General features: G+C 68.1%; 35 protein-coding genes, 2 tRNA genes and 3 pseudogenes. 15 read left to right on the top strand and 25 right to left on the bottom strand.

Annotation, left to right across the window (positions count from 1 at the left end; all coding sequences use genetic code 11):
* Positions 1-40: 40 nt before the first annotated feature.
* On the bottom strand, positions 41-2,581 hold the full coding sequence (locus E1166_RS09910; RefSeq protein WP_132337767.1) for a glycoside hydrolase family 32 protein: 2,541 nt from the start codon (positions 2,579-2,581) through the stop codon (positions 41-43).
* Between the two features lie 258 nt (positions 2,582-2,839).
* Between E1166_RS09910 and E1166_RS09905 the strand changes: the two genes are divergently transcribed.
* Positions 2,840-3,877: a LacI family DNA-binding transcriptional regulator gene (locus E1166_RS09905; protein WP_132337765.1), complete on the top strand. Its 1,038-nt coding sequence runs from the start codon at positions 2,840-2,842 to the stop codon at positions 3,875-3,877.
* Positions 3,878-3,933: 56 nt separating this feature from the next.
* Here the strand turns inward: E1166_RS09905 and E1166_RS09900 are convergent, their stop codons facing one another.
* Entirely contained in the window at positions 3,934-5,325 is a 1,392-nt protein-coding gene (locus tag E1166_RS09900; protein ID WP_207914135.1) for a glycoside hydrolase family 68 protein, read from the bottom strand.
* 1,325 nt (positions 5,326-6,650) lie between these two features.
* On the opposite strand from E1166_RS09900, the gene E1166_RS09895 reads away from it, so the two are divergent.
* Complete coding sequence (locus tag E1166_RS09895) at positions 6,651-7,895, top strand: PQQ-dependent sugar dehydrogenase (protein WP_132337763.1); 1,245 nt, start codon at positions 6,651-6,653, stop codon at positions 7,893-7,895.
* Positions 7,896-8,227: 332 nt separating this feature from the next.
* On the opposite strand, the gene E1166_RS30845 is transcribed toward E1166_RS09895, so the two are convergent.
* A complete protein-coding gene (locus E1166_RS30845; protein ID WP_165944302.1) occupies positions 8,228-8,374 on the bottom strand; it encodes a hypothetical protein in 147 nt (48 codons plus the stop codon).
* Positions 8,375-8,650: 276 nt separating this feature from the next.
* Positions 8,651-12,238 carry a ThuA domain-containing protein gene (locus E1166_RS09890; RefSeq protein WP_132337761.1) on the bottom strand — a complete coding sequence of 1,196 codons (3,588 nt, stop codon included), beginning with the start codon at positions 12,236-12,238 and terminating at the stop codon, positions 8,651-8,653.
* 986 nt (positions 12,239-13,224) lie between these two features.
* Here E1166_RS09890 and E1166_RS31915 point away from each other — a divergent pair.
* Positions 13,225-13,776, top strand: a complete 552-nt coding sequence (locus E1166_RS31915; RefSeq protein WP_243710270.1) for a hypothetical protein — start codon at positions 13,225-13,227, stop codon at positions 13,774-13,776.
* Here E1166_RS31915 and E1166_RS09880 read toward each other — a convergent pair.
* A complete protein-coding gene (locus E1166_RS09880; RefSeq protein WP_132337759.1) occupies positions 13,773-14,693 on the bottom strand; it encodes an RNA polymerase subunit sigma-70 in 921 nt (306 codons plus the stop codon). The two genes, E1166_RS31915 and E1166_RS09880, sit on opposite strands and share 4 nt — an antisense overlap.
* A gap of 136 nt (positions 14,694-14,829) precedes the next feature.
* On the opposite strand from E1166_RS09880, the gene E1166_RS09875 reads away from it, so the two are divergent.
* Positions 14,830-15,537, top strand: a complete 708-nt coding sequence (locus E1166_RS09875; protein ID WP_132337757.1) for a DUF899 family protein — start codon at positions 14,830-14,832, stop codon at positions 15,535-15,537.
* Here the strand turns inward: E1166_RS09875 and E1166_RS31475 are convergent.
* Entirely contained in the window at positions 15,485-15,910 is a 426-nt protein-coding gene (locus E1166_RS31475; RefSeq protein ID WP_207914134.1) for a hypothetical protein, read from the bottom strand. The two genes, E1166_RS09875 and E1166_RS31475, sit on opposite strands and share 53 nt — an antisense overlap.
* Before the next feature lie 469 nt (positions 15,911-16,379).
* Positions 16,380-16,643: pseudogene (locus tag E1166_RS09865) on the bottom strand (hypothetical protein); the annotation flags it as partial.
* Positions 16,644-17,282: 639 nt separating this feature from the next.
* On the opposite strand from E1166_RS09865, the gene E1166_RS09860 reads away from it, so the two are divergent.
* From E1166_RS09860 to E1166_RS09840, 5 genes are all read left to right on the top strand, one after another.
* Positions 17,283-18,014 (top strand): GntR family transcriptional regulator, encoded by a 732-nt coding sequence (locus E1166_RS09860; protein ID WP_132337755.1) that lies wholly within the window; start codon positions 17,283-17,285, stop codon positions 18,012-18,014.
* A gap of 25 nt (positions 18,015-18,039) precedes the next feature.
* Positions 18,040-18,891, top strand: a complete 852-nt coding sequence (locus E1166_RS09855; protein ID WP_132337753.1) for a hypothetical protein — start codon at positions 18,040-18,042, stop codon at positions 18,889-18,891.
* On the top strand, positions 18,888-19,169 hold the full coding sequence (locus E1166_RS09850; RefSeq protein WP_132337751.1) for a SemiSWEET family transporter: 282 nt from the start codon (positions 18,888-18,890) through the stop codon (positions 19,167-19,169). Before E1166_RS09855 ends, E1166_RS09850 begins: the two co-directional genes overlap by 4 nt.
* Positions 19,170-19,340: 171 nt before the next feature.
* Positions 19,341-20,366 carry a WXG100 family type VII secretion target gene (locus E1166_RS09845; protein ID WP_207914133.1) on the top strand — a complete coding sequence of 342 codons (1,026 nt, stop codon included), beginning with the start codon at positions 19,341-19,343 and terminating at the stop codon, positions 20,364-20,366.
* Positions 20,367-20,370: 4 nt separating this feature from the next.
* Positions 20,371-20,601, top strand: coding sequence for a hypothetical protein (locus E1166_RS09840; protein WP_132337749.1), 231 nt, complete (start codon positions 20,371-20,373; stop codon positions 20,599-20,601).
* Positions 20,602-20,651: 50 nt separating this feature from the next.
* Here the strand turns inward: E1166_RS09840 and E1166_RS09835 are convergent, their stop codons facing one another.
* The 6 genes and pseudogenes from E1166_RS09835 to amcA (E1166_RS32665) form a co-directional block, all read right to left on the bottom strand.
* Positions 20,652-21,215, bottom strand: coding sequence for a kinase (locus E1166_RS09835; protein WP_132337747.1), 564 nt, complete (start codon positions 21,213-21,215; stop codon positions 20,652-20,654).
* Positions 21,216-21,230: 15 nt separating this feature from the next.
* Entirely contained in the window at positions 21,231-21,893 is a 663-nt protein-coding gene (locus E1166_RS09830; protein ID WP_132337745.1) for a pentapeptide repeat-containing protein, read from the bottom strand.
* 61 nt (positions 21,894-21,954) lie between these two features.
* Entirely contained in the window at positions 21,955-22,137 is a 183-nt protein-coding gene (gene amcA / locus E1166_RS09825) for a multiple cyclophane-containing RiPP AmcA (RefSeq protein WP_132337743.1), read from the bottom strand.
* Positions 22,134-23,269 (bottom strand): annotated as a pseudogene (amcB, locus tag E1166_RS32670) (cyclophane-forming radical SAM peptide maturase AmcB). Before amcB ends, amcA (E1166_RS09825) begins: the two are co-directional and overlap by 4 nt.
* Positions 23,266-23,613 carry a hypothetical protein gene (locus tag E1166_RS09815; protein WP_132337741.1) on the bottom strand — a complete coding sequence of 116 codons (348 nt, stop codon included), beginning with the start codon at positions 23,611-23,613 and terminating at the stop codon, positions 23,266-23,268. The pseudogene amcB and the gene E1166_RS09815 overlap by 4 nt, the downstream one beginning before the upstream one ends.
* Positions 23,610-23,774: a multiple cyclophane-containing RiPP AmcA gene (gene amcA / locus E1166_RS32665; RefSeq protein ID WP_347813017.1), complete on the bottom strand. Its 165-nt coding sequence runs from the start codon at positions 23,772-23,774 to the stop codon at positions 23,610-23,612. The genes E1166_RS09815 and amcA (E1166_RS32665) overlap by 4 nt, the downstream gene beginning before the upstream one ends.
* Before the next feature lie 371 nt (positions 23,775-24,145).
* On the opposite strand from amcA (E1166_RS32665), the gene E1166_RS09810 reads away from it, so the two are divergent.
* Positions 24,146-25,372, top strand: a complete 1,227-nt coding sequence (locus E1166_RS09810) for a helix-turn-helix transcriptional regulator (protein WP_207914132.1) — start codon at positions 24,146-24,148, stop codon at positions 25,370-25,372.
* 6 nt (positions 25,373-25,378) lie between these two features.
* Here the strand turns inward: E1166_RS09810 and E1166_RS09805 are convergent, their stop codons facing one another.
* The 3 genes from E1166_RS09805 to E1166_RS09795 form a co-directional block, all read right to left on the bottom strand.
* On the bottom strand, positions 25,379-26,059 hold the full coding sequence (locus tag E1166_RS09805) for a YdcF family protein (RefSeq protein ID WP_207914130.1): 681 nt from the start codon (positions 26,057-26,059) through the stop codon (positions 25,379-25,381).
* A gap of 16 nt (positions 26,060-26,075) precedes the next feature.
* Entirely contained in the window at positions 26,076-26,282 is a 207-nt protein-coding gene (locus tag E1166_RS09800; protein WP_132337739.1) for a hypothetical protein, read from the bottom strand.
* A gap of 114 nt (positions 26,283-26,396) precedes the next feature.
* Complete coding sequence (locus E1166_RS09795) at positions 26,397-26,876, bottom strand: hypothetical protein (protein WP_207914129.1); 480 nt, start codon at positions 26,874-26,876, stop codon at positions 26,397-26,399.
* A gap of 677 nt (positions 26,877-27,553) precedes the next feature.
* On the opposite strand from E1166_RS09795, the gene E1166_RS09790 reads away from it, so the two are divergent.
* Positions 27,554-28,669: a type I restriction endonuclease gene (locus E1166_RS09790; protein ID WP_132337737.1), complete on the top strand. Its 1,116-nt coding sequence runs from the start codon at positions 27,554-27,556 to the stop codon at positions 28,667-28,669.
* A gap of 320 nt (positions 28,670-28,989) precedes the next feature.
* Complete coding sequence (locus tag E1166_RS09785; RefSeq protein WP_132337735.1) at positions 28,990-29,853, top strand: IS5 family transposase; 864 nt, start codon at positions 28,990-28,992, stop codon at positions 29,851-29,853.
* 234 nt (positions 29,854-30,087) lie between these two features.
* Here E1166_RS09785 and E1166_RS09775 read toward each other — a convergent pair whose 3' ends face one another.
* The 4 genes from E1166_RS09775 to E1166_RS09765 form a co-directional block, all read right to left on the bottom strand.
* Positions 30,088-31,107: a tryptophan--tRNA ligase gene (locus E1166_RS09775; protein WP_132337733.1), complete on the bottom strand. Its 1,020-nt coding sequence runs from the start codon at positions 31,105-31,107 to the stop codon at positions 30,088-30,090.
* Between the two features lie 40 nt (positions 31,108-31,147).
* Positions 31,148-31,474, bottom strand: coding sequence for an HAD-IA family hydrolase (locus tag E1166_RS31900; protein WP_243710268.1), 327 nt, complete (start codon positions 31,472-31,474; stop codon positions 31,148-31,150).
* Positions 31,471-31,860 (bottom strand): hypothetical protein, encoded by a 390-nt coding sequence (locus tag E1166_RS31895; protein WP_243710267.1) that lies wholly within the window; start codon positions 31,858-31,860, stop codon positions 31,471-31,473. Before E1166_RS31895 ends, E1166_RS31900 begins: the two co-directional genes overlap by 4 nt.
* Positions 31,861-31,993: 133 nt before the next feature.
* Positions 31,994-32,069: transfer RNA gene (locus tag E1166_RS09765), tRNA-Lys, on the bottom strand.
* Positions 32,070-32,255: 186 nt separating this feature from the next.
* Here E1166_RS09765 and E1166_RS09760 point away from each other — a divergent pair.
* Both E1166_RS09760 and E1166_RS09755 read left to right on the top strand, forming a co-directional pair.
* Positions 32,256-33,539 carry an Ig-like domain-containing protein gene (locus E1166_RS09760; protein WP_132337731.1) on the top strand — a complete coding sequence of 428 codons (1,284 nt, stop codon included), beginning with the start codon at positions 32,256-32,258 and terminating at the stop codon, positions 33,537-33,539.
* 216 nt (positions 33,540-33,755) lie between these two features.
* Positions 33,756-35,060 carry an Ig-like domain-containing protein gene (locus E1166_RS09755; RefSeq protein WP_132337729.1) on the top strand — a complete coding sequence of 435 codons (1,305 nt, stop codon included), beginning with the start codon at positions 33,756-33,758 and terminating at the stop codon, positions 35,058-35,060.
* A gap of 50 nt (positions 35,061-35,110) precedes the next feature.
* On the opposite strand, the gene E1166_RS09750 is transcribed toward E1166_RS09755, so the two are convergent.
* Positions 35,111-35,186, bottom strand: a tRNA-His gene (locus tag E1166_RS09750).
* A 106-nt stretch (positions 35,187-35,292) separates the two neighbouring features.
* Complete coding sequence (gene orn / locus E1166_RS09745) at positions 35,293-35,883, bottom strand: oligoribonuclease (RefSeq protein WP_132337727.1); 591 nt, start codon at positions 35,881-35,883, stop codon at positions 35,293-35,295.
* A gap of 74 nt (positions 35,884-35,957) precedes the next feature.
* Between orn and E1166_RS09740 the strand changes: the two genes are divergently transcribed.
* Complete coding sequence (locus E1166_RS09740) at positions 35,958-37,202, top strand: glycosyltransferase 87 family protein (protein ID WP_132337725.1); 1,245 nt, start codon at positions 35,958-35,960, stop codon at positions 37,200-37,202.
* A 330-nt stretch (positions 37,203-37,532) separates the two neighbouring features.
* Here E1166_RS09740 and E1166_RS31890 read toward each other — a convergent pair.
* The 3 genes and pseudogenes from E1166_RS31890 to E1166_RS09725 all read right to left on the bottom strand — a co-directional run.
* Positions 37,533-37,757 (bottom strand): annotated as a pseudogene (locus E1166_RS31890) (hypothetical protein); the annotation flags it as partial.
* A 660-nt stretch (positions 37,758-38,417) separates the two neighbouring features.
* Positions 38,418-39,167, bottom strand: a complete 750-nt coding sequence (locus E1166_RS09730; RefSeq protein WP_132337721.1) for a YcnI family protein — start codon at positions 39,165-39,167, stop codon at positions 38,418-38,420.
* Between the two features lie 19 nt (positions 39,168-39,186).
* Positions 39,187-40,851, bottom strand: coding sequence for a copper resistance protein CopC (locus E1166_RS09725; RefSeq protein ID WP_207914136.1), 1,665 nt, complete (start codon positions 40,849-40,851; stop codon positions 39,187-39,189).
* Positions 40,852-40,908 lie beyond the last annotated feature (57 nt).

Here is a 40,908-nt window from a genome sequence, read left to right as displayed (position 1 = left end):
CCCCGGCCCACCCCTGAGGTGCGCAGCCGGCCGAGCAGGATCAGTTCCGGTACGAGCGAAGCTGCCAGAGCTGGAGCGCGTCCAGCCGCACGGATCCCCGCTCGGCGAAGACCTGCACGCTGTCGCCGTCCGCGCCGGGAAACACCTGATCAGTGATCACGGCCTGGCCCTGGCCGCCGAAAACCTCCACCGAGGACCAGTCAGCCAAGATGCGCAGCGTCACCTTGCCGTTCTGGGCTTCCAGTGGCGCGCGATGCACACCGGCGAAGTCTCGGCTGAAGTCGACGGCACCGGACCGGGACCGGTCGACATACACCTGTCTGGTCCGACGGTCGTAACCGACGACCGTCTCCTGGCCCGCTCCGGCGTGGATCTTGATTCCGAACCGCTCCGCGTCACCCAGAGAGAACGTTGCCGCGATCTCCACGGCACGGCCGCGGCCGATCGGCGACGCGGAACCCGCGCGGATCGTCCGGTTCTGCGCGGTGACCGGTGGACCGTGGCGGAGCTGGTTCAATCCAGGTACCGGCTGCTGGACCAGACGCAGCTTGCCGTCGATGGTGCGCAGTCCCATCTCGCGCGGCACGCTCATCGCCCCCCGCCAGGTGGAGGTGGGGATGATTCCGGCGTACTGCCAGTTGTTCATCCAGCCGATCATGTACCGCTTGCCGTCGGGCACGTTGTCGAAGGAGATGGCGGCGTAGTAGTCCTTGCCGTGGTCGACCCAGCTCGCGCGTTCGAGAACCGACCGCGCGGGCGCGTCGGCGGCGACGAAGTGGTCGGCCATGATGTGGCCCCAGCCGCCGGTGTTGTTGTCCACCAACTGGATCTGGACCTGCCTGCCTTGATAGGGGCGAAGGTCGAAGTGGGCCCAGTCGAGGACGCCGCTGTTGGGCCCGGTGACACCCTGTACGACCTTGCCGCCGACGAGCAGGTTGACTGAGGTTTCGGTGGAGACGGGTCTGGCCCGGGTGTCGGAGAGCACGACGTGGTCGAGGTTGATGTGGCCCCAACTGCCGGTGTTGGCATCGACGACCTGGATCTGGGCCGCCTTGCCGGCCAGGTCACGGACGTCCCAGCTGGCCCAGTTCAACGCCTCGGAGTCGTTGCCGGTGGCCGTGCGGACGACCTTCCCGTCGACGACGAGGTTGACCGCCGTCGGGTCGCCGAGGCTCATCGGGTGGTAGCCGCCGGCGATGAGGAAGTTGAGGTACGCCTTGTCGATGGTGAAGGTCGGCGAGGCCAGCGTGCCGACCGTCGAGTCGCCTTCGACGTAGGTGTTGACCAGGCCGTTGCCCAGCCACCCGGACACTTGCTGTTGGCCGGGCAGCGTGCCGGTGGCGGGGGCGGCGCCGAACGCCCGGCCGGTCACCGTCCAGTCGCCGTAGCCGCCGCCCTCGAAGTCGGCGAGCAGGGTGCCGGTGGGTGGCGTGGCTCGCGCGACCGCGTCCGGGTTGTGCGGGTGTTTACCCCCGCCGACGAGGAAGTTGAGGTACGGCTTGCGTGCGGTGAACGGCGGCGAGGTCAGGGTGCCGGTCGGGGCGTCCCCGCCGTGGAAGCTGTTGGCCAGGCGCTGGCCGAGGAAGCCGGTGACCCCGTGCTGGTTCTGCCAGCCTCCCGCCGACGGACCGGGACCGAACGCGGTGCCGGTTGCCGTCCATCCGGCGAAGTCCGTCGCCTCGAAGGACTGCAGCACGGCGCCGGCGGGAGGCGTGTGGGAGCCGTCGTCGTCCGGGGTGAACGTCCTGCCGTCGAAGTCGCCCACGAAGTACTGGGTCGCCGAGCCTCCCTGGATGCCACCGGGGCTCAGGCTGACGATCAACACCCACTTCTGCTTGCCGGTGTTGCCGTCCACCGGTAGCGGGAACAGATCTGGGCACTCCCAGACGCCGCCGGCCGCGCCGGCCGGGCCGAAGTCACTGAGATGGGTCCAGGACTTCAGGTCCTTTGAGGAGTAGAAGCGCACCTTGCGTTCGGTGGCCAGGACCAGGGCCATGAGCCAGCTCTTGGTCGGCGCGTACCACTGCACCTTCGGGTCACGGAACTCGCGTGAGCCGATGTCGAGCACCGGATTGCTCGCGTACTTGGTCCACGTCCGACCGCGGTCGATGCTGTAGGCCAGCGATTGCGTCTGGCTCCCGCCGGTCTTGGCCGCACCGGTGTAGACGGCGACCATCGCGGGCTCGTCCGGGGTGCCGAATCCGGAGGTGTTGGCGTGGTCGACGACCGCGCTGCCAGAGAAGATCATTTCCTCGTCGTCGTGGCCGATGGCCAGCGGCAGTTGTCGCCAGTGCACGAGGTCCGTGCTGACCGCGTGGCCCCACGAGATGTTGCCCCACCCGGTGCCGTCCGGGTTGTACTGGAAGAACAGGTGGTACTCACCCTCGTGGTAGAGCAGTCCGTTCGGGTCGTTCAACCAGTTGCGCTCGGGCGTGAAGTGGAATTGCGGACGGTAGGGCTCGGCGAAGGTCGCAGGGGCGTCGGCCTCTGGCCCGGGGATGGGCGCCGCGGAGGACAACCCAGCCATGACGGCAACACTCAGAGCGGCGGCGGCGTACGTCGTGGCCAGTCGGTGGTACATCCTGACCTCCTGATCGTGGGTCGGCATGACCGGGCGGCACGGGTACCGCCCCTGCGACAACGTTGTCGTACGTGGCATGGACAGTGGATCGCCTGCAGAGCCGGTGGGTTGGCGAACCGTATCCTGGGACGGCGTTTCGAAGACGTCGCCGAGCATCACCTGCGCAACGCCGGTACGACAACGTTGACGCTACGGGCGAGTAATCGATCACGACAAGTCTTTGTAACATAACCGTAACCTGACGGGAGTAACGGCGACATGACGCAGGTTCCGGCGCGGCGCATCGAGCCCACCATGCGCGACGTCGCCGCGCTGGCCGGGGTGAGCATCAAGACGGTTTCCCGGGTCATCAACGATCAGGGCGGCGCCGGCGCCGACGTGGTCGAGCGCGTGCGGGCCGCGGCCCAGAGTCTCGGGTACCGGCCGAACCTGAGCGCGAGCAGCCTCCGCCGCTCCGACCGGCGGAGCGCGACCCTGGGCGTCCTCGTCGAGGACCTGTCCAATCCCTTCGACGCCGCGCTGTTGCGCGCCGTCGAGGAGCGGGCCCGACGCGACCGGGTACTCGTGCTTGCCAGCAGCGCGGAAGACGACATCGACCTGCAACGGGAACAACTCGAGTCCCTGGCCGGGCGACGGGTGGATGGCGTCGTCGTCATGGCCGCCAGCGGGCAGCAGGACGACCTGCAGCACGAACGGTCGCGCGGTACCCCGATGGTGCTGGTGGACCGCCCGCCCACCTTCAGTGACACCGACAGCGTCACCACCACGAATCGAGAAAGCTCCCGGCAGGCGGTTCTGCAACTCGCCGCGTACGGGCATCGGCACATCGCCTTCCTCGGCGGCCGGGAAACCGTCTGGACCAGCCAGGAGCGCCGCATCGGTTATCTTGAGGGGCTGGCCCAGGCCGGGTTGAGATGGCGCGACGAATCGGTATGCACGGATCTCAAGGGCGTCGACGCGGCAGAGCGCGCCGTCGCCGGCCTGCTCGACCTCACCAGTGCGCCCACGGCGATATTCACGGCGCAGAACCTCATCACGGTGGGGGCGATGCGCGTGCTGCTCGCTCGAGGCTGGCAACACCGCGTCGCGCTGATCGGCTTCGACGACTTCCCGTTGGCCGACATGCTGGACCCAGCGATCACCGTCGTACGCCAGGACGTACCCCTGATCGGGCGCACCGCCGCGGACCTGGTGCTCTCCCGCATCGAGGGGGACCGGTCGCCGGCGGTACACGCGGTCGTCCCGGCCGAGCTCGTCCGACGCGGGTCGGGCGAGCTGTGGCCACCGTCCTCATGAGACGGGCCGGTAGGGGCAGTGATTGTCACGGCCCCTACCGGTCTGCTTGATCAGGGCTATCCCAGCTGCTGTCGTCGCGTCTGCTGGGTGGCCGGAATGTAGCCGTAGTCGAGTTCCTCGACGACGTAGGTGCGGTTGCCACGGATGTCCAGGCGCAACGTCGGCGCGAGGGTGCCACCGTAGACGGGAGCCTGCTCACCGGGCTGGGTGAAGATCGTGTCGATGAAGCTCTCCACCAACAGGTTCGGCATCACATAGTGTGAGTACTGCTGCAGGCGCTGCTCCGGGGGGTTGCCCAGGACCAGAGCGCTGGCGTTGAGCGGTCGGTAGTTGCTGCGCAGCGACTCGCCGACAAAGCCGTAGACGCCGTCAGGCCCGGTCAGACCCGGGGCGAAGGTGAACGTGTGGCTGATCGTGAACAGGTACACCTTGCCGTTGCGGAAGACCAGGTGCGGGCGCTCGGTCTGCTGGTTGACGCAGTTCGCCGACAGGATCGGCGGAAGCAGCCGCCAGCTGCGCAGGTCGCTGCGGGTCGCCTCCATGAGTCCGATGTTGCCGGTGTAGTAACGCGCCTCTGCCGGTACCGTGTGCCCGGGTGGCAGCTTCCCCAGGTCCCGCTGCTGGCACTGGTACTCGCCGGCCACGCCACCGGTGTTGCCCTCGAAAAGGATGTACGTGCGGTCGTCGTCGGGGTTGCGGAAGGCGAACGGGTCACGGAAGGCGTAGATGATCGGGCCGGCCTGAGACTGTTCGAGCGTCTGGTAGAAGCGCCCGTCCGCCTCGGCGATGATCTTGTGATTGCGGAATCCGGTGAACCACACACCGCGGTCGTCGGCGTGGATCCGCCCAGTCGCCGTGGCGAGGCGCTGCAGGGCGTCGTTGGGGTCGACGCCGCCGTTGTCGCGGCCGGAGGCGGTGTAGAAGGTCTGCACCTCGTTGCCGTCACGCAGAATCGTCGAGCCGGCCCACTCACGTGAACCGAGGGAGGTGCCCGCCGGGAACAGGTGGCCGCCGTACTTCCACGACTTACCGTCGCGGGAGTAGAAGAAGCCGATACGCGCCTGCCAGTGCCGGTCACCGAAGAAGATGTTCCGGGGCGCGGTCAGCGAGAAGATCACGTGCCAACCCTTGTAGGTCACCACGTTGGTCGACAGGTTCGTCAACGGCCAGGTGTCCCAGATCCACACCTTGTCGGTCATGACCGGGAAGTTCGCTGGAATGAGCGGGCTCGTGTTGGTGGTGTTCGATCGGACCTTCAACGCGTCGGCGCGCTTCCAGGTCGCGGTGAACTTGTCCTGAGGAGCGTAGCTGGCCTGCGTGGCGGCCGTCGCCGTGGCCTCGGCGGGGGCGGCTGAGGCCCCTGTCGGTACGGCGGCCGCCGCACCGACGAGCAGGGTCGCGACGAACGCGCCCAGGGGTCTCCTCCAGTTTCTGACCGTAATCTGCACCTGCGCCTCCCTACGTACGGAACTGATGCACTTACCCCGCGACGGAACCAATCTTCAAATGGCAAGCCGCTGCCATTGGAGGGACCGGTCGTCCAAAACGCTTGTCAAACCCTTCCCCGTCGCGCAGGACGTACCGCCCGGAATGCCTACCACACATTCCGGCTGCCTAAGTCTTGAACCGGTTGCGTCAGACCCTGTACGCTTCTGTTCCACTTCTCGGCATTGCCACCCCTCCCAACTCCCTCGTCATATCGAGGGATTGGAATAATCCGCCCGATCGGACAGTACTACCGAGGGATGAACCGAGTAAATAGCGCAGGAGTGGGCGGGTCGTTCACGGTCTTCACATTGTGAAAAGTTGAAACAGTCATGGGATGCATAAACCAGGACTTGCCGCGTGAGCAGCCAAAAGTCCTCGACCCGGCGACCCCCACCCCGAAAGAAAACTGATTTCTGTCGATATGTTGCGCCACCGCGAGTGGCTGCGCGCCAGGCGCGGACACCAGAGAAATCACGGTTCGGAATTGCGTCGCAGCGGTCCGTAGCGCTGGCGTGGCTGTGCTCAGTCAAGTGCCGCCCCGGCCGAGCCCTCACCTCGCGACCAGACCGAGGCTCTCCTTCCCGCAATAGACCACCCAGATGACAGGCGTCTGCCGGTCGAGCCTCCTATGTGTGGGCCCGCCGGCACGGGCGGCAACATGTACGCCCGGGCACTCGAAGCGCAGGCGCACACTCACCTGCCCGTCGACGAGGAAATTAGGCGCCGCACCGGCTGCTCCCAGCGCCATAACTCGGCGCAAGCCTGCGCAGCCGAGATTTCCATCAGATTGCGGGGCCTGCGGTTGGCAGGTGGCAGCAGATGCGGTCGAGGTTGCAGAAGCTGGTCGGCTCCCTGACCACAGGTGTGAAGCGAGATTGAGAACGCAGGAGAGTCTTGGCGATGTTCACGAGGTGCTCCGCTGCCGAGCGGACAGAGGTTCCACCAGGTCCGCCAACACCTTTGGCACGCCCGCAGGATCTCCTTGGCGACGTTCGCGCCCAATGGGGGTGACGTGCAGCGAACGGCTTCGCGCGTCAGTGCGCCTACGGCGGCCCACAGTGCGCAGGTCAAGACCACGGCGGCGCGGTCCGGGACGACCCCGGCCCCGGCACCGCCACGGAGGCTGTGTCGCAGGCCGCAGGGATGCCGAGGAAGGCGAAGCGGCGCTCAGTCCCTATGGCTTGGCGGCCCATGCGACCCCAGTTGGACATCGATGGAAGCTAATGTATCGTGGGAACGCTCCCAGATCCCGCCCTCCACCCCACCTGTTCGAGGAGCTGAAAACATGTCGCGACGGCATTGTCGCCCGGCCCTCATGCTGGCCGGGCTGCTCGTTCTGGCCCTTTCTGCGCTCCTATCGCCACCGGCGTCGGTGGCCGGCACCACCGCGGCCGGCACAGCCCACACCAGCGCAGTGCCGCTCGCCGAGTTGACCGTGATATCCGAACGGGTGGCTTTCGGTCTGCGGCGTCCGATCGCGCTCACCGGGCTGCCGGACGGCCGGATGCTGATCGCGGAGAAGAACGGCACCGTTCGCGCCTACCACCCCGACACCGGCTTGGCGGCCGAGCCGGTGCTTGACCTGACCGCCCGGATCGACGCGTCGGACAACGAGCGCGGCCTCCTCGGCATCACGCCTGCGCCGAACTTCGCGCGGACCGGGATCCTCTACGTGGCCTACACGAGCCTACCGGCCGGCGCGCTGACCCTGGCGCGAGTGCCCATCGGCGCTCCTGACCGGGTGCAGGTGCTGCTCACCCAGGAGCACGCCGAGTACGGCAACCACAACGGCGGACAGGTGGCGTTCGGCCGCGACGGCTACCTCTACTGGTCCCTCGGCGACGGCGGCCACACGAACGACCCGTTCAAGGCCGGTCAGAACCTCGGCACCCTGCTCGGCAAGATCGTGCGGATCGACGTCAACCGCACCTGCGGGCCGAAGCCCTACTGCGTGCCCTCCGACAACCCGTTCGTCCGCAAGCGCGGCGCGCGGCCAGAGATCTGGCTCTACGGGCTACGCAACCCGTGGCGGTTCTCCGTGGACCGGGTAGACGGCTCGCTGTGGATCGGTGACGTCGGCCAGGGCCTGGTCGAGGAGATCAACCACATCCGCCCGTGGCAGGGTGGGGCGAACCTCGGCTGGTCCTGCCGGGAGGGCACCCCGGTGTTCGACCGGGGGCAATGCCGGCCGGGCGTGCGGTACACCGACCCGGTCTTCGAGTACGAACATTTCCTTACGGAGAACTGCTCGGTGACCGGCGGCGTGGTGTACCGAGGGTCCGCCACCCCGGAGGCATGGGGGACCTACGTCGCGAGCGACTACTGCTCGACGCTCGCGTTCGCCGTGCGCCCCAAACCCACGGGCGGCTACGAGTCCGCGACGATCGGCAACTTCCCCACCCAGCCGACTGCGATCGACGCCGACGTGCACGGCGAACTGTACGTGCTCAGTGACCTCCCAGGCTGGCTGAGCCGGGTACGGTTCGAGCGGGTCCAGCCAGCCTCTGGCGGCGGGGCGGCGAACAGCTGAACCGGGGCTACCCCTCCACATCCGCAATACCCCTGGGAACGGCCACGTCCGGCGGCCGTCCCCGGCTCACTCCGATACAGCCGGCGCACCGTCGCCTTGGGCCAGGGCGCCATCACCATCCTGCGCCAGCACCGCCACCGAAGCCACCGCCCGCCTCGTCCTGGCCGCCGCAGCCCGGGTTAGCTGTTCGATGCCTGACGTAGCGTCACCCAGAAGGATCAGGGCCGGTCTGCATGACCGGCCCTGATGGTGTTACTGCTGGTACGCCGAGAGGGACTCGAACCCCGAACCCGCGGATGAGGGTAGCCGGTACGCATCGGCGTGCGGCGCTGTCAGTCGCGCTCGCGAACTTGGCGTAACAGGTCGGCGCCTTCATCCACCTCGCCGCCGGCGACGGTGAGGTGTGGTGGCAGGCGCAGATCCCCGACCCAGTTGAGCCGGGCCGGCACGGCGTCAGTGAACAACAGTGGCTGTGGCACACCGCCGAGCTGTACGGGAAGGAGTCAGTGCCCTCGGCGGTCATCGCCGCGACGACCTACCTGCACCCGACCGTGAACTCCTCGCAGCGGCCGAGGACAACCGCGGTGATCCATCGCCCTGGTAGCGGTGCGAGGTGCCCGGCGCCTCGGCGCACCGCCCGCAGTGTGCTGCTTCACGCCGAGCCCTGGCGCGAGCCGCACTGTCTACAATTTGCGGAAAGGGTGCGGCAATTTCGGAGCGGCGCGGCACCATACTGGTGCCGCGCCGCTTGTGGATCAAGTGGCGGTGCAGGTGAGCGACGATACGCCGGGCGCGCCACTCCCCGAGCCGATGAACCCGAACGCCGTACTGGCGCCGGCGCCGACCGATCCGTTGTAGTCGACGTTCCGCGCGGTCACGTTGGGGCCGCTCGACGTGACCGTGGCGCTCCAGGACTGGCTGATGGCCTGGCCGTTGGTGAACGTCCAGGTGACTGTCCAGCCGCTGATCGGGGTGGAGCCGGCGGTGATCCGCACCTCGGCCTGGAAGCCACCGGACCATTGGTTCGTCACCGAGTACGCCGCCGTACATCCACCGGGCGGCGGCGTCGAGGGCGGTGGCGTCGAGGGCGGCGGCGTCGAGGGCGGCGGAGTCGTCGGCGGCGGAGTCGTCGGCGGCGGAGTGGTAGGCGGCGGCGTCGTCGGCGGCGGAGTGGTAGGCGGCGGCGTCGTCGGCGGCGGCGTGGTAGGTGGCGGAGTCGTCGGCGGCGGCGTGGTAGGTGGCGGAGTCGTCGGCGGCGGCGTGCCGCTGAAGGTGAACGCGTCGACGTCGAAGAGGTAGCCCGAGCCGCCGGTGAAGACCAGGAACAGGTTCTGTGTACCGGCCGGTGCGTCGACCGTGCCGGTGACGTTGGTCCAGGTCTCCCAGCCGCCGGTCGGCGAAACCGTGGCCGAGCCGATTACCGGCCCGGTGGCCGAGCCGGTACGCAGGGAGAGGGTCCCGCCCGAGCCGCCGGAGGCGACCCGCGCGGTGAAGGACGTGGCCCCGCTCAGGTTGTACGGCGTGAACGAAATCCAGTCGCCGTTCTCGATGTACCCGACCGCGTTGCCGCCGTTGGCCGACGGCTTCGCCACCGTGGTGGTGCCCTGCTGGGCGGTGTAGTGCTCGGCCTGCCGGGTCCGCGGCTGCATGATCACCTGCGGCGAGGTCACCGGCGTGGTCGAGCCGGCCGGCGTGTACTCGGCGGTCAGCACGCCGAAGATGTTCGCGTTGGTGTCGTGCTCACCGTCCGCGGTGGTCTGCAGCGTGCCCGAGCAACCAACGGCGCTGCTTATGTCGTGACCGTGGTTGTCGTGCCCGAGGGTGTACTTGACCCTCACGCGGCTACAGTCGACGGTCGGTGCGTTCGCGTCGGTGACCGTGACATCGAACGGGATGGCGTCACCAGGGTCGAACAGCCTGCCGTTCAGCGGCAGGTTGAGGACGACCGTCGGCCGGCCCACCCCGATCACCAAGCTCGCCGTCGAGCTGCGGCCGGTGCTGTCGCGCACCGTAAGTGTGGCCGTGAACTCGCCGTTGGCCGTGTAGGTGAACGACGGGTTGGCTGCCGTCGAGTCGGTGGTGCCGTCGGTGGTGAAGTCCCACGCGTAGGTGATCGGGTCGCCGTCCGGGTCGCTGGAGCCGGCCGAGCTGAATCGCACGGTCAGCGGCGGGCTCCCGCTCGTCGGGTTGGCCGAGGCGGACGCGGTCGGCGACCGACCACCGCCGGAGTTGTACTCGATCCGGTACAACGCCGAGCTTGCGTTACCACTCCCCCAGCCCGTGCCGTAGTCGAGCACGTACAGCGCGCCGTCCGGCCCGAACTCATGATCCATCACCTGGGTACCGGTGTACGCCGGGAATGCCTCGATCGTGCCCACCCCACCGGAGCTGGTGACCGTGGCCGTCTTGATCCACCGCCGGCCGAACTCGCCGAGGAACACCTTGCCGTTCATCGACGCCGGGAACTTCACGTCGGAGGCGAGCGAGGCGCTGTAGTTGTACACCACGCCGCCCATCGGTGACAGGCCGCCACTGCCCAGCGCCGGCGGATTCTGCTCGCCGCCGTACGGCAGCCACGCCCGCTGCGAGGGGGGCAGCTGGGTGATGCCGGTGTTGTTGGGAGAGTTGTTCACCGGCCCGCCGGTGCAGTTGAACGGGGCACCCGAAGGACCGGACGGGAAGGTGTAGTCGATGTACGGCGTGTTGTAGCTCGAGCAGTACGGCCAGCCGTAGAAGCCGGGCTGGGTGATCCGCTCGAACGCGACATGGTTGGCCGGCCCACGGTTGGGGTTGCTGCTGCCGGCATCCGGCCCGTACTCACCGAGATAGACGATGCCGGTCGCCTTGTCCACGGACATCCGGAACGGGTTGCGGAAACCCATCGCGTAGATCTCGGGCTTGGTCTTGGCCGTACCCGGGGCGAACATGTTGCCGGCCGGGATCGTGTACCCACCGCCGGAGCTCGGCCGGATCCGCAGTATCTTGCCCCGCAGGTCGTTGCTGTTGCCGGAGCTGCGCTGCGCGTCGTAGGCCGGGTTGCGGTTGGGCCGCTCGTCGATCGGCGTGTAGCCGCTGGAGTCGAACGGGTTGGTGTCGTCCCCTGTGGTCAGGTAGAGGTTGCCAGCCGCGTCGAAGTCGATGTCACCGCCGACGTGGCAGCACATGCCACGGCTGGTCGGCACCTCCAGGACCGTCACCTCTGACGACGCGCTCAGCGTAAAGTCGGTGTTCACCGTGAAGCGGGACAGCCGGTTGACGCCGTTGAACGGGGCGAACTGCGCCGCCGTGCCGGTCGACGGCGCGTCGCCGGACGGGGTGGACAGCCGCGGCGAGTAGTACACATACACCCACCGGTTGGTGGCGAAGTTCGGGTCCGCCTTGATGCTCTGCAGCCCCTCCTCGTCGTGCGTGTACACCGGGATGGTCAGCGCCACCTTGGTGTTGCCGGCCGGGTCGGTGTAGCGGATGGTGCCGTCCCGCGAGGTGTGCAGCACGCCCCGGTTGGGCAGCACCGTCAGACCCATCGGCTCGCCGACCTCTGCGACGCCCTTGGCCAGGTCCACCATGCGGTAGCCGGCCTGCGGCGGCGGAGCGGTCGAGCAGTTGCCGGTCCCCTGCGCCGCGTACCGGATACCGCCCAGCAGGTGCGTACGGAAGTTCGCCTCGCTGTAGCTCTCGTTCGTGTGCCCCATGCCCGTGTACCACGAGCGGCCACCGTCGTAGCCCCGGCACCACGCGATCGGGTGGTCACCCCCCATCGTGCCGCCGGTATACGTGCTCTCGTCCACACTGGCCAGCACGCGGACCTGCGAACGCGGGTTGGTCCGGTAGTTGTACCACTCGTCGAACCGGGACCACGCCGTCGGCAGCCCGGCCGTCGATGGATGGGAGGTGTCCTCGATCCGCACGGTCGCGTTCTGGTTGGCCGGATGGCTGGCGAAGTACGCGCCAACCAGGTTGCCGTACCACGGCCAGTCGTACTCCGTGTCAGATGCCGCGTGGATGCCCACGTACCCGCCGCCGCCGCGGACGTAGGCCTCGAACGCCGCCTGCTGGCTGGCGTTGAGCACATCCCCGGTGGTGGACAACCAGACGACCGCCTGGAACCGGGCCAGGTTCGCGGCGGTGAACTGGGCGGCGTCCTCGGTGGTCTCGACGGTGAAGTTGTTCTGCGCGCCGAGCTGCTTGATCGCGGTGATGCCGGCCGGGATCGAGTCGTGCCGGAAACCGGCCGTCTTACTGAAGACCAAAACATTGAAGTCCGCAGCTGCGCTTGCGGGCACGGTGGTGAAGCCTACCGCCGCCACGATGATGGCTAGGCAGAAGGCCAATCTTCGAAACATGATCGGCTGCTCACTTCCTGTCGTACGACGTGCAAACGGACCTGCACCGAAGGCCGCGCCTGGGGTGAATCACCGTGGAGCAGAAGCACTGGTTAACGAAACGGGAGCCAGTGTCTGGAATGTGGAGTATTGTGGGCCCTTCTCTCATGGATGGTCGAGGCGCCGGTACCGGCCATGCGCCCGCAACACTCATCTGGCGAACGGGTGCGGTGCTGGCCCGCGCTACGAGGTGGGGGCGGTTGCGCGTGCTGGATCCGAGCGTTGGGTGGGTGACCAGGATGTCGAGACGGAAAGCGGGCGGCACCATCTGTAACGCCTTGCATCGATATGTGGGAGCGCTCCCCATCGATGTTTGAAAGGTTGCCAGATTGTTTCCGGCCCATCAAGAGGGGGCCGTAGACGCGTGCACAAAAGCCCGATTTTGCGCGTATGCGGAAGCCAGCTTTTCAATGGACCGACTTTCGACAGCCATTGTGGATAACAATTTTTGGCGCCGGTAATGAACCTTTTCCAACCTGAACCCCGCGGGGCGGGGTAGCTGCCTCGACGCGTCCGACGACCGCCACCACCGGAATCGGCGGATACGACCTGGCGTCGCCCCGGCACCAGCTCCCTGGCGCTCGCCTACGACCGCACCGGGAAGCTGGATCACCTGGTGCTGTACCGGCCCGGCGCCCGCATCGTCTGGGTCATGGGCCGGCAGGAGCCGACCGGCGCCCCGCCGGCAACCGTACAGCCCGCGACCGGACCGACTCCGCCGTGGAGCGTTTCGCCTACCCCGGCGCGGCCGAGATCCTGGCGTGGCTGAAGGTGCAACTCCTCTCCCGAGGGCCCCGGCATAGCACTATGCCGAGGGCTACCCGACCGAGGACGGGACCCCAGTCGTGCCTCGGCGATCGCCGCGTCAACCGCCTGACGGGGCACATCAACGACGGCCGCACCCTCGTACGCGCCGACGAGGTCGCCGAGCGGATCCCCACCCGCGAGTGGCAACTGCACAGTTGCGGGCCGGGCGCAAAGGTCCCCGCGAGTATCTGTGGGCCTGGATCACCACCGCTACCCGACCCGGTGAGCATCGGTGGCTGCTCATCCGCCGCAACCGCACCACCGGCGAACTGGCCTTCTACCTGTGCTGGTCACCTCGTCCGGTGCCGCTACACACCCTCGTGACCGTGGCCGGCTCCCGCTGGAGCATCGAGGAGCTGTTCCAGACCGGCAAAGGCCAGATCGGCCTGGACCACTACCAGGTCCGCGGCTGGACCGGCTGGCACCGGTTCATCACCCTGGCCATGCTCGCCCTGGCCGTCCTGACAATCCTCGCCGCCACCACCGCCCAGCAGCCTGACGCCGCACCGGAGATGATCGCGCTGACCGTCGCCGAGATCCGCCGACTCCTCAACGCCTTCGTCCTGGCCGTGGCGCTACCGCCAGAGCACACCCTGCGCTGGTCAACCTGGCGACGAACATCCCAAGCCCGAGCCCGACGATTCCACTACCAGCGCAGACTCGGGCACTTAGCTTGGGACTTACTCGTCTAGGGCTCGAGCGTGGCGGGCATGCCGAAGGCGGCGACGTGACGGGCACCGATGAAGGCGTTGGTCTCTACGATCTTCCCGTTCTCGATCCGGAGTACGTCGACGACCAACGCCTCGTAGTGCGGGCTGCCGGGCCGGCGGAGATAGTTGATCAGTGCCGGGCGCCCGTTGGCCGAGGTGGGGAACGTACGCCAGTCGAGCGGTCGGCCGAGGAACTCCGCGGCCGCGTCGATCCCGACGACCGGCGGCTCGGGCGGCATCGTGATCCGTACGTCCTCGGCGAGCAGTGCCCGGATCGTCTCCGGGTCCTTCGCGTTGGCGTAGCGGCGCAGGATCTCTTCGTCCTCACTGGTGAGCTGCGGGCGGCGCCAGTCCTTCGGGTCCGACGGAGCGCGCCGCCGGAGGGTGTGGCGGGCCCGCTGGAGGAGGCTGTTGACGGCCGCTACGGCGGTGTCGAGCGCGGCGGCGATCTCCTGCGGCGTCCAGCCGTAGACGTCGCGCAGCACGAAGGCCGCCCGCTGCCGCGGCGGCAGGTACATGAGCGCTGCGATCACGGCCAGCTCGACGGTCTCCCGGGCGGCGAGACCGGTCTGCGGATCGTCGGTCAGCAGGGCGTCGGGATAGGGACCGAGCTCGGTGGACCACTCCAGCGGATCACCGTACGGTACGGTCCGGTGACCGGCCGCCTTGCGGCTGTCGAGGAAGACGTTCGTGGCGATCCGGTAGAACCAGGTGCGCGCCGACGCCCGACCCTCGAAGCGGTCGCGTGCCCGCCAGGCACGCAGGAAGGTCTCCTGCACCAGGTCGTCCGCGTCGGTGACGTTCCCGGCGAGGCGGTAGCAGTGGACGTGCAGCTCACGCCGGTGCTCGTCGAAGGCGCGCTGCAGCCAGACCGCCTGCTCATCAGGCGAGTCGGACATGTGATTTCCCCGGGGCTCAGTGATCCTCACAACCGTACTGACGACCGCGGACCCATCCGTCATCGGTCACCGATGACGATCGCCGACTCGGTCGTCTGTACCTGTGACCGATCCCCACTCCACGAAGGAGATAGCCATGACGGCAACCCCCGCGTCCAGCGCCGCCGCGCCCCCGGTCGTCGACCGGGAGACCTGGCTGCGCGAGCGCGACGAACTGCTGGTCCGGGAGAAGGCCCATACCCGCGAAGGAGACGCGATCGCAGCCGCTCGTCGTCAGCTGCCGATGACCTTGATGCCGACGGTGACGGTGCGGGGCCCTGGCGGGGACACCCCGCTGGTGGATGTGTTCGAGGGCCGCCGGATGCTCATCGCCTACTTCCACATGTGGCACGACGGCAAACCGTACGAGCATCAGTGTGAGGGGTGCACCTTCTCGACCTGCCACATGCAGATGCTGGAGTACCTGCACGCTCGGGACGTCACCTACGCCGTGTTCTGCGAGGGTCCCTACGACGAAAGTGCCCCGTTCGCGGAGTTCATGGGCTACAGGTTCCCCTGGTATTCGGCGAAAGACTCCGACCCGGCTCTGGCCGACGGTCGTGACGTCGGGTTCATAGCGTGCTACCTGCGCGACGGCGACAAGGTCTACGAGACCTACTGGACCACCGGGCGGGGCGTGGAGGCGTTGATGACCACCTACCACGCCCTGGACCTCACGGTGTACGGCCGGCAGGAGAACTGGGAAAACTCGCCTGAAGGCTGGCCGCGGGTCCCCGGGCACCCGTGGCGTCTCAACGGCCGCCCCACCGCGCAATGGTCACGCCCCGGCGTCGCACCGCGATGACGTCCTCAATCTCCTCGGCCAGGTTCCTCTCCGTGATGGTGAGGCCAGCGGGTGCGTGGTCGTAGATAATCGGTGACAGGACGCCCACGTGGTCGTCGTCCAGTACGACAGCTTCCTCAGGGTGCTTCCCGGCGTTCACGATGGCGCGGGCGATCCGGAGTGCCTCGGAGAGGAAGTCCAAGGCGTCCTGGGCGTTCTGGATGATGCGATCCCGCAGCAGCCTGATTCGTTCCGCGAGAGCGGTGTATTTCGCAGACCCGGGTGCAACTCCCTTGTCGAGCGTGGTTTTGATCCGGTCCAGGATCTGCGCTGCGGACGGCCGCGGCTTGTCCTCGCCGTCGTCCTTGCTGGGCTTCGGGCGGACGAGAGCCATCAGCTCCTTGAGGATGGCGATGCCCTGGGCGTCCAGGACGAGGGGTTCTCCTGGGAAGCGGCCACCGAGAAGGAGTGGACGTGGGCGTTGATGATCTCTAGGACCATCGGCCCAGTTCGGCCAGCCGTTCCTTTCGCTCCTCGTCGGAGGACTTCTTGAACAGGGTCGTGTACACGGACCCGAACAGCCCAAAGCCGTCCCGGTACTTGGCGACCCGCTTGTCGCCGCTGATGAGGGAGTACAGGCGGGCCAACAGCCGGTAGTCCCTGCTGAACACCTCGCCGGCTCCAGGGTTGGCGTCCAGGAACACGTTGATAGCCCGCACCGACTCATATCCGTGGACCGTGAGGTCTAGGTCGTCCACGTCGGCGAGGAGGTCTTCGATGCGGGCGAAGGTAGTGCGGAACTCGGCGACCAGCTCGGACACCTCGGTGACGAATCCGCCGCCCTTGCCAGACCTTTCCGGGGTGGGGTCACCGGTACGCGCACGCCGCACCAGCAGCCGCCACACCTCGTCACGGGCCGGGTAGCCGCAGGACGGGTGCATCAGGATCGCCGACAGCTCAGGCAGGGCGATACGACGGCGAGGCAGGCCGTGACCGAGGCTGCGGCCGTCCACCGACAGCGGGCTCGGTCCCTGCCCCATCAGCCGGAACCGGTACTCGATGTCGTTGAGCAGCGTCTCGCCGCACCGGGAAACGGCCGGCTCGGTAGCGGGGATACGACGGTCCATGGTGGTGCTCCCTCGTGATGACCGTGTGCCGTCCGGCGGGAGTGCCGGTCGGCGCTGTGCCACCACGCCACCAGGGCCTTTGAACAGATCATGAACACTCGTGATCTTGTTCAAGGTGTCTCGGCATGTGTTCAACCCGGCTACCGCCAATCGGCGCCGATGCGCCTCGCCGTGACGGCGACCAGCGCGCCCCGCCGGGTGCGCAACCCGCGGTCAGGCTGTTCATGCCCTCCGCGTCGCCATAGCCGCTTCGAGGCAACGGACTTGAACAGCTCGCCGCCCCCGCTGCATCCGTAGGCACGGAGCAGGAGGGCCGAGAGGGCGCTGTGGGCACATACACGCCCATGGCGATCTTGTTCAAGGCCCCGGGACGTCTGTGCCTTCTCATCGAATCTCATCTGCCTAGGCTCGGCTGAGCAGGAACGGATCAGGTTCCGCGAGAAAAGGCGTGGGCCGCCTCCGTCTCAAGGAACCTGGTCTCTTCTCACAACGGCCGTCTGGCCATAGTCGGCCATGGCGGAGCACGCGTAGGTCGCCCTGGCCGACTCCGTGGTGTGCGCCGACGCCAAATGGTCAGGTCCGGCGCTCAACTCAGGCCAGGGCTAGCCGTATATACAACTGATCGGCTAGCCTGGTCGTATGAGTGACGGCACTGCGGTTCCCGACTTCACTCCTCGCTACTACGCGATCGAGCAGGCACTGCGTGCCCGTATCGCGGAGTTAGCGCCCAACGATCCGCTGCCATCTGAAGCCGAGTTGTCCCAGGAGTTCGGGGTGAGCCGGATGACAGCGCGTGCCGCAGTGACTCGGCTGGTTAGCGAAGGGCTGGTCTACCGACAGTCGGGGCGCGGCACCTTTGTGGCGGCCCCGCCGACCCGCCGAAGGGCCGACAGCCTGATCCGGTTTAGCCAGGAGATGCGCCGCCAGGGCCGGCAGCCTAGTTCGCAGGTGGTCGAGGTGGTGCGGCGCGGCGCCACGCCGGCTGAGACCGGTCGGCTCCGCCTGCCGCGTAACGCTGGTGTGATCGCGATCCACCGGGTCAGGCTCGCCGACCAGACTCCCGTCGCCGTGGAACATGCGGTGTTCCCCGGCAAGCTCGCGCCGCTGCTCGACATGGACCTCGCCAACGGGTCGTTGCACGAAGCCCTCGTCACCCTGGGGCACGTTCCGACCCTTGGCCACGCCACCCTCTCAGCCGCAAACGCGGGCACCACGGAGGCCCAGCTACTACGCGTCGAGACAGGCGCCGCGCTGCTCGTCGAACGCCGCCTGATCCTCGACCAGGACGGCAAGCCGTTGGAGCTGACAGAGTCCCGCTACGTCGGCGACCGCTACGCGCTCGACGTCACCTTCGACGTCCAACACCCCTGACCGCCGAAGCAACCAGGAGCAGCTAATGCTCGTATCCTTCGCCAGCATCCCAGGATTCACCGACCGTCCCTCGGAAGACTTCGTCGCAGCCAGCCAGAGCACCGTGGTCGTACTCGATGGCTTGACCGCACCGGCCGAACTCGGCACCGGATGCCGCCATGGAACCCCCTGGTACGTCGCCAATCTCGGTACGCAGCTGCTGCAAGCGGCGAGCATCGCACCACACCGGCCTTTGGCCGACATCCTGGCGCAGTCAATCGAAAGCGTGGCCAACCAGCACAAGAACACCTGTGACTTGCGCCATCCCGGCACCCCGTCCGCCGCCGTGGCCATGCTACGTAACGAAAGTGAATCCGTTGACTACCTGGTCGTCTTCGACTGCGTCATCGTCCTCGATGGACCCGCCGGTCTTGAGATCCACACCGACCTACGGGTGGACGGCTTCGCCCAGGCCGAACACGAAGCCACCCGGAAATGCCGGCTTGGCACTCCCGAACACCGCGACGCCGTCACCGCCCTCGTCGCCGCGCAACGCCCCCACCGCAACCAGCCGGACGGCTACTGGGTAGCCGCCGCGAACCCAGAAACCGCCGCACACGCAGTCACCGGCACCCGCAGTCACGTCGACAGCGCCGCTCTGCTGACCGATGGCGCATCCAGCCTCGCCGACCGCTACCACCAGGTCAACTGGCCTCAACTACTCACCCTCCTCCACCGCCACGGCCCACAACATCTCATCGACCGCGTACGGGCAATCGAAAACACTGACCCACACGGTGCCCGCTGGCCGCGGTACAAGCGCAGCGACGACGCCACCGCCGCCTACTGCCTACCTGGTCAACCGCCATCCCCGACATCGACAGGAATGCCAGCATGACCACCGCGCTCGGCCTACTCGCCGGTATCCTGACCACCGGATGCTGGCTTCCGCAGCTCCTGCGATCCTGGCGCACAAAATCCACGAAGGACATCTCATGGACCTATCTCGCGGTCCTCGGCACCGGGGTCGGTCTGTGGACGCTCTACGGTGCAATCATCGCTGATCCCGCCGTTGTCCTGACCAACGCAGCCACCGCCGTCGCCCTACTGGCATTGGCCGCACTGAAGTCCATCTTCGAGCGATATCCAAGCAACAGCGGTAGCGCCGACGCCTAATGAACATCCAGCAGCTGGAACCATAACTGCGCGCCCTCAACAAGCTGACTTGCACCCGCCTGGTAGTACGCCGTAGCGCGGCAACGCCAGATCGCATCAAGGTGGAAAACGGCAGCGTGGCGCCTTCGATGCGCGAGTTCGCTCACCTGGCGGAAGCACAGCGCGGTCAAGGTGGTTGACATAGCGCAGATCACCGCGCACGCCCAGACCTGGCGGAACGTTGCCGCGTCGCTCCGCGAGGAAGTCGCCGCGCTGTCCACCTCCGTCCGGGCTGACGTCGCAGAGTGGGGCGGGACCGCCGGCCCTGCCTACCGGGCCTGGGCCAGCGAACAGCAGCAAGCCATCATCGGGCTCGCCCAAGGCGCCGACACCCTCGCCGCCACCACCGAAGGCGCGGCCGGCCTCGTCGCTGCCGTTCGGCTGCTGGTCCGGGACGCCATCGCCACCTGCGTCTCCCGTTTGATCGTGTACGCAGGCGAGATGGTTGTCACGGCAGGGTTCGCCGCCCCGCTGGTCGTGGAGCAGGGGACAACGACGGTGGCGGCGTGGGCAGCGCGAATCGCCCGACTGCTGCGGGGGCTGCTGGCAAGCCTGCAGCGGTTGATGCCGGAAATTCGCCGACTCGGTGATCTGATCGAGAGCCTTAAACAGGCGTTGAGCCGGCTCACGAACGCACCTCACGGCCGTCCGGGCAGGGCAACCGAAGACGGGCTCGGAGTCCACGGAGGCCACACCACCCGCCCTCGCAACGTTGCCGACTACGAACGTCAGGAGCGCTGGGCCAGCGAGGCGTATACGGCGATCCGACAGCAGGACGACGCTGGGGTCATCGCCCGCAATCTGACTGACGCGCCTCGCCTCGATGGTTCCCGGGGCTTCTCGCTCCAGGAGATCGAGCAGATCCGCCGGCACATCTTCTTCGAAGAGCACCCGATGGACGACTACGCGGGCGGGATCGTCCGCCAACAGTACGACCCGAGCGCGCCGATGGCCGAGGCGTGGCTGCGCCTGCGACGGGGCGACCAGCTGCCGGAGGACTACAGGCTACTGGAGCACGAACTGGCAGAATCGCGGTACTACCAGGCGCATCCGCAGGCGGATTACCGGGAGGCTCATCTCGCCGCCAACCGGGTGTCGAACTGGGAGGCGTCGATTCCCGACCCCACGTACGAGGACTACGCGAGATTCGGAGAATAGCGCCATGGGCATGATGGTGGTCGCACGTCGTATCGAGGCATCCGTGGACGAGGTGCGGTACGAGTTCGGGTTCGAGGACAGGTTCGACCGGGTGCTGACGATTGATCCGCACACGCTTGAGGCGCGGGTCCAAGACGGTGACTTCAACGCCGCTGCGAGCGCCATCACGGCCAAGATCGTAAACGCGCGGCGCTCCGCTGGCGACTTCCCGGAACGGATGATGTTCGCCAGCTGAGCCGAGCGGCACGGCTGGCATTCGCCCATCCTCACAAGGGAGCGCCGGGGTTACGAAACGATCGGCAGCAGGTCGTCGTTCCGTCCGGTCTGGGGTAGCCCGGCGGCTGCGGCGATGACCTCGACGGCCTCTTCGAGCGTGGTGGTCTCCGCCAGGACGAGTTCGTCGGGCCAGCCCAGGACGTCCCGGGCTACGTACCAGCCGCTCATGTGCTCGGCGGTGAACTCGCTGGCCTGTGGGCGGGTCAGGTGCCGCCGTAGCGTCTCGGGCAGGGACACGTCGAGGTAGCAGAACAGCGACCGCCCTCGGTGGTCGTCACGCAGGGCGGTCAGCATGTCCCGGTAGCGGTCGCTGTGCATGATGCCGTCCAGCACCACGTGGTAGCCGTGGTCGAGGGCGAACCGGACGGTCTGCGCGATCAGCGCGGGGGCCGCGCCGCCGGGCTTGTCCCGCTCGCGCAGCACGACACGGCGCAGGTAGTCCTGCTCGACCAGGGCGCAGCCCCGGCCGTGCCGACGCCGTAGCTCCCGGGCGATGCTGCTCTTGCCTGAACCGGAGTTGCCCCGGATGCAGACGAGGATCGTGTCCGGGCTGCCGGTGGGTCCGACGAGCACGATGCCTCCACAGATTTAGTCGTCGCGCACGGCGAGGTGGAGTGCGTCGATGGTCAGCTTGGTGAAGTCGGGCAGTTGATCCTGACTGATCGTGGCGCCGCGCAGATTGTCGAGGGCCGTCTTGAGTCCGCGGAGGCGGCTGCCCCGCAGATCGGCGCCTTCGAGATGGCAGGAGTCGATTTCCATGCCGTCCAGGTTGCAGGACCGCAGCGCGATGCCCGGGAGGCGGCAGGTGGACCAGGTGGCGTGGGCGAGGGTGCAGTCGGTAAAGGCCACGGAGCCGGCGGCGGTGACGCGGTGGAAGGTGGCGTAGTCGAAGCGGCACCCGTCGAACAGCACGTCCTTGAGGCGTACGTCGGTGAGTCGGGTGCCGGTGAACCGTGAACCAGTGATGGCGCACCGGTCGATGGTGATGCCGGTCAGGGTCGCGCCGGAGAAGTCGGTGCGGGTGATCTCGCAGCCGTAGAGGCTGCCGGCCACCCAGGTGCTCTCGCTCAGGTCCACGCCGGTGATCAGGCTGCTGCGGATGCGGGCGTCCTCAAGGTGCGAGCCGTGCCACGCTGCGCCCTCAACGAGGGCCTCGGTGAGGCCGTCGGCCAGGTTCGTCGTGTTGTCGAGGTCGTCCGGTTCGAGGTCCGGCAGTAAGACCTTCACGTCGCCGATCGTGGTGGTGCGCATGTGTCCTCAACCTGTGTGGGCGCGGGGTGGGCACGCCACGCCGCGCGTCCCGTGGCGGGGGCTACTTCTTCTTGTTCCAGTTGTCCCAGCCGGGCCGGCTGTCGAACTTTCCTCGGTTGTCCCAGGTGGGGCGGTTGTCGAACTTTGCCGCGTCGATTGACGTTACCGACCGCTCCGGGTCGACACCGAGGCGGGCGAGTTGCTCCGGTTCGGCGTTGACGAGGGCCGCGAGAGCGTTGGTCATGATCGTCCTCCTTGAGGGGTGAGATGGTCCGCGGCGGCGCGGACGAGAGCCTGTCGGGTGGTCCGGCAGTAGGTGGTCTCACGGACGGTGAACGTCGCGTGCTCGAAGTAGCGGTTCCCGGCCTGGGCACCACGGCAGAACTCGTAGAAGCCGCAGTGGTTGGCGCAGTCATTGAGGGCGGTGACGAACTCGTTGACGTAAAGCAGGTCGCCGGCGCGGGCGAGCATGGCGGTGATCGGCTGGTGCAGAACGTTTCCCGCGACGAAGTCGCCGTATCGCGAGTCGGTGATGCCGAGCAGCTCCGGTGACAACAACACCACCTGCCCATCCCAGGAGACTGTCGGGATCGGCTCGTACGGCGCGTGGTCGAGTGCCCGGCACGGGTCGCGGCGAGATGGTCGGCCAAGCGATCGAGGTCGCGGATCCGCAGCGGGCTGCCGCCGACGCGACGTTCGATGAGGCGCTGCCAAAACCGGTAAGCGGCATCCTCCGACACCGGTGCCCGATCGGCGCCCTCCTGCTCTTCGATGTTGAAGCCCACCGACTCGCAGCCAGGCAGGCCGGTGAAGAAGTCGACGAGGGCTTCGGTGTGGTCGATGGTTTCCGGTGTGACCACACAGATCACCGAGTACCCCAGCCCCGCGTCGGCCAGGGTCTGCATCCCGCGCCGGGTTCTGGTGTCTGTCGGGTTGCCGGCACGGTCGAGGCGGTTTCGGTTCAACGCGCCCGGTCCGTCGATGCTGACACCCACCTCGAACCCGTAAGCGGTGAACAGCTCGCACCACTGGCGGTTGATCAGCGTCGCGTTCGTCTGGATCTCGTGACGCACCAGCCCCGCACGCCGCAGTTCCTCGAACGGGGCCAACAGCTCCCGGAACAGCCCGATGGGTGTGGCGGTGGGTTCGCCCCCGTGCCACACGACGCTCACCGGATGACCGCTGTTCTGCTGGGCGATCGACTCCGCGCACGCCTGGGCGACCGCGCCGCCCATCAGGCGGAGGGATCTCCGGTCGGGCAGGTAGCAGTAGGTGCAGTCGAGGTTGCAGAAGCTGGTCGGCTGCACGACCAGGGTGTGGAAACTGCTGGCGATCGCCGGCTGGCCGGTCGCGTTGATGAGGCCGATGCCGGTCACGACAATGCCTCCTCGATCCTGACGGCCGTGGTGCTACCGACGCCGTAGGCGTGGGTGTGGCGGGCGGGCCAGCCGAGGAACCGGTCGAACATGTCCGCGGCGCTGCCTGTCACGCTTGGGTTCAGCCGGTGCAGATCGTCGATCGCGTCGTGCAGGCAGCCGGCCAGGTAGAGGAACAGGCTCACCGGCACTTCCCGGTACTCGGCCAGGAGCGCGAGCTTCGCCGCGCCGCATGGCCAGGGCTGCCCACACCGGCGGCACAGCCACAGCGGACGCATCGGCAGATGCTCAACCCCGGCCGGCGCGCCCCGGTACGCCACACCACGGCGCCGCGGCCCGGTCACCGACGACCGCCCTCGCGGGCCTGCTGCTCGAACAGCCGACGCCACACGTAGGTGAACAGTGGCGGATCAGCGGGCCATACCTGCCCCTGCGAGGACGTCCACCCGGGCTCAGGGCGCCAGCACCGACCGGCCATCGCGTTACGCGAGACGTACACCGTCATGCCGCCACCGCCATCCCAGACGATGAGCGGTGGGCTCGCCGGGGGAAAGGCGAGCCCACCGCCGCATCACGGCGGCTGGGAGCAAACCGCCGATCACCCACCCACGCAGCCCTCATGGCAGTACGCAGGTGGGGAAGACGCCGAGTCAGTTCGCTTCTGGACGGACCGATTTGGCGGCCCATGCCGCGCCGTAGTGTGCCCGTCATCGATCCCTCCATCTGCAGCTCCCTGTCAGCCATCCCCGACATCAACATCGACACGCGCCGGTTATCGGGGGTGAACTGAACGTAGGGGCGAGCGGTACGGAAGACCGGGAAAATCCGTACCGGGTCCGGCGGTCATCGAAGGGCAAGGTAGACGGTGTGCGAGGGATGACAGACGACATGACGATCGGCCAGCGCGTCGCCTTCTACCGGCGCAGGCGAGGCCTCACCCAAGAAGTGCTGGCCGGTCTGGTCGGCAAGACACCGGAGTGGTTACGCAAGGTCGAGACGAACCGGGCCGACCTGGACCGACTGTCGGTCATCCGCTCGATCGCCAAAGCCCTCGACGTATCCCTCGGGGACCTGATCGGCGCACCGCGCCTGTTCGAGTGGTCCGACGACTCAGGTCGCGAGACCATCCCCGCTTTGCGCGCCGCACTCCACGACTACCGGCACCTCGCGCCGACGCTGGCCAGCACGGCCGTCATCGAGGCCCCCGCCCTACGTGAGATCGAGAACGACGTCGCCGAGATCTGGACCGCCTACCAGCACTCGCGCTACGGCACCCTCGCCCGCCGGCTCCCCTACCTGATCCACGACTGCCTCACCGCCACCGAGGCGTACCACGGAGACGACCGCGAGCGCGCGCACGCGATGACCGCCTACGCCCACCAACTCGCCGCGTTGTTCCTCACCAAGCTCGGCGAAGGCGACCTCGCCTGGACCGCCGCCAGTCGAGGTCTGGCCGCCGCCAACTCCAGCCACGACCATGTCGTCATCGGCTCACTCAGCCGCTCTGCCGCGCACTCGCTGGCATCCATCGGCGAATACGCCCAGGCCCGCGGCCTCGCCGCCACGGCGGCGCAGTTCCTCGAACCACAGCTCGCCAAGCCCACGCCGCAACTGCTGTCGGTCTACGGCAGCCTGCACCTCGTCTGCGCGCTGGCCGCCGCCCGAGACGACGACCGCTCCTCTGCGGATACCCACATCGCCGAGGCCGATGCCGCCGCACAGCGGCTCGGCACCGATGGCAACCACGTGTGGACCGCGTTCGGGCCGACCAACGTGTCGATCCACCAGACGACCGTGGCGATGGAACTCGGCGACGTGCAACGCGCCATCGCCATCGGCGCTCCGCTCGACACCGGCGCCCTGCCCGTCGAGCGGCAGGTCAGGCACGCCATCGAAACCGCCCGAGCCCTCGCCCGGTGGAACCGCATCGACGACGCGCTCGCCGCGCTCCTGGACGCCGAGGTCATCGGCCCGGACCAGGTACGCTACCACCGGCTCTCCCGCGACCTCGTCCGGGACATCCTCACCCGGCCTCGACCACCCCGACTGGCCGTCGAACTCAGTGACCGGATGGGCGTCCGGTCGGGAGGCCCACGCTGGTAGCTGCGCTCAGATCAGCCGACTCGTGTAGCCGGCCGCCACCAGGCGCTCGAAGGCAGCTCGCACGTCGCCGGGCACCTCCTGCGGGACTGCGAAGCCGCGCTCGGCGTACACCTCAATCCGCTGAGTGTCGCCCACCAGCATGTCCACCACCCGCCGCAGGTCGCCGATGCTGCGCACGTAGTCGTCCAGTTCGAGAGGGTTCGACGCGCACACCACGTCGACCTCCGGCCACATCAGCCTGCACGTAGCGTAGGCCCGACGCTGCTGGTAGGGCCGCGACATGATCAGAACCGACTGCACCGGGATCTGCCGTTCAGTGAGGAGCTTGCGCGAGTACTCCAGGTTCTGGGCGGTGTTCGTCGCACGCGGTTCCACGAGAATCGCTTCCGCAGGTACGCCCTGCTCGATGGCGTACTCGCGATAGTGCACCGCTTCACCCCGTGGGAACCGTTCGACGGTCGTCGGGGCGTTCGCGCCAGTGAACACGATCCATGGGAACAGGCCCTCGTGGAACAAGCGGGTCGCGATGACAGCCACGCCGAGATCATGACTACCCAACCCGATCCCCACGTCGCACGGGCGCAACTCGTGGTGCATGTCGTGGTAGCGCCACAACGTCTCCACGTCCGTCCGGATCGCGTCAGGGATCGCCTCGGCCCGTGCCGCTGCATGCCGGTTCATCAGCACCTACCGGACAGGGCTCTCACCGGGCACCCTCGTCGGACCTGCCCAGGGCCGCCAGCCCCGCCCTCGCCACCTCCAGAGGAACGATGGCGGCCACCGGCTCGTCCCGCTCACTCAGATAGACGACCTGCCCCTCACGCACGCTCCGCAGTAGTTCAGGTAGCACAGCCGACAGCGGAAGGTCGTCAGGCGTGGCGTAGTTCCGGTCCGCACTGGGTTCCCTCATCCCGCCAGCGTAGGGGTAGTACGGCAACGGGACGCCGTTGGCTCCAGCACCACGCCGCTTGCCTTGCCAAAATGAGCACGTTGGTGGCGGTCGAAACATCGCGACGTGGCGAGGTTAGGATCCGACCTCGATGAGGCGGCGCTTGCCGCTCTCGCCCGGCAGCCTCCACACCTGCTCATTGGGCCAGTACCGATACAGCATCTCCCTGGTGGTCACCGCAATCCGCGGTCGCATAGGACTGCGGACCAGGTCATCTAGCAGGTGCTCTTCCCGTTCGGCGTCCTGAGCGATCATCAGCACCGCTGCGACGGGCACCGCTCGGTCGGTACGCCGATAGCCGGTCAGCAGTCCACCCAGCCCCGACGTCCGCCGCTCATGCTCGGCGACAACGTCACCGACCGGGCCACGGTCGACATGGACCAGGAACCGCAGGCATCGTCCGTCCTCCAGCCAAACGCCGTAGCCGTCGGCACGCAGCAGCGCCAGGTCGTGCTGGCGCAACCACGCCGAGGTCTCCATGGTCGCCAGCCACTGAAACAGCTCGCACTGCCCCGGGCAGCGGCGCGACACCTCAAGCAACGGCAGGAACAGCAACGCGCCCGCCGCGTTGGAAGGCCGGCGACCGAGCGCCTACGTGTGCCCGACCTGCGAGGTCACGAACTACGACCCCTACCTGGAAGACAAACGGCCACTGTGGGATCACCTGCACTACCTTGCCGGCCTCATCACCAAGCGCAGTGGTGGCCCTCGGCGCAGCGTCTACGCCCAGTTCGCCGTCTGGCTCGGAGGAAAAGCTCCAAAGGGACGACGTCGACATCCACCAGTTGCAGGAGTGCCTCCAGTACACCGCCAAGTGGGCGCAACCACTCTGCGACGGCCATTGCGGCAGCGACGCCCTACCCAGCGCCGACGCCGAGTCATCCTGACCGGCAGGACCGAACGGTAGACCTGCCCCCGCTGGTAGTGCCGCCGGCATTACCAGTTCAAGTTAGGTGGCGCGCGACGCGTCGTTCTCTGCGGCGATTAGTGCAGCCTCATGTGCCTCCAGTCGGTAGCGCATCTTACTCACGACCGCGACGCTGCAAACCTGCCCTTTCCGTCGCATCGGACCGACGAAAGGAGAGGCTAGTCGGTCCTCTTTGGGGCTTCGCGCTACACGATCGCTCGGTAGCATCCGGTCGTTGCCCTGGATCTCCGACTCGTCAAGGGCAGGGGCATACAGGTATGCATACGGCACCTTTCTCATCTGTTCACAAGAAGGAGTATGCTTAATGGATTTCGATGAACGGGTCGCCGCGCTCGCCACGAAGGTCCGGAACCAGCGAGACGCAATTCAGACGGAAGAAGCTGCCAAGAATGCTTTCGTCATGCCGTTCATCTCAATGATCCTCGGCTACGACGTCTTCGATCCACTGGAGGTCATACCGGAATTCACCGCCGACGTCGGGACCAAGAAAGGAGAGAAGGTAGACTACGCGATCATGCGTGGCGGTGAGGTACAGATCCTCATCGAATGCAAGCAGCCGCGCGACTCCCTCAAGATTGAACACGCATCTCAGCTTTATCGATACTTCTCCGTTACGAATGCACGGATCGCCGCCCTCACCAATGGTCAGGTCTACCACTTCTACACCGATCTCGATGCCCCAAACAAGATGGATACCAAGCCCTTCCTCGTGCTGGATTTGGAAGATATCGACGACACCCTCCTGCCGGAATTGCGGAAGCTCACAAAGGAAGTTTTCGATCTCGACTCCATCATCAGTGCAGCCGAAGAGTTGAAATATCTCGGCCAGATCAAGCGTTCGATGGCGGCGCAGTTCAAGGACCCTGAGGATGAGTGGGTCAGATTCTTCGCGACGAGAGTGTTCGAGGGTTCGTTCACTCAAAAGAGGCGTGAACAGTTCAGGTCACTCGTTGCCAAGGCCGCCTCGCAGTTCGTCAGAGATCAAGTGAACGAACGACTGAAGGGTGCACTCTACACAAGCCTTCCCAAGCAGACCACCGAAACCCCCTCCGAAGTGCTCGAGAGCGAAGAGGTCGCGTTGAGCGATGTCGCACGCGATACGGAGGTGGAAACCACGCTTGAAGAACTTACCGGCTACCAGATCATCAAGGCAATCGCATGCAGCGAGGTCAAACCCCAACGCATTGTGGGCCGTGACGCCAAGCCCTACTTCGCGGTCATTCTTGACGACAATAACCGCAAACCCATTGCGCGACTGCATTTCAACGGAAAGACCCGGAAGTACGTTGGGACGTTCGACGCCAACAAGACAGAGACTCGCCATCTGATCGACTCTATTGACGATATCTATCTTCACGCTGACGCAATACGAAGTGCGGTAAGGGCTTTCATGGGCGAGGGCGACCGAAAGAACCTTTGAGGGCTCTTCGGGGTTGTGGAAGCCGTAGGCGATCTTCTCGCCATCAGTCCGGATCGTGGGGGCATCCGCGTGGGCTTACCCAACACGACACCGTCTCACTGGACGTTTGTTTCACCTTCGAGCCAGTAGGGGTCGATTCGCGTCTCGACCTCAGTAGCGCGAGATGTCCGACCCGACCAAGAAAGAGAACATATCGGTGTACGCAGGGCTGCCCGGGTTCAGCGCATTTCACCCCGAGATCGTGTCTGCTTCACTTTCGCCCCCACATCGACGGACATGACGTCCGTCGAGCCGTCGCCCCGACACCGTACGCCTGCTGCATGACCGAACGGCGACCCTATCCGTCCGACCTGTCCGACGCCCGCTGGGCCCTGATCGCGCCCCGCCTGACCGCCTGGCGACAGGCCCGCACCGACGCCGGCGTCAGCGGCCGCGCCCCCACCCACGACCTGAGCGACATCTTCAACGCGATCCTGTACGTCAACCGCACCGGCATCGCCTGGCGCTACCTGCCCCACGACTTCCCGCCGTACCGGACCGTCTACGGCTACTTCGCCGCCTGGAGCAAAGAAGGCATCTTCACCGAACTCAACTACCAGCTCACCGGCCTCGTCCGCGACCACCACGGCCGCACCATCACACCCACAGCCTCCATCATGGACAGCCAAAGCATGAAGACCTCCACCAACGTCCCACTGTCCACACAGGGCACCGACGCCGGCAAGAAAATCGTCGGCCGCAAACGCGGCATCATCACCGACACCCTCGGCCTGCTCCTCGCCGTCATCGTCACCGCCGCCAGCACCAGCGACAACACCATCGGCATCAACCTGCTCGACCAGGCCACCACCGCCCACCCCACCCTCACCAAGACCTGGGTCGACGCCGGCTTCAAAAACCGCGTCGTCGAACACGGCGCCGCCCTCGGCGTCGACGTCGAGATCGTCACCAAAGACCCACAGGTCAAAGGCTTCAGCGTCGTCAAGCGCCGATGGGTCGTCGAACGCACCCTCGGCTGGCTCATGCACCACCGCCGTCTCGTCCGCGACTACGAAGCCCGACCCGACAACTCCGCCAGCATGATCACCATCGCCATGATCGACAACCTCGCCAAACGCCTCACCGCCGAAAACACCCCAACCTGGCGAGAACCCCTAAAACCACAACACACACAAAATACGTGAATCAGACGTCCTCTCAGCCAGTCCCGCCCGGACCTCAGCCTGATCTGGGGGACCGTGTGCGAGCCGACCAGCCCGCATGCCGATCCATCCAGCCTTGTCGTGGACCTCCGACGACCTCCGGACGGGTGGACTCCCACTGGGAACCTGCTCGTCGCGCTGCCCGGAAAATGGACCACCGCCTGGCACTGCGCCGACCAGGTGGTCAACGCACTCGTCTGACGGGCGGGGCCCAAGCTATCCGATGCCGATGGCGTCTCTCACCCGCTCCAGCAATGGCCTGGTCTGCTTCCGGGCCTTGTCCGCGCCGTGGGCAAGCAGGTCGTCCAGCTCACTACCCTGCGCCATCAACGCCTCGTAGCGCTCCCGAAGCGGCGCGAACTCAGCGACAAGCGCGTCGGCGAGCTGTGCCTTCACCTCTCCCCAGCCCATCCCACCGGCCGACAGCCGCGCCCGTGTCTCGGTGACCACGTCAGCCGCACCGAACCGTTCAAGCAGCTTGAAAACGGCAGCCGCGTCGGGGTCCTTCGGTTCCTCCACCGGCACGCTGTCGGTCGGGATACGCCGGATCAGTTTCCGCAGGCTGGGCTCTGGCGCGAACAGCGGGATCGTGTTGCCGTACGACTTGCTCATCTTGCGTCCGTCGGTGCCGGGCAGCGTGTGCGCCGACCCCTCATCCGGAATGACAGCAGCGGGGATCTTGAACTTGAACCGGTCCCCGTACACGGCGTTGAAACTGCCAGCGATGTCCGCGGCGTACTCGACATGCTGGACCTGGTCGCGACCCACGGGCACCCCATCGGCGTCCATGATGAGGATGTCGACCGCCATCAGCACCGGGTAGTTGAACAGGCCCATGTTCACGCCGGCGTCAAGATCCTCCTTGCCGGTCTCCCGGTTACGGTCACGCGCCGCCTTGTAGGCGTGCGCCCGGTTCATCAGGCCCTTACTGGCCATGCACGCCAGGATCCAGTTCAGCTCGAAGATCTCCGGGACATCCGACTGGCGGTAGAACGTGGTGCGATCCGGGTCGAGCCCGGCCGCCAACCAGGTGGCCGCCACGGAGCGGGTGTAGTGCCGCAACTGATCACGGTCGCGGATCGTCGTCAGCGCGTGATAGTCCGCGATGAAATACAGCGACTCGTAGCTGTCGGCCAACCGCAGCGCCGGCAGGATCGCGCCGATGTAGTTGCCCAAGTGCGGCTCACCGGTCGGCTTGATGCCGGTCAGCGATACCCTTCGCGCCGTCGAACCCATGGGCATGACATTACCGTGACCAGCCGTCGATCTTCCGTCCTCATTGGCTGTCGCCGCGTACCGAGATGCTCCCGTTGCCGTTGGCAAGGCCGAGCAGCGCAGGCAACTCCGCCATGCTCCTGAAGGCTCCAACCGACCCCGGCGCAAAGCCGTCGGGCGCGTACCGCAGCACGCGCATTCCCGCGCTACGTGCGGCCGCCACCCCGGACTCACTGTCCTCGACAACGACGCAGCGGGCAGCCGGGACGCCCATCCTGGACGCGGCCAGCAGAAACAGGTCAGGAGCCGGTTTGCCGCGGGCGACCTCGGCGGCCGTGAAGATCCGGCCCTCGAAGTACGCCGCCAGACCGCAGGTGCCCAGGGTCAACGCGACCTTCTCGGGCCGCCCGTTCGACGCCACGCAGAAGGGGACCCGAAGCTGCTCAGCACCGGCAGGATGCCGGGCACCGGCGCCACCTGGGCGCGCAGCGCGGCATCAACCGCGACAGTCAGCGCGTCGAACCAACCGGGAGGCACAGCGCTGCCAAGGCGATCGGCGATCAGCCGGGCCGCCGCCGCTTGGTCGAGCCCGGCGAACGCACTGGCGCACTCCTGGTCGGTGATCTGGATTCCCAGCTGCCGCATCCGGTCGGCGAGTACCCTGCTGACGATCGGCTCGCTGTCCACCAACACCCCGTCACAGTCGAAGATGACGAGATCGACCGGGCCATGATCGCCCATCGGTGATCGCCTCCCTTCCAGGCCGCGTCGCACCGGTAACGGCCGGTCCCCGCATCGCCGGCAGGGTCCAACGGCTCCCGAGCACCCACCGAGCAACCACCCACCACCGGCGTACGCGAAAAAGGCCCCAGCCAGGTGTGAACCACCAGGTCAGGGCCTTGCTCGTTGGTGCGCCGCCAGGGACTCGAACCCCGAACCCGCGGATTAAGAGTCCGCTGCTCTGCCAGTTGAGCTAGCGGCGCTCGTTGGCAACGGGGAGAAGATTACACGGCCCCCGAGCGCTCTTCCAAATCGGGTCCCCTCCTCCCCTCTTCGGCTGAGCTTATCGGGCAGATGCTCGCAAACACCCCATAGCCAGGTTGGGCGGGGCCGAGTAGGTGACGGCGATACGGCACCATGTCGCCAGGCACGCGAGAACTGAGGTGGGAATGGGCAGGTTCACGCGGGTCGGGGCGAAGGTGGGCGCCCTGGCTCTGGTGGCGTCGTTGGCACTGACCGGGTGCGGTGACGCCGAGAAGCAGGCCGAGTTCGTCGGCGGGAGCAGCGCCACCCCGGGCACGGGGACGGGCACGGGGACGGGCACCCCGCCGTCGGCGCCCTCGGGCGGGACACCATCCGCCGCAGTCGAGAGCCTGGCGGTCGTCCCGGCCGACGGGTCGAAGAACAAGCCGGTCAGTACGGAGATCAGCGCGACGGTCCCCGGCGGCGGGAAGGTGTCCTCGGTGACCCTGGCCTCGGCCGACGGCAAGCGAGTCGACGGGAAGCTGCGGGTGGACGGTTCCGCCTGGGTGCCGTCGGCTCCGCTGAAGTACGGCACCCGCTACACGGCGACGGTGACCGGCACCGGGTCCGATGGTGAGGCCCGGCAGGGCACCAGCACGTTCACCACGATGGCGAAGCCGAAGTCGATGATCAGCTCCGGTCTCTACCTGTTCGACGACCGGACGTACGGCGTTGCCATGCCGGTGGTCGTCGAGTTCCACCCGGGTATCCCGAAGAAGGACCGCGCGGCGGTGCAGAAGCGGATGTTCGTCCGGACGGACCCGCCACAGCCGGGCGCCTGGCACTGGGTCTCCAACGGCACCCAGGCCTACTACCGCGCTCCGGATTACTGGAAGCCGGGCACCACGCTGGACGTCCGGATCGCGCTGGCCGGCATTCCGCTGAGCAACGGCCGTTACGGCAACGTCGACCGGTCGGCCACCGCCAAGATCGGCCGGGCGTTCGAGATGACGGTCGACAACGCCACCAAGAAGATGACGGTGCGCCAGGACGGCCAGGTGGTCAAGACCATCCCGGTCAGCCTGGGCAAGAAGAAGACCCCTTCCTCCAGCGGCACGATGGTGGTGATGGAGAAGAAGGAGAGGACCGTCTTCGACACCATGGACGCGCCGGACCCGGACAACCGCTACCGCGTTGACATCGACTTCGCACAGCGGTTGACCTGGGGCGGCGAGTACATCCACGCGGCGCCCTGGTCCGAGGGGGTGCAGGGCCGACGCAACGTCTCGCACGGCTGCGTCAACGTGTCCATGGCGATGGGCCGGTGGCTGTTCGACCAGACGAAGATCGGTGATCCGATCACCATCAAGGGCACCGAGCGCAGGCTCGCGCCGGGCAACGGCTGGACGGCCTGGGACCTGAGCTGGTCCGAGTTCGTCAAGGGCAGCGCCCTGCCGGTGCCGCGGGGCGGCTCCGGTCCGCTGATCTAAGGGCTGCGGGGTGGGTCGGCGACCGCTGGCCCGCCCCCGTGCCGAGGGCGTCCGGGCGCCGGTGGAGACGAACGTCACCCCGCCCTGCCCCGCGTGCGCCGGTCGCCGCAGCCCACCGACGGCGTGTCGCCGTCGCGCGCCGCGCAACCCCTGGGCACCCGCGTGCGTCTGTGGGTAAGGATGGGGGGCATCGGGGATCACGACTGTGAGGACATAATGCCAGCTACCCACGACCGGCTGACTCGGCGTACCGGGCGGCGCCGTGCGCTCTCGGCGGGGCTGCTCGCCGCCACGCTCGCCTTCACCTCCGCCTGCACCGGCTCCTCGGGCGACAAGCCCTCGCCGGGCCAGAGCGCCGCGCAGGAGAGCGACGCCAAGGCCTCGGCCACCATCACCGAGCCGAAGGCGGACGCGACCGACGTCCCGGCCTCCACCGGCATCACCTTCACCACGAAGGACGCCGAGCAGACCACCGTCGAACTCAAGGACGCCGCCGGCACCCCCGTCAAGGGCACGCTCGCCGCGGACGGACAGAGCTGGCTGCCCGCCGGTGCGCTGGAGTACGGCGGGAAGTACACCGCGACCGTGACCGCGACCGGGGACGACGGCAAGCCGGCCACGGCGACCAGCACCTTCACCGTGATGGCCAAGCCCGCCAAGCAGGTCCGGATCACCAGCTTCCTCGGCGACGGCCAGGTCGTCGGCGTGGGCATGCCGCTGATCGTCCGCTTCGGCCGGGACGTCCCGGAGCAGTACCGCGACGACGTCCAGCGCCGGATGAGCGTCACCGCCACCCCGGCGCAGGAGGGCATCTGGCACTGGGTGAGCCCCACCGAGGTCCGTTACCGGCCCAAGGAGTTCTGGCGGCCGGGCAGCACCGTGTCGTACCGGGTGCAGGCCGGTGGCCTGCCCATGGGGGGTGGCTGGTACGGCCGCTCCGACCTGACGGTCGACATCAAGATCGGCCCGTCGCTGATCATGCAGGTGGAGAACAAGACCAAGCGGATGACGGTCACCAGGGACGGGAAGGTCGTCAAGACCATCCCGGTGAGCCTGGGCAAGAAGAGCACCCCGTCGTCCAGCGGCACCATGGTGGTGATCGAGAAGCTGCGCAAGACGGTCTTCGACACCCTGGACGAGCTCGGCCCCCAGGAGGGCTACCGGACGAAGATCGACTACGCCCAGCGGCTCACCTGGGGCGGCGAGTTCATCCACGCCGCACCCTGGTCCGAGGGTGTGCAGGGCCGGGAGAACGTCTCCCACGGCTGTGTGAACGTCTCGATGGCCGACGGGGCGTGGCTGTTCGCGAACACCCGTATCGGTGACCCGATCACCGTCAAGGGCACCGAGCGCAAGCTCCAGAACGGCAACGGCTGGACCGACTGGAACATGAGCTGGGACGAGTACGTCAAGGGCAGTGCCCTGCCGTACGAGCCGGACAGCGGGGCCGCGACCGGTGACGGGGCGAGCCCGACGCCCGACGCGGAGCAGGGTGGGCAGAGCGCCACGCCGACCCCCTGACCGGCGACGGACGACGAAGGCCCCCTCCGGATGGAGGGGGCCTTCGTCGTTGGGGTGACTGATGGGAATTGAACCCACGACAACCGGGACCACAACCCGGTGCTCTGCCAACTGAGCTACAGCCACCATGCCTTCCGCTCCGGTCGCCCGGGCGGGTGCGGACTAATAATAGCCACACCGGCGCCGGCTCCGTCCAGCGGGTTCGACACCCCGCCGGAGCCGGGTCGCCCGCCTACAGCCCGGCGGCGATTCCCTTCGCGGTCTCCACGTCCGGGCCGGGCAGCGGCACGAAGATGGTGCGCCGGTAGTACTCCAACTCGCGGATGCTCTCCCGGATGTCGGCCAGCGCCCGGTGGGCGAGCCCCTTCTGCGGTTGCCCGAAGTACACCCGGGGGTACCAGCGCCGGCACAACTCCTTGATCGATGAGACGTCGATCATGCGGTAGTGCAGGTGGGCGTCGAGGCGGGGCATGTCCCGGGCGAGGAAGCCGCGGTCCGTGGCGATCGAGTTGCCGCAGAGCGGGGCGGATCGCGGATCCTTGACGTGCTGGGTGACGTACGCCAGCACCATGTCCTCGGCCTCGGCCAGGGTGACCGTCGAGCGGCGGACCTCCTCGGTCAGCCCCGACTTGCCGTGCATGGTCCGGACGATCTCCGGCATCGCCTCCAGCGCCGCCTCGTCGGCGTGGATGACCACGTCGATCCCCTCGCCGAGCACCTTGAGGTCGGCGTCGGTGACGAGGGCGGCGACCTCGATCAGCGCGTCCCTGCCGAGATCCAGCCCGGTCATCTCACAGTCGATCCAGACGAGTTGGTCAGCCACGCGCCACAGAGTAGTCGCCGCCCGGGTGCTCGCGCCTCGGCACCGTCGGCGGAGGAGACCGCTAGGGTTTCCCCGTGCCAGCCGAATCCGTCGCGTCGCCTGCCGTCACCACCGACGAGCAGCGGGGCCGTACGGTCCGTCGGGTCGTCACGGTACTGGCGCTCGCGACCGTGCTGCCGGCGCTCTACCTACCGGGCCTGAGCCACGACTTCCTCGACCTCAAGATCTACATGCGGGCGGTGGACTGGTGGCGGGCCGGCAACCCGCTCTACGACTACGTGCAGCCGGACCGGGTGCAGGGTGAGCTCTACTTCACCTACCCGCCGTTCAGCGCCTTGCTGCTGTGGCCGTTCGGCCTGCTGCGCCTCGGTGCCGTGGTGGCGGTCTTCACGGCGCTCACCGCCCTTGGCGTGGTCGTCACGACCCGCTGGCTGGTCGCCCCGGTGACCGCCCGGCACGGACTGCCCCGGGTGTTCGCACTCGTCGTGGCGGTGCTGCTGGTCTTCGCGGTGGAGAGCACCCGGGAGACGATCACCTTCGGCCAGATCAACATGCTGCTGGTGGTGCTGGTCCTGGCCGACCTGCTCTTCGCCGTACCGCAGGCGCGGCGCTGGGCCGGCGTGGGCGTTGGTCTGGCCACGGCGCTCAAGCTCTTCCCGGGCATCTTCATCGTCTACCTGCTGGCGACCCGGCGGTGGCGGGCGGCGGCCGTGGCGAGCGCGACGGCCGCGGCGGCGACGCTGCTGGCGGCGGCGGTGGCGCCGCGCGACTCCTGGCGCTTCTGGACCCACGAGCTCTGGGCGACCAACCGGGTGGGCCGCACCGACTACACCGGCAACCAGTCGTTGTTCGGGCTGCTGAGCCGGATCGAGGTGCCGGCCGCGCCGAACCGGCTACTGTGGCTGGCGCTGGTCGCGGTGGTGCTCGGGTACGGACTGCACCGCGCTGCCCGGGCCGTGCGGGCCGGTGACGAGTTGACCGGGTTGACCCTCACCGGTCTGGTCGGCGGCCTGATCAGCCCGATCACCTGGACGCACCACATCTACTGGTTCATCCCGGCGGTGGTGGTGCTGGTAGACGCGGCGCTGGACGCCGACCGGGGCAGTGCCGAAGGGCTCCGCCGCCGACGCACGCTCCTCGCGGTCGCGGTCGGCACCACGGCGTTGATCATCTATGGTGTGGTGTCCTTCCAGGACTGGGGGGTGGCTCCGGCGCGTACCGACACGCCGTGGGATTTCTTGCTGCGCAACGAGTACGTGCTGCTCTCTCTGGCGCTGTTGGTGGTGCTGCCGGTCCGCCGGCTCCCGCCCCGCGGATAAAATCGCACCAACTGGACAGAGGTTTCCATGAGCGATTTTCCGCCGCTAATCTGACCACATCAGCACCGATCCCCCGGTGAGAGCGGCCCTCCGTGTCGGCAGCGCGGAGGGCCGCCCGCGTCACCGGCCCCGCAGCGTCCCACCCGGGTGACCGGTCCGGAGCGCTCAGCTCCGGTCCACCGGCCCCGGCGTCGGCCCGGAACGCTCCGGCGGCCAGGGCGGCAGGTCGGCGAGGCTGCCCGGTCGCCGGGCCGGGGCCGCCCCGATCGCCGGGCGGGCCCCGTCCGCCGTACCGACCGCCACCAACTGCCGCTCGGGCTCCGGTCTGCGCGGGGCACCGAGCCCGCTGAGTGAACTGACCCCCAGCCGGCCGGCCAGCACCGGCACCTGGTCGGGTTCCACCACGAAGACCACCTCACGCGGGCGCAACGGCCACAGCAGCGCCGGCATCGCCAGACCGACCAGCAGCAGCCCGGCGGCGAGCAGCGCCCACGCCACCGGCCGGAGCCAGTCGACCCGCAACTCGGCCCGCAGGTCCACACTCAGGTCCGCCCCGCCGTCCGGGCGCATCACCACCAGACTCAGCCGCCGACCGGCCAGCTCGGCAGGGCTCCACTCGATCGCGCCGACCCCCTCGCGTACCCAGAAGCGGGCCTCGCGCGGGGCGGCCGGAACCGACCCGGTGGGCGCGGACGCCGCGTCGGTCAGCCGGACCGGCAACGGACCGCGGGCCACCGCCACCCGGTCCACGGTGGCGTGCGGGAACGGGCCGAGCCAGCGCCGCACCTCCTCGGTCGGGGCCAGGCCAGCGAAGGCAGGGCCGTCGGCCGTCCGGGCGGTCAACCGCAACCGGGACGGACCGACCCGGGTGAACGGCGCCTCTGCGCGCAGCAGCGCGTCCACGTCCGCCACCAGCACCGCCCGCCCGGGGGTGCGCAGCGGCTCGACCCGGGCGGTGAACGCCCCGTCGGCCGCCGCCCGCCCGGCGGCGACACTGAGGCCGGCACCGGCGAGCAGGACCGGAATCCCGACGACCAGCAACAGCATTCCGACAAACACCCGCACGAACCGCATCCGTTCCGTCTCCCTCAGTGACCAGGTACCCGGCCGACCTTACCGACGACACCGCGCCGATCTGCGGATATCGGCAGGTCCGAGGGGGAACGGGGACCGGCCCGTCGGACAGGTCCGACGGGCCGGCGCGGGTGGCGTGGATCAGGCGGTGGGCTCGGCCGGGGATCCGGCGGCCGGCTGCCGCCGGGTACGGGCGAAGGCCAGCCCGCCGAGGACCAGACCGGCGAGCCCGGCGACCAGACCAGCCACCCCCAGGCCGGTCGCCACGCCGGTGGAGTCGTCGTCATCGTCGTCCGCCGCGGCCGGGGCGGCGGGGGCCGACGCCGGCGCGGACGGCGACGCCGAGGCGGCGGTCAGGGTGAGCACCGGCGCCGGGTTCTCCGGCTCCTCCCCGCCCGCAACCGGCTCCTCGATCCACCGCTGCACGTTGCCGTCGGTGTACGACTGGAGCACCTTGAAGACCATCCGGTCGACCTTGGGCAGCGGCCCCATCGACACCGGGAACTCCTGGAACTGCCCCGGCTTGACCGCCGCGTCGCCGGTGGCCGTCCAGGTCAGCTTGGAGACCGCCTCGGTGATCTGGCTGCCGTGCACCTCGATCGGCGGGTCGACCTTGCGCTTCTCCACCGCGACCGTCCACCCGGGTACGGGCATCGTCGACACCGAGCCGACCGGGGCGTTCTCCGGCAGCACCACCTCGAGCTTGTTGGTCGAGGCGGTGTCGCTCTCGTTCGGCACCCGGAAGGCGAACCGGCCGTAGCCGCCCTGGGTGGCCTCCCTCGGGTTGACCGTGACGTGCGCCGAGGCGGGCCCGGCGAGACCGAGCACGGCGGCGGTGGCGGCGGTGAGCGCGAGGACGGCGGCGGTTGCGGTGCGCCGGAGACGGATCATCTGGTTGAGTACCTCTCGGTTACGTGATCGGCACGGTGACGGTCACCGTGGCCTGGTCGATGTCGGAGATGCGGACGGTGAAACGCAACTGCCACTCGCCGGCCGCCGGGAAGTTGAGTTCCCCGGTCGCGTGGTTGTCGGTCAGTGGGAGCAGCGGGATCTCGATCGGCTCGATCCCGGCCGACGGCAGCGCCGCGGTCGCCCGCCACTCGGCCACCGGCTGCGGCCGGTTGTCCTTCGTGTACGCGTACAGGTGCAGCGAGTTGTTGCCCCGCTCGGCCGGGTCCAGTTCCACCTGCAGTGAGTAGATCGGACTGGTCAACGTGGTGGAGAAGTAGGCGTTGGCCGTCCCGGCCACGTCACCGGTGGCCACCCGGGCCGGGGTGGTCTGCACCAGGACGGCGGACAGCCCGAGGACCACCGCGGCGACGGCCAACTCCACCCCGACCGCCCGCCGCACCCGCGCCGGCCGGCCGGCCGCGGTCCGCCGACGCACCAGCGCCCGGGAGTACGCCGCCACCCCGATCACCAGGGCGAACAGGATGATCTTGGCAAGCAGCAGCCGCCCGTACGCGGTGCCGACCAACGCGCCGAGGGTGCCCACCTCGATCAGCCCCTGCACGGTGCCGGCCAGCAGCAGCGCCGCCACCGCCAGCGCCGCCCAACGCGACCAGATCGGCAGGATCGCGTCCAGCTCCCGCTCGTCGGCCCGGCGCAGCAGGAACCCGGCGAGCATCACCAGACCACCCAACCAGACCGCCATGCTGCCCAGGTGCACCGCGTCGACCAGCACCGAGACGGCCGGCGCGGGCGAGGCCGCGGCGTGACCGGCCAGCGGCCAGGTGAACAACGTCGCGACACCGAGCACGGCCAGGATGATCCCGTCGGTGCGGCCGACCGGCCCCCGGGTCAACGGACGCAGCAGGAACGCCGCCGCCGCGAGCAGCCCCAACCGGACCAGGTGCGCGGTGCCGTACGTGCTGCCCAGCACCTCACCGAGGCCGGCGCCGGTGACGTCGAACAGCCCGCCCCCGGCGGTGTACGGCACCTGCAGCCACAGCTCGGCCGCGGTGGCGACGGCCAGCAGGATGGTGCCCGCCCAGAGCAGCCGGGCCGGGCCGCTGCGGGACAGCCGGTACGGCCAGAGCGCGGCGAGCACCAGCGCGGCACCCACCACCAGGAGCAGACCCGCGTAGCCCAGGTAGTTGACGACCTTCACCCCGATGTCCACCAGCCGGTCGGCGCGGCTGTCCGAGCCGGTGTCGGTGGGCGGTGGCGAGGGCGCACCGACGGAGTAGGTGAACGCGCCGGAGACCGGGTGGCTGTCGGCGGAGATCACCCGGTAGCTCACCAGATAGGTGCCGCGCGGGCCGCCCTGGTCCACCGGGATGGTCACCACCGCCCCCTGAAAGACAGGTTCGCCCCGGTCGGCCCGCGAACCGTCCGGCGCGATGACCCGGATCTTGCCGGTCACCTTGCGCACGGATTCGCTGAAGGTCAGCACCACCTCGGCCGGCGCCTGCGGCACCACCGCGGAGGCGACCGGGCTGCTGCTGACCAGCACGGCGTGGGCGCTGGCCGGCGTCGCCGGGGCGAGCAGCAGCGCGACGAGGGTGACCAGCAGGGCGGCGGCGGCGCCCAGCCGTACGGACCGACGGCGATCGACGACGTTCATGACGGCAATGCTCGCTGACGGAAGGCCCCTGCGGCGACCCGACCCGACGACCCCGCGCCGTCGTAC

This window comes from Micromonospora sp. KC213 (genome assembly GCF_004348325.1).
GTDB lineage: Bacteria > Actinomycetota > Actinomycetes > Mycobacteriales > Micromonosporaceae > Micromonospora.
Note: the sequence above shows the minus strand (reverse complement) of the source record. Positions and strands in the feature narration are given on the sequence as shown.

What these genes read in the sequence shown, in the direction of transcription:
- E1166_RS09910 (WP_132337767.1), bottom strand. Translation starts at nt 2,581, where the DNA reads ATGTACCACCGACTGGCCACGACGTACGCCGCCGCCGCTCTGAGTGTT.
- E1166_RS09905 (WP_132337765.1), top strand. Translation starts at nt 2,840, where the DNA reads ATGACGCAGGTTCCGGCGCGGCGCATCGAGCCCACCATGCGCGACGTC.
- E1166_RS09895 (WP_132337763.1), top strand. Translation starts at nt 6,651, where the DNA reads ATGTCGCGACGGCATTGTCGCCCGGCCCTCATGCTGGCCGGGCTGCTC.
- E1166_RS09890 (WP_132337761.1), bottom strand. Translation starts at nt 12,238, where the DNA reads ATGTTTCGAAGATTGGCCTTCTGCCTAGCCATCATCGTGGCGGCGGTA.
- E1166_RS09880 (WP_132337759.1), bottom strand. Translation starts at nt 14,693, where the DNA reads ATGTCCGACTCGCCTGATGAGCAGGCGGTCTGGCTGCAGCGCGCCTTC.
- E1166_RS09875 (WP_132337757.1), top strand. Translation starts at nt 14,830, where the DNA reads ATGACGGCAACCCCCGCGTCCAGCGCCGCCGCGCCCCCGGTCGTCGAC.
- E1166_RS31475 (WP_207914134.1), bottom strand. Translation starts at nt 15,910, where the DNA reads ATGGCTCTCGTCCGCCCGAAGCCCAGCAAGGACGACGGCGAGGACAAG.
- E1166_RS09860 (WP_132337755.1), top strand. Translation starts at nt 17,283, where the DNA reads ATGAGTGACGGCACTGCGGTTCCCGACTTCACTCCTCGCTACTACGCG.
- E1166_RS09855 (WP_132337753.1), top strand. Translation starts at nt 18,040, where the DNA reads ATGCTCGTATCCTTCGCCAGCATCCCAGGATTCACCGACCGTCCCTCG.
- E1166_RS09850 (WP_132337751.1), top strand. Translation starts at nt 18,888, where the DNA reads ATGACCACCGCGCTCGGCCTACTCGCCGGTATCCTGACCACCGGATGC.
- E1166_RS09840 (WP_132337749.1), top strand. Translation starts at nt 20,371, where the DNA reads ATGGGCATGATGGTGGTCGCACGTCGTATCGAGGCATCCGTGGACGAG.
- E1166_RS09830 (WP_132337745.1), bottom strand. Translation starts at nt 21,893, where the DNA reads ATGCGCACCACCACGATCGGCGACGTGAAGGTCTTACTGCCGGACCTC.
- amcA (WP_132337743.1), bottom strand. Translation starts at nt 22,137, where the DNA reads ATGACCAACGCTCTCGCGGCCCTCGTCAACGCCGAACCGGAGCAACTC.
- amcA (WP_347813017.1), bottom strand. Translation starts at nt 23,774, where the DNA reads ATGACGGTGTACGTCTCGCGTAACGCGATGGCCGGTCGGTGCTGGCGC.
- E1166_RS09810 (WP_207914132.1), top strand. Translation starts at nt 24,146, where the DNA reads ATGACAGACGACATGACGATCGGCCAGCGCGTCGCCTTCTACCGGCGC.
- E1166_RS09800 (WP_132337739.1), bottom strand. Translation starts at nt 26,282, where the DNA reads ATGAGGGAACCCAGTGCGGACCGGAACTACGCCACGCCTGACGACCTT.
- E1166_RS09790 (WP_132337737.1), top strand. Translation starts at nt 27,554, where the DNA reads ATGGATTTCGATGAACGGGTCGCCGCGCTCGCCACGAAGGTCCGGAAC.
- E1166_RS09785 (WP_132337735.1), top strand. Translation starts at nt 28,990, where the DNA reads ATGACCGAACGGCGACCCTATCCGTCCGACCTGTCCGACGCCCGCTGG.
- E1166_RS09775 (WP_132337733.1), bottom strand. Translation starts at nt 31,107, where the DNA reads ATGGGTTCGACGGCGCGAAGGGTATCGCTGACCGGCATCAAGCCGACC.
- E1166_RS09760 (WP_132337731.1), top strand. Translation starts at nt 32,256, where the DNA reads ATGGGCAGGTTCACGCGGGTCGGGGCGAAGGTGGGCGCCCTGGCTCTG.
- E1166_RS09755 (WP_132337729.1), top strand. Translation starts at nt 33,756, where the DNA reads ATGCCAGCTACCCACGACCGGCTGACTCGGCGTACCGGGCGGCGCCGT.
- E1166_RS09730 (WP_132337721.1), bottom strand. Translation starts at nt 39,167, where the DNA reads ATGATCCGTCTCCGGCGCACCGCAACCGCCGCCGTCCTCGCGCTCACC.